We start from the raw sequence: 51,230 nt of genomic DNA on the forward strand, positions 1-51,230 counted from the left end.
CTGGCGGTATTCCTGGCCGAGACCCTGTTTTACGCCGCCAGCCTGGGGGTATATCTGCGGTTTTCGCGGCGGCTTGTGGTCCCCTGTGTGCGGCAGGCGGGGCCGCACCAAAAAAACCTGCTCATCCGCTACAGCATCGCCGGTTTCTTCCTGATCCTTTTTTATAACAATGTCATGGTCATTGGCGGCTCACAGCTGCGCCGCCTGGCGGTGTATCTGCTGCTGATCTACTTTATCGTGCTCACCTACCGGCTCATGGTCTCGTACATCCGGGCGGACGGCGACAAGCGGCAGCTCAGCGAGCTGGCCTTTAAAGACCGCCTTACAGCGCTGGGCAACCGGCTTGCCCTGCGGGATCATGCCACCGCTCTGCTGGAGGCGGGGGAGCCGTTTTTTGTGCTTTTTCTCGACCTCAACCGCTTCAAATCGATCAACGATACCCACGGCCACGCGGTGGGCGACGAATATCTGTGTGCCTTTGCCCGGGCCCTGAAAGAGATCGAGGGGGTTGTCTCCTTCCGATTTTCCGGCGACGAGTTCGTTTGCTTTACCCGGCGCGAAGGAGTTTTGGCTGAGATTCGGGCACTGCGGGTAGAGCCCCCGCCGGGGGTCGAGTTTTTGGGGGTGGCGGCGGGCTGCGCGGCCTGCCCGCGCGACGGCGCCACCCTGCCCGCCCTGCTGGAGGCGGCGGACCGGGCAATGTATCAGGACAAAAAAAACGGCCGCTCTTCCCGGCGCCAGGCAGACATGCCCGAAAAATAAAGAGGGGGATCCTGCGCGCCGCTGCGGCCGTTCGCCGCGCGGCAAAGCGGGGCAATACAAACCAAAAAGGGGGAAGTGCGCGTGCACACGGTTTCCATGCTCATCAAGCCGGCCACGGGCCGGTGCAACCTGCGGTGCAGCTATTGCTTTTACGAGGATGTGGCCGGCCACCGGGCCGAGCGGGATCTGGGCCTTATGAGCGAGGCCACCCTAGAACGGCTGGTGCGTACAGCTATGACAAGCGCGGAACGGCGGGTGAGCTTTGCGTTTCAGGGAGGGGAACCCATGCTGCGGGGCCTGCCCTTTTTTGAGCGGTTCGTGCAGCTGGAACGGCAGTATCAAAAGCCGGGTCTTGTGGTGGAGCACTCGATCCAAACCAACGGGACCCTGATCGACGAGGCCTGGGCCGGTTTTTTTGCCAAGGAGCACTTTTTGGTGGGGCTCTCAATCGACGGCACCAAGGACCTGCACGATTCAAACCGGCTGGACCCCAAGGGTCGGGGCACCTGGAACCAGGCGGCACGGGCGCTGGCGCTGCTGCAAAAGCACCGGGTGGAAACGAACCTGCTGTGCGTGGTTACCGGGGCGGTGGCCCGCCGCGGCCAGGCGGTATATCAAAGCCTGAAAAAGCTGGGGGTGGGCTATCTGCAGTTCATCCCCTGCCTGGATCCCCTTGGGGAAGAGCGGGGGCGGCGGCCCTTTTCGCTTACGCCCGCCCGGTACGGCCAGTTTTTGAAGGATGTGTTCGAGGTCTGGTATCGGGACTGGGAGCAGGGGCAGTATGTGAGCGTGCGCCTGTTCGACGATTACGTCCACCTGTTGGCCGGCCGCCCGGCGGGGGCCTGCGCCACCCGGGGTGACTGCGGGCAGTATTATGTGGTCGAGGGCGACGGAAGCGTGTACCCCTGCGACTTTTTTGTGCTGGACGAGTGGCGCATGGGCAACCTGAACGCGGAGAGCCTGGAGGAACTGGCCGCGGCGCCCGCGGCGCGCCGTTTTTGCGAGGCGGGCTGCGGCCACCCGGCGGCCTGCGGGGGCTGCAAGTGGCTGCCCCTGTGCGGGGGCGGCTGCCGCCGCGACTGGGTGGGGAAAGAACGGAACTATTATTGTGAAGCATTACGGGGTTTTTTTGAATACGCTTACCCCCGCATGGAACACATTGCCGGCATGGAGCGCCGCGCTATGGCGGACCGGTTTGAAAGATAAATATGAAAAGCGCCTGCCCGGGCATTACAGCCCGGGCAGGCGCTTTTTTGATGACCAGGGATCTACACCACAAGAGCGAGGCACAACATCCCCAGATAATAGGTGATCAGATTGAGCGCCCGGAACGCCCGGCGCTTTTTATAGTAGAAATACAAAAATAAAAGCACACAGTCTGAGATAAGGAACAGGATGCCGCCCACAGCCGCCAGCCAGACACCGGTGTGCAGGGCATAGCTCACGCTCTGCGCACACATCAAGCCCACAAAAAAGGAATAGAACAGCGCGGGCGCGGCCATGCGCCGCAGCCGAAAGCGGTGTTTGTCCCGCGCGGCCAGGGCTGCCGCGCCTACCAGGCATGCGGGCAAAAGAAATTGTGAAGGGCGCCAGCCGGAGGTAAAGCCGAATAAAAGGCAAAAGCCGGCGTGGGCCAACACAAAACAGACAGCGCCGGCAGAAAAAAAGCGGCTGAAAAAGCCCGCATGGGCATTTGCCAGCCCCAGCAGCACATCGCCTGCCGCGCACAAAAAAAGGCAGAGAAGCAGCCCCAAAGCGTGGGCAGATCCGGAAAAACGACACAGAGCCACCAGCAAAAAACCAAGGCTGGCCGCCGCCTTGCCCCAAGGATAATAGCGCGCCAGCGGCCGGCAGTATGCCGTGGCCAGCAAAAATGCCAGCGCCGCCAGCGAATATACGATGGAACAGGTCAACATGGGCGGTCTCCTTTTCGAAACTTTCCTTTTTCTATTATCATACGGGCAATAAAGGAAAAAGAAAAGCAAAAAGAAGAAATTTTATAAGGCAGGGCTCAAACAAGGGAAAAGCCACAGGATTGGAAGGGGGACTTTGTATTTGGGGAGCACTTTCTGAGAGGAGGGCGACTTGTTCGAGCAGGTGGAAGCGCGCATTATCATGATTTCTATCCACGCCCTCGAGGGCTGCCTTGAGATCGCAGAGCAATTTCTATCCACGCCCTCCTCGCGGAGGGCGACAGCAAAGTTGCACAAAAAAGAGCAACTCTAAATGTGCAAGAAGGATAAATTTCTTTGAAAGCTATAGATGTTTTTAAAATATTAAAGGTTGGCGAGGGAAAAGAAAGCAGGGTAGAGGGGATAATTGCTTTTTACAAGGTGCGACGTTTTATGTCTGCTTGCCTTTCGCACAAAGGCGGATCACACCATTAAAACACCCTCGGCGTCGTACCCGGGATGTGCGCCGACATGTTCGATGCGGGTGTGATAGCGGTCGCCAAGATTGTAAAAACGCAGACTGTCCGTTGCCGGGTCGATCAGACCCTCTAAACGATGTTTGATTGCTGCGTATTGTGCGGCATCAAGCTTGCATTCGAAAACGCTGTTTTGAACCCGCTGCCCATAGTCGACACATAGTTTGGAGACTTTTCGCAGGCGCTTTCGCCCGGCAGCCGTTTCCGTGTTTACATCGTAGGTGATCAAAACCAGCATAAGCCACTCACTTCCACAAAAAGGGCGGATAAGCGTCGGGGTCGCCGCGCAGGGCAGCGCCGCACTCGTTTGCCAGCAAGGCGTAAACGAAAGAAAGCAGGGCATGCACGCGGTCAAGCGGTGGGCGGCGAGAACGGCCTCGGAAAAAGAAATCGTGCTTATTTTGCAGGATCAGCTCGTCAAACACGGCAAAATATTGCGGTGCCGCCGCGCCTTCCGCCCCGCGAAGAGAGTTGTGTTTATATCAAAGATTGAAATTTTGCTGAAGGATCAAAGAGCGTTCCGGGGACTGCACCCGGAAACCTTGAATGGAGCTTTTCATATCATACCCCATTGCCTTGTTATATTTGAATCGATCAAGATCAATCTTTTCCGGATTTTTAATAAAATAGATGCATTCCCAGGTAGTGCCTTCCGCATCATTGCCCTATAAAAATTTGGCCAACTCGGCGTTGCGGACTGTATGGACGACCTGCGCTTTATAGATAAATTTAAAGCCCGCTGCTTTCCCGCCGTAGAAGAGGATAATATCCCCTTTGTGCAGCTTTTCCCATTCATGCAAACTTTTGTTTGCCTTTGTACCCCATAAGCGAAACTTTCCTTCCGGATACTCTTTTTCAAGGACATTCCGGGTAGTGCTGCTGATAAAGCTTAGAACATCTTCAAGTATAATATCCGTTTTTATTGTTTTTTCCAAATGCTAAAGTGATGCAGGGTCACTACAGGGCTGGACAGCTACGTTGGGCATCAATTGTTCTGGTATATATTGATTCAATTCTGATTCCCTCGCTTTCCATATTTGGAATTTAGTGATTAGAGTATAGCACTCTTGCCGTTTTTGTACAAGCAATCCAACTTGTCGCTTGAAAGGCCACGTGACAGTGCATCTGATCGTGTTATAGATAGAATGTATTCCCCTAAAGGCTTTCCGTTTTCGAAAAAAGAGCGGAGACGCTCCGCAGCGAAAAATCAGGAGTGGGGGCCTTCCATCAACTTGATGAGCTGGCAGGACAGCAGGATCTGGTTGGTCACGCTGAAGCTTTCCAGGTCAAGCTGGAACAATTCGCGCATTTTGGAAATGCGGTAGTTGATGGTGTTGCGGTGCACATGCAGATAACGCGCGGTCGCATTGACGCTGCGGTTGGTCTGCAGATAGACCATCAGCGTGTTGAGATAACAGGTCTGCTGGGCCTGGTCGTACTGATAGAGCTCATATGCCTGGCGGCCGCAGTAGTACATCAGTTCGCTGCGGGGGATCTGAGAGAGAAGGTCGTACACCTTCACCTCGTCGTAAAAAACATAATTCCGCTGGGTTTCCATCAGATACTGCCGCAGACGGACTGCGTTGAGGGCTTGTTCGCGGTAACGCCTGAAGGCGAAGAGGTCACGCAGCGGGTCGCTGACGCCGCAGACAAGCTTTTTCTTTTTGAGATACCCGTCGAATTTTTTCAAGCGCTCTGTGCTTGCGGGATCGCAGTGCTTTGTTTGTGCCAGCATGACAAGCGCCTGCCCGGAAATGACGATGGTTCCGCCAGGAAAGAACTCGAGAAGCTCCAACTTAAAGCTATCCCTGCCGGCATTGTAGGACAAAAAATCAGCCAGATCGGCGCAGAGCACCCGATATTCGACATCAGTGCGCAGGCTGCTGGTGCGCAGGCAATCGATAAAATGGCCGCGGTTCACGAACCTGTCGTTCACCAAGTCCAGCAAAATATCCTCGTTTTGGGTTTTGCGCCCCAAGTCACTGAATTTTAGCTGGGTGTAGAGTTCCTTGGCGATCAGCTGGGCCACAAAATGGTATTCCTCTTCGCCGGTGGAATCAAAGGCCTCACCTGCCTCGGTGACATTCATATATCCCAGAAGCTGTGAATGCATCATGAGGCGATAAAAACGCCGCCGCCGCCCGTTGATCTGGCTCACGGTCATGCATTCATAGCGGGCCCCTTTGTCTTTAAGCTGATCCCACCTGCTCAGAGTTGCCGAGAATTCCAGCGTGATATAGCCGCGTTTCACCGCTTGCTGCCAGATCTCGTCCGGCGCGGTGAGGGCGGTGGAATGGGCCACGATGTTGCCTGTGTTTCCGATGATCACGAGGGGGCTGCTCAAAAACAGCGACGCTTTTTCCACGATTTGTCCCAGGCTCTCGCCCTCCAATGCGGCCTGGACAAGCCGCCATTTCTCCACCTGTTCCATTGAATTTCTCCTTTAGGCTATAAGCACAATCAAACAGCTGCATTTTAGGCTATCGTAACATTTTTTTCGGCGGGAATCAATGCTATAATCGGCATCAGAGAGCTGATAGTTAATAAATTATCGAGTTGGCTGCCGCCGCACAGCTCCGTGGCGAAGCAGCAATGCAGGAGGAAACAATATGTTTGACTTTGTGGGAAAAACCGTTCTCGTGACCGGCGGTGCACAGGGGATCGGCAAGGAAATTGTAAAAGGCGTTGTGAACGGCGGCGGTCATGCCGTGCTCCTGGACATCAACGAGGAGGGGGCCAGGGCAACGGCCGCCGAGCTGGGGAATTGCTCTGCCTATCGCATGGATCTTGGCAGCCCGGAGAACATCCGCGAGGTGATGGCCCGGGTGCTGGGCGATTTTGAGCGGGTGGATGTGCTGATCAATTGCGGGGGCGTGATTTCCAAGGTTCCGTTCCAGGAACTCACCGACGCCGAATGGGAGCGCACCCTGCGCATCAACCTGACCGGGACCTTTACCACCTGTTCCGCCATCTACCCCTACTTTATGGAAAAGAAGGGCGGGCGCATCGTGAACGTATCCTCGGTGGCCGGCAAAATCGGGGGCGGGCTGCTGGGCACCGCGGCCTACGCCACCTCCAAGGCGGGTGTGAACGGCCTGACAAAAGCCATTGCCAAGGAGGGCGGCAAATACGGTATTTCCTGCAACGCCGTGTGCCCTTCGTTCACCAAAACGCCCATGACCCGCAGCCTGGCCGAGGACGCCGAAAAGAATGCGAAGGTCATCGGGATGATCCCCCTGGGCCGCGCAGCCGACCCCTCGGAGCCCGCACAGATGATCCTGTTCTTTGCGTCGGAGGCCGCCAGCTTTGTGAACGGGGAGATCGGCGACTGCGACGGCGGCATCGTGCTGGATTGAGCGAAAAAGCGAAATGAGGACGCGTGGCTTTATGAAAAAGATAAAATTCAAGCGGTTCCCCGGCGACACCATTGTTGTGCCGATGCTGATCGGCGTTGTGCTGAATTCCTTTGTGCCGCAGGTGCTGCAGATCGGCGGCTTTTTCACCGGCATCGTGAACGGGACCAGCGCGCTGGTGGGGGTGTTCCTGCTGTTTTTGGGGGCCACCATTGATGTGCGCAGCACCCCGAAAGCCATTAAGATCGGTGCGGTGGTCATTGGTACAAAGGTGGCGCTCTCGGTGCTCCTGGGGCTGGGCGTGGCATTTTTGTGCAACGACAATTTTTTGGGGCTCTCGTCCCTTGCGGTGATCAGCGCGGTGTCGGTGGCCAACAACGCCCTTTACTCGGGCATTGTGGCCCAGTACGACGACGATGCGGTGAAGGGAGCGGTGGCCATCACCTCGCTGAGCGTGGGGCCCACCGTAACCATGATCGCCCTGAGCTCGGCGGGGCTGGCCAGCATCTCGGTGTGGTCCATCGTGGGCTCCATCCTGCCGCTCATCATCGGCATCGCGCTGGGCAACCTGTCCGCCTGGTTTAAAAAGACCCTGTCGGCGGGGGTGACGCCCAGCATCATTGTGGTGGGCTTTGCGCTGGGGTGCGGCATGTCCATCCAGCAGCTGTTCCAGGGCGGGCTGTCCGGCATTCTGCTGGGGCTGGTCACGGTGTTCGTGGTGGGCGGGGTCACGGTGCTGGCCGACAAGCTCACCGGCGGCAGCGGCATTGCGGGCGCCGCGATCTCCAGCACGGCTGCCAGCGGGGTGTCGAACCCCGGCGCGCTGGCCGCGGTGGACCCGGCCTATGCCGCCGTGGCCCCCATCGCCACGGCCCAGGTGGCGGCGTCGGTGCTCATCACTTCCTTCCTCACGCCCATGCTGACGAGCTTTGTGGCAAAGCAAAAAGACCGCAAGGCAGCAAAAAACGGGGCGCGGGCTGAGGCAGAATAATTGCTGGAACGCAGTGAAAGCTGTTTTTTGGCTATCTGCCCCGGTTGCCGCTTTAGCGGCGAGGGGCAGAGCTATTTTGAATAAGCTTTTTATTGCGAAGCAAGAAAAAATTCCGGATAAAAGTGCGGGCGCTGCATGCAGCGCCCGCACTTTTTGCTTTACACCAAAAAACAGGGTGTGCCGCAGGCCCAACACGGCTCTTGCGGCACACCCTGTTTTACAAATCAACTACCGGCTCAGCGGGGGTTCTTGATGGCGGCCTGTGCGGCGGCCAGGCGGGCGATGGGCACGCGGAAGGGAGAGCAGGACACGTAGTCCAGACCTACCTTATGGCAGAACTCCACGCTGGTGGGGTCGCCGCCGTGTTCGCCGCAGATGCCGAGACCCAGCTCGGGGCGGGTGGACCGGCCCAGCTTTGCGGCCATTTCCACCAGCTTGCCCACGCCGTTCTGGTCCAGGTGGGCGAAGGGATCGCTCTCATAGACCTTGTTCTCGTAGTAGTAGTTCAGGAACTTGCCCGCGTCGTCGCGGCTGAAGCCGAAGGTCATCTGGGTCAGATCGTTGGTGCCGAAGCTGAAGAACTCGGCCTCCTTGGCGATCTCGTCGGCGGTGAGGGCTGCGCGGGGGATCTCGATCATGGTGCCCACTTCGTACTTCATGTCCATGCCGGCCTCGGCGATGAGCTTGTCGGCGGTGGCGACCACCACGTCCTTGACAAACTTGAGCTCCTTCACCTCGCCCACCAGGGGGATCATGATATGGGGCACGATGTGCAGGCCGGTCTCGCGGCTCACATTGATGGCCGCGTTGATGACCGCGGTGGTCTGCATCTCGGCAATTTCGGGGTAAGCGACGGCCAGGCGGCAGCCGCGATGGCCCATCATGGGATTGAACTCGTGCAGGCTGTCGATCACGTTGTGCAGGTGCTCCACCGTGATGCCCAGATCCTGGGCCAGCTCGGCGATGTCCTCGGCCTTGGTGGGCAGGAACTCGTGGAGCGGCGGATCCAGGTAACGGATGGTCATGGGCCGCTCGCCCATCACCTTGTACATGGCCTCGAAGTCACCCTGCTGGTAGGGCAGGATCTTGGCGAGGGCCTTCTTGCGGCCCTCCACATCCTCGGCCACGATCATCTCGCGCACGGCCTTGATGCGGTCGGCCTCGAAGAACATGTGCTCGGTGCGGCACAGGCCAATGCCCTCGGCGCCGAAATCCACACCCTGCTGGGCGTCGCGCGGGTTGTCGGCGTTGGCGAACACCTCCAGCTGGCGGTAGGAGTCGGCCCAGGCCATGAAGCGGCCAAAATCGCCGCTGATGGAGGCGTCCACGGTGGGAATGGCCTCGCCGTAGATGTTGCCGGTGGAGCCGTCGATGCTGATCCAGTCGCCCCGCTTGTAGGTCTTGCCGGCCAGGGTAAACTCATTTTTGGCGTAGTCCACCACGATTTCGCCGCAGCCGGACACGCAGCAGGTGCCCATGCCGCGGGCCACCACGGCGGCGTGGCTGGTCATGCCGCCGCGCACGGTGAGGATGCCCTGGGCCACGGCCATGCCCTCGATGTCCTCAGGGCTGGTCTCGAGGCGCACCAGAACGACCTTTTTCATGCTGCCGCTCTCGACGCTTTCCTTGGCGTCCTCGGCGGTGAAGACCACCTGGCCGCAGGCGGCGCCCGGGCTGGCCGCCAGGCCCTTGCCGGTCACTTCGGCGTTCTTCATGGCCTCGGCGTCAAACTGGGGGTGCAGCAGGCTGTCGAGCTGCTTGGGCTCCACCCGCAGCACAGCCTCTTTTTCGGTGATCATGCCCTCGTCCACCAGGTCCACCGCGATCTTGAGCGCGGCGGCGGCGGTGCGCTTGCCGTTGCGGGTCTGCAGCATGTAGAGCTTGCCGTCCTCGATGGTGAACTCCATGTCCTGCATATCGCGGTAGTGGTTTTCCAGCTTGGTGGCGATCTCCACAAACTGGTTGTAGACCTCGGGCATCTGCTCGGCCAGATGGGAGATGGGGCTGGGGGTGCGGATGCCGGCCACCACGTCCTCGCCCTGGGCGTTGATGAGGTACTCGCCGAACAGGGCCTTTTCACCGGTGGCGGGGTTGCGGGTGAACGCAACGCCGGTGCCGCTGGTGTCGCCGCCATTGCCGAACACCATGGCCTGCACGTTCACGGCGGTGCCCCAGTCGTAGGGGATCTCGTTCATGCGGCGGTACACGTTGGCACGGGGGTTGTCCCAGGAGCGGAACACGGCCTTGACGGCCTCGATGAGCTGGGTCTTGGGGTCGGAGGGGAAGTCGCTGCCCATCTTGCTCTTGTACAGGGCCTTGAACCTGGTCACCAGGTTCTTCATGTCGTCGGCGTCCAGCTCGGTGTCCAGCTTCACACCCTTGGCTTCCTTCATCTCGTCGATGATCGCCTCAAAATCGCTCTTGGACAGCTCCATGACCACGTCGCTGAACATCTGTACGAAACGGCGGTAGCTGTCGTACGCGAAGCGGGGGTTGCCGGTCTTGGCGGCCAGGCCCTCCACCACCTCGTCGTTCAGGCCCAGGTTCAGGATGGTGTCCATCATGCCGGGCATGGAGGCGCGGGCGCCAGAGCGCACCGACACCAGCAGGGGGTTGGAGAGATCGCCGAACTTTTTGCCGGTGATCTCTTCCATTTTGCCGATGTACTCGTAAATGTCGGCCATGATCTCGTCGTTGATCTGGCGGCCGTCTTCATAATACTGGGTGCAGGCCTCGGTGGAAATGGTGAAGCCCTGGGGCACAGGCATGCCCGCGTTGGTCATCTCGGCCAGGTTGGCGCCCTTGCCGCCCAGGATCTCGCGCATGTCCTTGTTGCCCTCGCTGAACAGATAAAGATACTTCTTTTTACTCAAAATTCTCTACCTCCATATATTTCTCACGTTCCGCGGGGAAGCCCCGCATGAAAGAACGCTTGGTGACTGTGGCTCATACGGCTAATATTATAGCAGACCAAGGCGGGAAAAGCCAGCGGTTTTTGTTTTTTCATGCGCAAATTTGACCCAAAAATCCGCGCCGGGGAGCAGCTTCCCCTTGCAAACGGAAGAAAACACGTTAAACTTAAAATGGGTAAGATTACGGCCAGGCTGTGCGGTCCGCCCCCGGGGCGGCAGGCGCAGGGCCAAAAGGGGAGAAGACACATGTTTTTTAAAAAGCAGGCCGGCGGGGCCGACTGGCTGGTGGCCGGCCTTGGCAACCCGGGCAAAAAATACGAGGGCACCCGGCACAATGCGGGGTTTGACGCGCTGGACTACCTTGCAAGGGAGTGGGGCGCCGGCGTGACCAAGGCAAAATTCGAGGGGCTTTACGGCCAGGCGGCCGTGGGCGGGCAGAAGATCGTGCTGCTCAAGCCCCAGACCTTTATGAACCTGTCGGGCCGGAGCATCGGTGCGGCGGCGGATTTTTTCAAGATCCCGGCCGGGCATGTGGTGGTGCTGTGCGATGATGTGACCCAAAGCCCCGGCAAGGTGCGGGTGCGCCCCGGCGGCTCGGCCGGCGGGCACAACGGCCTGAAGGACATCATTGCCCGGCTGGGAACCCAGGAGTTTCCGCGGGTGCGCCTGGGGGTGGGCGAAAAGCCGAACCCGGAATACGATCTGGCGGCCTGGGTGCTGGGCAAGCTGGCGGGCGCGGACCGCAAGGCCTTTGAAGCCCGGTACCCCGACGTGCGGGACGCGGTGGAGCTGATCCTGGCAGGGCGCCTTGGCGAGGCGCAGAACCGGCACAACGGCTGAAAATGCAATAAAACCCGCCCGGGGAAACGTTTCAGAGGTGACAGGCTTTTGAGCTGCCGCGCAGGCGGCAGGGGAGGAGGCGTACTTTATGAAACGAACCCTGTGGGCGGTTTTTTGTGCAGTTTTGTTGCTGGCGGCTTCGCTTTTGGCGGGCTGCGGGGGAAAGGAAGGCGCGCTGGACGGCTTTGTGTGGGCCATTGAGCCCCGGTATGAGTTTGAAAGGGTGGAGCCGGTGCTGGACGCCGACCCCATGGAGGAGGGCACAGCCTGCACCGCGCCGGGCGAGGCGGGGTATTACCTGGCCAAAACCGAGAGCGGCTGGGCTGTGCTGGACACTGCCGACGGCCGCCTGGCGCTGGAAGGGGTGTTCCCCCACCAGCCGTACCGCTGCGGCATGGGTCACCTGTACGGCCCGGACGCGCAGTACAGCGGGGAACAGGAGAAGGAATACAACGCGCAGCTTGCCGCCCTGGGCAGCACTTTCAGGATGGAGGTGGGCCACGGCGGGCGGGCGCGCTGGTACCTTTGGGATCAGGAGGCCGGGCAGGTTCTGCGGATCCAGATCAACGAGGGCAGCTTTTGGGAGATGCCGCTGGCGGAGCTGGAAGATCCCTTTGCGGCGCTGCTGCCCGTTCGGCGGGGCGTGCGGTACGAACCGGCCGAAACCGGCTTTGGGGCCGAGCATGATCCCATCGAGACAGAGGAAAACGGCTTGTACGCGGTGGCTTCCCCCGCGGGCGGGCTGCTCACGGATTTTGTGTACGAGAACGCTGGCATGGCGGGGCCGCAGCTCATCGCTGTGCAGAAGGGCGGCAAATGGGGCTATGTGAACAGCGAGGGCCGCGAGGTGATCCCCTGCGAATACGAGGGCTTTTGGGGCCCGCGCTGGCAGTGGAGCGAGGCTGCGGGCGGCCCTGTATGCGGGGAGGCAAGCTACCCGGCTCCCTGCACCGGGGGATGCGTGGTGGTGAAAAAGAACGGCGAAACCGGCGTGCTGCGCGCAGACGGGAGTGTGCTGCTGGCGTTTGGGCAGGTGGAGGATGCGGCCCCCGCCCAAGGCGGCCTTTTGTGGGTAAAAACAGAGGGCAGGTGGGGCGCGCTGCGGCTGCCTGAGAAATGAAACCGGCCCCGGTTCCGACGCGTTTTGCTTGCTTTTGACCCTGGGAGAGGCTAAAATAGAAACATCTCTGATTTTGTGTACCCCGCCGGGCAGGTCCCGGCGGGGCGCTGCCTGTTGCCCGAAAATCTGCGACGCGTGAGGTAAAATGCATGTTCGACACCCTGAAACGCTCCACTGAATACCAAAAGATCCAGGGGGGCCTGGCGGCCAAGGGCCCCGCGGCGCTGTTCGGCCTGCCGCCGGCGGGCCGCGCCCAGCTGCTGGCCCTGCTGGCCGCGGGCGAGGGCCGCAGCCTGCTGGTGGTTACTGCGGGCGAGGCCGAGGCGACCCGCTTTGCGGCCGATCTTGCCGCGTTCGGCCTGCCCGCTGCGGTGTTCCCGCCCCGGGATTTTGTGCTGCGGCCCCTCGAAGGGGCCGGCAGGGAATACGAGTACCGGCGCCTTGCGGTGCTGGGCGACCTTGTGGGCGGGCGGCTGAAAGCCGTGTGCGCCCCGGCCGAGGCCTTTTTGCAGTACACCGTGCCCCGGGCCGAGTTCTGTGCCAATACCCTGACCCTGAAACCGGGCATGGCCATCCCTTTGAAGGAGCTGGAAGCACGCCTGGCGGCGGCGGGCTACCACCGGCGCGGCCAGGTGGAAGGGCCGGGGCAGTTCAGCGTGCGGGGAGGCATTCTGGACGTGTATCCGCCGGATGCAAAGGCGCCGGCCCGGGCCGAGTTCTGGGGCGACGAGATCGACACCCTGGCCAGCTTTGACCTGCTGAGCCAGCGGCGGGACGAACCGCTGAAAAAGCTGCACATCAGCCCGGCGCGCGAGGTGCTGTTCGGCGACGCGGCGGCCACAGCGGCCGCGCTGCGCAGCGCGCTGGGCGCACAAAAGGGCCAGCGGCGGGCGGCCATGGAAAGGGCGATGCAGCCGGACCTTGCCCAGCTGGACGCGGGCGTTGTGCCCGAGGCGCTGGATAAATACCTGGCTCTGCGCTACCCAAAGCCCGCCACCCTGCTGGATTACTTCACCGACCCGGTCCTGGTGCTGGAGGAGCCCAGCGCCATCCGGGAGGCGCAGCGGGCGACAGCCTTTCGCCGGAGTGAGGAGCTGAAAGGCCTGTACGAAGAGGGGGTGCTCTGCCCGGGGCTGGATGTGCTGTATGAGGATCTGCCCTTTTTGCTGGCTGCGGCCCAAAAAGAAACCTCGATCTGCTGCGAAAATTTTGCCCGCACCCTGCCCGAGCTGCACTTAAAGGATCTCGTGAACGCGCCGGCCCACTCGCTGCCGCCCTTCAGCGGCGAGGTGGGCGCCCTGGCCGAGGATCTGGACCCGCTGGTGAAACAGGGCTACTGTGTGGATCTTTTGGCGGGCACGCCCCGCGCAGCGCAGGCCCTGGCCCGGGATCTGGCGGCCAGAGGCTACGCTGCCACCGCCGCGAAGGACGTGGTGCCCGGCCCCGGGGTGGTGGCGGTGCGGCCCGGCCATACCAGTGCGGGCGCGGAATATCCCTTTGCAAAGTATGCCCTGTTCACCGGCCGCAGGGCGGGGGAGGCGGCGGAAAAAAAGCCCGCCCGCAAAAAGGACAAAAACGCGCTTTCCAGCCTGACCGACATTGCCCCCGGCGATTATGTGGTGCACCAGAATCACGGCATCGGCATGTACACCGGCATCCAGCGGCTGGAGGTGCAGGGGGTTGTGAAGGACTACCTGAAGCTCAGCTACGACAGGGGCGACACCCTGTATGTGCCGGTCACCCAACTGGACCTGCTCAGCCGCTACACCGCCCCCGGAGACGCAGACAAGGTAAAGCTGGCGCGCCTGGGCGGCACGGAGTGGACCAAGACCCGACGCAAGGTAAAGGCCGCGGCGGCTGAGATGGCACAGGAGCTGATCGCCCTGTATGCCAAACGGCGCCAGGCCAAGGGATACGCCTTCCCGGCCGATAACGACTGGCAGCGGGATTTTGAAACCCGCTTTGAGTACGACGAAACCGGCGATCAGCTCACGGCTGCCGCCGAGATTAAAAAGGATATGGAGAGGCCCTGGCCCATGGACCGGCTGCTGTGCGGCGACGTGGGCGTGGGCAAAACGGAAGTGGCGCTGCGCGCTGCGTTCAAGTGCATTATGGGCGGCAGGCAGTGCGCCATCCTGGCGCCTACCACCATTCTTGCCTGGCAGCATTACAACAACATCCTGGCCCGCATGGAGGCCTTTCCGGTAAAGGCGGGGCTGCTGTCGCGCTTTCGCACGCCGGGCCAGCAGAAGGAAACGCTGCGCGGGCTGCGGGACGGCACCGTGGACATTGTGGTGGGCACCCACCGCCTTTTATCCGACGACGTAAAGTTCCACGATCTTGGGCTGGTAATCATCGACGAAGAACAGCGCTTTGGGGTCAAGCACAAGGAAAAGCTCAAGGGGGCGTTCATCGGGGTGGATATGCTTACCCTCTCGGCCACCCCGATTCCCCGCACCCTGAATATGGCCATGAGCGGCATCCGGGACATGAGCACCATCGAGGAGCCGCCGGTGGAGCGCCAGCCCATTGAGACCTATGTGATGGAGTACGACCAGACCATCGTGGCCGAGGCCATTAAAAAAGAACTGGCCCGGGGCGGGCAGGTGTATTACCTGCACAACCGGGTGGAGAGCATTGAGCGGTGTGCCGCAGGGGTGGCCCAAATGGCGCCGGGCGCGCGCGTGGGCATCGCCCATGGCAAGATGACCGAGGCCGAGCTCTCAAAGGTATGGCAGAAGCTGCTGGACGGCGACATTGACGTGCTGGTGTGTACCACCCTGATCGAAACGGGGGTGGACGTGCGCAACTGCAACACCCTGGTCATTGAGGACGCCGACCATATGGGCCTTGCCCAGTTGTACCAGATCCGGGGCCGGGTGGGGCGCTCGGGGCGAAAGGCCTACGCTTATTTTACCTTCCGGCGGGACAAGGTGCTCACCGATGTGGCGGCCAAACGGCTCTCGGCCATCCGGGAGTTCACCAGTTTTGGCTCGGGCTTCCGCATCGCCATGCGGGACTTGCAGATCCGGGGCGCGGGCAGCCTGTTGGGGCAGAGCCAGCATGGCCATATGGAGGCGGTGGGCTACGAGCTGTATGTGAAGATCCTGAACAACGCCATTGCGCTGGCAAAGGGGGAGGCGCCCGCGCCGGACAAAAGCGACTGCCTTTTGGACATCACGGTGGACGCCTATATCCCCGAGGGCTATATCCCCGAGGCAGCGGGCCGCATCGAGGCATACAAGCGCATTGCGGCCATTGAAACCGCAGAGGACGCGGCCGACGTGCTGGACGAGCTGATCGACCGCTACGGCGACGTGCCCGCCAGTGTGGCGGGCCTGGTGGACATTTCGCTGGTGCGGGTCACCGCGGCCCGGGCCGGGGTATACGAGATCGGCCAGAAGCGGGACGCGCTGCTGCTCTATTCCGACGGATATCCCCTGCCCCGCATCAAGGCTGCAACTGCGGCGCTGCCCGGCCGAATAACGGTGAACACCAGCGCGAAGCCGTATCTGGCGGTGCGGCTGGCGCCCGGGGACGACCCCGTGGAAGCCCTGCGCGCGGTGCTGGAGGCGCTGGGGCCCGCCCCCGAGGGGCAGGGCAGGGCGGAATGAGCGCTTTTGCACAATTTTCAATTGAAAAAAAACGTGTTTGGCACTATAATGGAAAACATGCAACAAGGGCGTTCCGGCGGGGCCACGGGCCCCGCCGCCCAGGAAAGGAATAAAACGACCATGAGAATGAAAAAGACCGCGGCCTTTGCCGCAGCGGCGCTGCTGTGCGTGAGCCTGTTCGGCTGCACCATCAAGAGCCCTGCCACGGTGGGCAGCATCGGCGGGGTGGAGATCCCGGCGGGCGTGTATCTGCTGGCCCAGTATAACGCTTACGAGCAGGCCGCCACCAGGGTGGAGGACTCCAAGAAGGTCCTGACCAGCAAGATCAAGGACAGCGAGCAAACCGGCGCCGAGTACATTGCCGAGGAAACCTTGAAATTTATCGAGCTGTACGCGGCGGTGGAAACCCGGTTCGCCGAGCTGGGGGGCGAGCTGACCGAGGAGCAGCAGGCCACGGTGGAAAGCCAGACCGAGACCCTTTGGACCCAGAGCCAGAAGAGCTATGAGAAAAACGGCATTGGGCGCACCAGCCTGAAAAGCCATGTGGCCAACATTGTAAAGCAGGACGCCCTGCTGGATATGATCTATGGAAACGGGGGCGGCGCGGCCGTGGCCGACGACGAGCTGGCCAAGTGGGTGGAGCAGAACTACCTGCGGGCCGACTACCTGACCCTGCCCATCATCGATTTTACCAACTATGTGATGCTCACCGAGGACCAGACCGCCAAGATGCGCACCCTGGCCGACGAGGCCGCCGCCCAGGTGAACGGGGGCAAGAGCCTGGAGGAGATCGCCGAGGACACCCTGAAAAAAGCCAGCGAGATCAGCGGCAGCGAGTACAGCGCCAACCTGCTCGCCTCGAGCCTGGGCAACACCATCTTCTCGCCCTCCCAGATGAGCTACTACGGCGAGGAGGCGGCCGCGGCGATGAAAGATGCGAAGCCCGGCGAGGCCACCGTGGTGAACATTGGCAGCAGCCTGCTGGTGCTGGTGCGCCAGGAAACGGTGCTCACCGCCGACTACACCATCGACAGCATCCGCTCCAGCGCGCTGTCGGCCATGAAGTCCGGCGAACTGGAAGAGGAGCTGCGGGCCCAGGGCGCCTCTGCGGAGCATCAGCTGGACCAGGGCGCCATGAACACCTACAGCGCCAAAAAGGTAAAGGCGTAAAAATTGCAAAGGCGACGCGGGGGCGGCCTGGGACGGAGCAACCGCCCGGGCGGCCCCCGCAGATTTTTGAGGGGAGGCAAAGAGCGTGAAGATCTTATGTACCGGCTGCGGCCAGCGCTTTGACGATCTGCTGTGCGGGGGCATTTGCCCTTACTGCGGGCGTTACAACGATTCCGCGGCGCAACAGCAAGAGGCGCAGGGGGGGCCTTCCATGCCCGCATGGCAGCCCCCCGAGCCCGAGGGAATGCCTGCCGGGGCTGCCCCGGCGGCCGGCCCGGCGTATGCGCCGCCGCCCGCCGCAACCCGGCAAAAGCCGGTGCACACGGGCGTGCTGCCGGGCATTCTGTGCGCGGTGCTGGCGATCCTTCTGCTGGTGGAGCTGGCGGCGTTTCCGCTGGCGGCCCGGGCCGCAAAGGCGGCAAAAAAAGCGCAGGGCTTTGTGCAGGCCGCCGGTACTGCCCAGGCGCAGCAGAACGAGGCCTTTCCCCTGGGGCCGCTGAAACGGCAGGTAACCGTGGGAGCCGCCGAGTGGGTGAACGGGCTTGCGGGCACCCCGGCAGGCGCCGGTGTGGTGCGGGTGTGGTGCGAGGCGAAAAAACAAAAGGACTACGCCAGCTGGGAGGCCGCGGTTTACCTGCAGATTGGGGATACATATTATGCGCCTATCGATGAATACCGCATGGAATCGGTATATCCCGAGCTTGCCGCCGAGGTGCTGGATGTGTATGAGCTGAGCGGGACCGCGATGGCGGAGGGCTGGATCTATTTTGCGGTGCCAGAGGGGGCAAAGGACGCGACGCTTTGGCTGCAGGCGCAGCTCATGGGGCGGGATTACCGCACTTCGGCGGTGCAGATGACCGGCGTGCCGGTCGCCTTTGAAGAGGGAGGTGACCGGGAATGAGCGGTAAAAAACGGGGGGCTGTGGTACTTTGGGTGCTGGCCGCCCTGCTGCTGGCGGCGGTGCTGGCGGGCTTTTTTGCTGGTTACGGCGCGGTAAAGGACGCGGGCCGGGGAACGGCCTGGCACCTGAGTCCGAGCGGCTTTGCGCTCCGGGCCCTCAGCGAGGAGGAGCTTGCCAGCTATGACCCTGCCCGCGAGTATTACGAGCTGGAGTTCGAGCTTGCCAACAACAGCGAACGGGAACTGCAGCTGGATTCCTATTGGTTTTCGGTGCGGCCGGAATCGGGTAATAAATATGCCGTTCAGGTGGTAAGCGGCGATGACAGCGCGCAATTCGCACTGCGGCCGGTCGCCCCCATCGGCACCAGCACCACGGTCCGGCTGGTGCTGGCCGTGCGGCCGGAGGAGATGGAGAACCGCAGGGTGCAGCTGCTGTTTGACGAGTACGGCGAGCAGCAGCAGATGGGTACGTTTGACCTGCCCTGAGCGGAAGATCGGGCCTCAAAAGCGGCCCCGGCAAAAAACGCCGGGGCCGCTTTTCTGCTGGGTTTTACCGGGGGCGAAAAAAGATTTTAGAAACGTTCATATTTTTTTCATATCGGGAGGATATGCTATAAAAATGAACAGGTGGGCGGTTTTGCGCCCCCCTGCGCCGCAAAGAATCAAAAAGGCGGGTGTGTTATGAAAAAGGAAGGCCCCAAAAACCCTAAAAAAGCAATTATTTATTATTATATCATCGCTCTTGTGGTGCTGCTTTTGCTCAATGCGCTGGTATTTCCCCGCATGATGCAGCGCCAGGTGAGCGAGGTAACGTATAACCAGTTTGTCGCCGACCTGGATGCCGGCAAGGTGAGCGCCGTGGAGGAGAATGAATCCGAGGGGACCATCACCTACATGATGAAAGACGAAAATGGCCGCGAGCGGCTGTACCGCACCGCGCTCATCAACGACCCCGGCCGGGTGGACCGGCTGCTGCAAGCCAGCGGGCCGGGCGGCGCGGCGGTGCAGTTCGGCGGGGTGATCCCCACCCAGGCTTCGCCCCTGATGAACCTGCTGGTCACGGTGGTGTTCCCCGTGCTGCTGTTTGTGCTGGTGGGGCAGCTGCTCATGCGGTTTATGATGAAAAAGATGGGCGGCGGCAATGCCATGACCTTTGGAAAATCCAACGCCAAGGTGTATGTGGAGGCCCAGACCGGCAAGACCTTTGCCGATGTGGCAGGCCAGGATGAGGCCAAGGAAGCCCTGGCCGAGATCGTGGACTTTTTGCACAACCCCTCAAAGTACAACAGCATCGGCGCCACGCTGCCCAAAGGCGCGCTGCTGGTGGGCCCCCCGGGCACCGGCAAAACGCTGCTGGCCAAGGCGGTGGCGGGCGAGGCGCACGTGCCCTTTTTTTCGATCTCCGGGTCGGAGTTTGTGGAGATGTTCGTGGGCATGGGCGCGGCGCGGGTGCGCGATCTGTTCAAGCAGGCCGCCGATAAAGCCCCCTGCATCGTGTTCATTGATGAGATCGATACCATTGGCAAAAGCCGCGACGGCGCGGCGGGCATGGGCGGCAACGATGAGCGGGAGCAGACCCTGAACCAGCTTTTGACCGAGATGGACGGCTTTGACGGCTCGAAGGGCGTGATTATTCTGGCCGCCACCAACCGGCCGGAAACGCTGGACAAAGCCCTGCTGCGACCCGGGCGGTTTGACCGGCGCATTCCGGTGGAGCTGCCGGATCTGGAGGGGCGCGCGGCCATTTTAAAGGTGCACGCCAAAAAGGTCATGATGGACGAGAATGTGGACTTTATGGCCATTGCCCGGGCGACCTCGGGCGCGTCCGGCGCCGAGCTTGCCAACATGATCAACGAGGCCGCGCTGCTGGCGGTAAAGCAGAACCGGCGCATTGTGCGCCAGGAGGACCTGATGGAGGCGGTGGAGACCGTGATTGCGGGCTACCAGCGCAAAAACAAGGTGCTCAGCCAGAGGGAAAAGCGCATCGTGGCCTACCATGAGATCGGCCATGCACTGGTGGCGGCAAGGCAGTCGGACAGCGCGCCGGTGACCAAGATCACCATTGTGCCCCGCACCAGCGGCGCGCTGGGCTACACCCTGCAGGTGCCGGAAGAGGAAACGAACCTGCTCAGCCGCGAGGAGGCGTTCAATAAGATTGCCACCTTTACCGGCGGCCGGGCGGCCGAGGAGCTCATCTTCGGGAGCTACACCTCCGGCGCTTCCAACGATATCGAGCAGGCCACGCGGCTGGCGCGCAGCATGGTGACCCGCCTGGGCATGAGCGCCGAGTTTGATATGATGGCGCTGGAGACCGTGAGCGGCCCGTACCTTTCGGGCGACGCGGCGCTTGCTTGCAGCGAGGGCACCGCGGAAAAGATCGACCGGGAGGTGCTGACCATAATCCGGTCGGCCCACGAAAAGGCGGCGGGTATTCTTGCTGAAAATAAAGAGAAGCTGCACGAGCTGGCGAACTTTTTGATGGAGCGCGAAACCATTACCGGCGAGGAATTTATGGAGATCCTGCACCGGGAATAGGGCAAACGGCAAAAGCCCCCGGGGAACAGCTTCCCCGGGGGCTTTTGCTGTTCCGACGCTTTTTATTTGCCAGCAAGGGAACAAATGCTTTATAATGAAAAACAGCCCCGGCGAAGCGGAGGCTGTTTTTTGGGCCATACGGGCCTGCGGCCGCTGCAGCGGCGGGGGCCGGACCATTTGAGATAAAGTTTTAAACACAGGGGAGGCAGCGCGGTTGAAAAAATGGAGGATGGTACTGGGGGTTTTCTGCCTGCTGGCGGCGGGCCTGGCCCTGCCAGCTGCGGCTGTGTGGCAGCCGCCCGAGGGCGCAGTGAATGCCGAGGCGGTGTATCTGTATGAGCTCACCACCGACACCCTGGTATACGAAAAAAACGCCCATGAGGAGCGGGCGGCGGCCAGCCTGACCAAAATGATGACCGGGCTTTTGCTGGCCGAGAGCGGGGCGGATCTTTCCGAGAGCTTTACCATCCCCCGGGAGCTGGAGGCCGAGTTTGACCGAATCCAGGCCGAAAACGGTTCGGACGCAGACCTGAAGATCGGAGAAACGGTCACCCTGGAAAGCCTGTTTTACGCCTGTATGCTGCCCAGCGGCAACGATGCGGCCAGCGTGATCGCCTATTACCTGGGCAATGGTGATATGGACGCCTTTTTTGCCCGCATGAACCGGCGGGCGGCCGAGTTGGGCTGTAAAAATACAAATTTCACCTGCGCCCACGGCCTGTACGGCCTGGAATACGGCAACCATTCCACAGCCTACGACATGTTTTTGATCGCCCGTGCCTGCCGGGAGAACGAGTTGTTCATGAGCGTGGTGACCCAAAACGGCTACTGGATGCCCCTCACGAATCTGCACCCTGAGCCCAAAACGCCGGACGCCCCGGCGGGCGCCGCCTACTATGTGCGCACCACCAACGTGATGCAGCTGCCGGACCAGGAGCTGTACCGCGCCTACATCCAGGGCATCAAGACCGGTTTTACCGACGAAGCGGGCCGATGCTTTGTGTCCAGCGCGCAGCAGGACGGGCTTGTGTGGGTGTTGGTGGTCATGGGCGCCCCCAAGGCGCTTGCGGAGGACGGCTTTAACTGGTCGTTCCACACCACCGCCGACCTTTACGACTGGGCGCTGGAGGCGTTTTTTGCGGTGGAGCTGCCCAGCCGGGAGACGCCGGTGGCCCAGCTGCCCCTGGCCTGGTGCGGCGAAACGGAAACCGCAGGGGTGTATGCCGCTGCCAGCCTGCCCGCCCTGCAAGCGGCCGGCAGCCGGGTGGAGGTGATCCCAGGCGAGCTGCCCGCCCGGCTGGAAGCGCCGGTGCCGGCGGGGCAAAAGCTGGGCACCGCCCAGGTTCTGGTGGACGGCGAACTGATCGGTATTGTGGACCTGGTAACATTGCAGGGCTTTGAGCGCAGCGGCTGGCTTTACTATAAAGAGAAACTGGCCCCTTATTGGTGGCTGGCGGCGGCCGCGGCGCTGCTGGTTTTTGGGACCCTGGGGCTGCTGGCGGCGCGCAGACGGCGCGCCCGGAAAAGCCGCCGCGCCGCTGCACGCTGAGGGAAAGCCTGCACAGCAGAACCGCGATGGCCGCTCAAACAGGAAAAACTTATAAAACAAAGGGCCGGCGCCCGGGATGGATCTCTCATACCATCCCGGGCGCCGGCTTTTCTGTTTGTTTGCTGCCCGCCGGTCATAGCCTGGACGCGGGCGTTTCCTGCCGGATCAGGTTCTGATCCAGCAGCGAGGCCTCGGCGGGGGTGACCACCAGGCCCACGCCGCCCTGCAGAAGCTGATCATAAACGGGCGGCGTGATTTCCCCCAAACGGCGGTCACACCGCCATGCGGCCCGCCAGAGCTCCCAGCGGCTGTGGGCACGCCCCCAGGGGGCGTCCTCCATGTTGTCCTGCTGTTTTACAGCCTTGCCCCGCCGCAGGCTCCAGAGCTGGAAAGAGCCGCCGGGGCGCAGCCGGGCAAGCTCGGCCAGGGCCATGCGGCCGAACGGGGTGCCCGTCTCCACCAAAAAAACGCGATAGCCCTGCGCCAGCAGCTTCTGCACCCTCATGTGAAGCGCCACGCGGTGCCACCGCTCGTTGAACCGGGGCAGCCGGCAGCCTGGGTCCTCCCCCACGAAGAGCGCGCTGCAGCTTGGGTCAAGCGAACAGAGCAGGGCCGCTGACTTTCGCTTCATGAGCTGTGCCCCCTTCCGCGCGGTGTGCCGACGCATCCTGGTTCGTATAAAAATTCTTATTTTATTATATCGGATTAAAAACTACATGTCAACTTGAATAGCCGATCTAACCCAATAGAATCAAATGGAGTATGCGGTACAATCCTATATTAGGTGGTGACGATCAAGGATGTATGAAGAATTGTTTTATGCGCGCCTTACGGCGCTGCGGCAGGCCAAAGGGGTTTCTGCCCGGGAAATGAGCCTGGCGCTGGGCCAGAGCGAGGGATATATCAACGCAATTGAAAACCAAAAGGGGTTCCCCTCTATGGAGGCGTTTTTTTATATCTGCGAATATTTGGGCGTGACGCCGCGGGAGTTTTTTGACGATGAAACCGGGTACACGCCCCAGAGCCGGGAGCTCTTGCGGCAGTACGAACAGCTGGAGGCGGAAGAGCGCAGGCATGTGAGCGGGATCATAGCCGCGCTGGGAAAAAGGAACCGCAAAAGGCCTGAGCACGGTTGACGCGTGCCCGGGCCTTTTTATTGCCCCACATATCTTTCACACTTTTCACCGGAGGCTTTCACAATTAACCCCTAGAATAAAAGCCAGACCAGGGCCGTTTGTGCGATTTTGGCGGCTTTGCACTACACTATAAAGTTCTTTGGGGGAATTGACATGACGAAATTCAAGGCCGCGTTCGGCCGGGCCGGGCGGTTTCTTTCGGCCCACAAAAAAGCAGTTATAGCGCTGTTGCTTGTGGCCGCCGCAGCGGCCGGGATCCTGGTGTGGCGGCAGAGGGGCGCGGCGCGGCTGCCCGCCGGGGCGGATCTGGGCGGGCAGAGCTATGTGCGCACCATCACTTTGCAGAAGGGAACGCTGGACGATTCGATCAGCGCTTCGGGCACAGTGGAGAGCGACGACGTTTCCAATGTGACCACCGAGCTGAAATACACGGTGAAAACCGTGAACGTGCAGGTGGGCGATTCGGTGAATGCGGGCGATGTGATCTGCACCTTGGATACCGCAGACCTGGAGAAAAGCATCACAAAAATGAAAGAGAGCCTGGCCGAGGCGAAGGAGAAGGCGCTCAAAAATTACCAGAACGCCCAGGAAAGCCTCACCGAGGCACAGGAAAGCGTGACCGAGGCCTATGACTCGAAAGAGGACAAAAGAAGCGCGCGGGACAGCGCCAAAAGCGCGTACGAGAGCGCGGCGGCTCAGGTTGCCGCATACCAGAGCGCATACGACGCCGCGAACGCCGACCTGCTGGCCAGGCTGAACGAAAGGCAGAGCGCCCAGGCGGCCTATGACCAGGCGCTGGCAAACGCCCAGGCCGCGGCCGGGAGCGCGGCCAGCAGCGCGGCGCAGGGTGAAGCGGGAGCGGATGGACAAGGTGAGACCGTAGCCCTGGCCCCGGCCGCCGCCCCGGAGGACGACGCGGCGGTGAAAGCCGCCAAAGAGGCGCTGGAAGCGGCCCGGAAGGCGTATGAGAGTGCGGAGGCAACGCTTCAGACCGCGCAGGGAAACCTGAACACGGCAAAATCGAGCACCCACTACGACACGCTGCAAACGGCCTATACCCAGGCGCAGAGCGCGTATGAGCAGGCGAAGAGCAGCTATGAGCAGGCGCAAAAGGCCGCCGAGACCGCCGAGAGCAGCCGGGACGACGCGCTGGAGACTTACAACAAGGCTGGCGAGAGCGACGAGCTGGAAGAATTGCAGCAGGAGCTGGAAAAGTGCACCCTAAAGGCAGAGACCAGCGGCAAGGTGACCGCGGTGAACGCCACGGTGGGCAGCGCTGTGAACGGCGCTGCGGCCACGATCCAGAACACCGACAAGCTTAAAATAGCCCTGTCGATCGCCGAGTATGATATTGAGAAGGTGAAGACCGGCATGAAGGCCGTGATCACCAGTGATGTGATCACGGGCGAGGTGAGCGGCACCCTGACCCAGATCTCGCCCACTGCGTCGGGCGGGGGCTCCTCCTCTTCCGGGTTTGCCGCCGAGGTGACGGTGGACCAGGCGGACAGCGGGCTGTTGGTGGGGACCAACGCAAAGGTGAAGATCATCCTTTCCACCACCGAGAACGTGTTTGCCGTGCCGTTGGACGCCATTGAAGAGCAGGAGGACGGCACCAGTGTGATCTACGTGAAAAACGGCGAGGATGCGGACGGCCAGCCCACCTTTGAGCCGATGGCCGTGACCGTGGGCACCGCCAACGACTACTATGCCGAAATTTCAGGCAGCGGGCTTTCGGAGGGAATGGTGGTGCGCGCCGCGGCCAATGAGAGCGAGGCCGCCGACACCGCGGACCAGTTTCAAATGGGCGGCATGATGGGCGGCGCCGACGTGCAGGTGAGCATGGGCGCGGCCCCGGCCATGCCGGACGGCGGCCAGCCCGGCGGCCCGGGCGGGGCCCCTGGGATGGGAGGCTGATGCCATGAGCGGGCCGATCATTGAGATGCAGGGCATCGTGAAACGCTATTACATCGGCAAACCCAACGAACTGGAGATCCTGCACGGCATCGACCTGACCGTGCAGGAAGGGGAATTTGTGGCCATCGTGGGGGAATCGGGGAGCGGAAAGTCCACCCTGATGAACATCATCGGCGCGCTGGACCGACCCACCGAGGGCACCTATGCCCTGGACGGAACGGAGATCGCCGGCGCAAGGGACAAGGAGCTTTCGGGCATCCGCAACCGGAAGATCGGGTTTGTATTTCAGACCTTCAACCTGATTGGGCGCACCAGCGCGCTGAAAAACGTGGAGCTGCCCATGCTGTATGCCGGCGTGCCGGCGCGCCAGCGCGGCGCCCGGGCCAAAGAGCTGCTGGAAATGGTGGGCATGACCGAGCGGGCAAAGCACGAGCCCAGCGAACTTTCGGGCGGGCAGAAGCAAAGGGTGGCCATTGCCCGGGCGCTGGCAAACCGCCCGGCGCTGCTTCTGGCCGACGAGCCCACCGGCGCGCTGGACTCGGCCACCAGCCGCACGGTGATGGATATTTTTCACCGGCTGCACGCCGAGGGCATGACCATTGTGCTGATCACCCACAGCCAGGAGCTGGCCGGCGAGTGCGGGCGCATTTTGACCCTGCGGGACGGGCAGTTTATTGCCGAGCGAAAGGGGGCGGGGCGCAGTGCAGCTGTTTGACAATGTGCGCATGGCGTTTGGCAGCCTGTGGGCCAACAAGATGCGCGCCCTGCTGACCATGCTGGGCATCATCATCGGCATCGGGTCGGTGATCGCCATCGTGACCCTGGGCGACTCGCTGACCGGCTCCATCACCGACAGCCTGCAGGGGTTTGGGGTGAACAACATCACCGTGAGCCTGCAGCAAAAAAGCGACGACACGGAGAGTTCCGGCGGAGGCGTGGTGGCGGTGCGCATGTTCGGTTCGGCCCAGCCGGACGAGGCGGACCTGATCACCGATGCCATGATCGAGGAGTTTCGCACCGCCTATGCCGACAATATTTACGCCATTTCGCTGAGCCAAAGCCTGGGCAGCGGCACGGTGAGCAAGGGCGGCACCAGCGCGAGCGTGACCGCCCAGGGCGCCAACGCGGACCTGGCCCTTGCCAGCGACCTGGAGCTCTTGCACGGGCGCTTTATCAAGGACTCGGACGGGGAGCGCCAGGTGGCGGTGGTGAGCGACAAATTTTGCGAAACGGTGTTTGGGACCTCCTCGGCCTCGGTGCTGGGCAGGGATTTTGAGGTTTCGGTGAACGGGAAGCTGCTGCGGTTTTATGTGGTGGGGGTGTATGAATACGACGATTCGGGCTATTTCAGCCTGACGGGCTCGGACCCCGTGACCGAGCTGTATATGCCCCTGGCCGCCGCCCAAAAGCTGGCGGGCGGGGCCGCGGGTTACCAGAACTTTACGGTGGTGGCGGACACCGGTACCGACACGACCGCCTTTTTGGAGAATGTGAAGGGCTTTTTTGCCTCGTTCTATACCCGAAATCAAAGCTGGACCGCCACCGCCACGAGCATGCAGAGCATGCTGGAAGAGATGACCAGCATGATGAACACGGTGAAGCTGGCCATCAGCGCCATTGCGGCCATCAGCCTTCTGGTGGGGGGCATTGGGGTGATGAACATCATGCTGGTGAGCATTACCGAGCGCACCCGCGAGATCGGCACCCGCAAGGCGCTGGGCGCGCCGGGCCGGGCCCTGCGGCTGCAGTTCATCACCGAGGCGGTGGTGATCTGCCTGGTGGGCGGCGCGTTTGGAGTGGCCCTGGGCATCGGTGCGGGCAGCGTGGGGGCACAGCTTTTGGGATATGCCGCAAAACCCAGCCTGACCGCCATTTTGGCGGCGGTGGGTTTTTCGATGGCGATCGGGGTGTTCTTTGGGTACTACCCGGCCAATAAAGCAGCCAAGCTGGACCCCATCGAGGCGCTGCGCTACGAGTGAGCGCGGATCGGAAAACTGCACAAAAGATTTTGCGTATTTTTTACATCCCCCGCCCGGGCCTGCCATGGCCCGGGCGGGGGATTTGTGGTATCATGGGGATAACGTTTACCCGCGGAAAGTGAGGAAGCAAAATCATGAAGCTCAACTCGAAACGAACCTTTTACGTAGGCCTGGCCTTTATGTCCATCAGCGCCTTCTGGCAGGTCTACGACGGGATCATCCCCCTGATCCTGAAGTACACCTTCGGCATCGGCGACACCTGGTCCGGCGCGGTGATGGCACTGGACAATGTGCTGGCCCTGTTCATGCTGCCGCTGTTCGGCGTGCTGTCGGACCGCACACACACACGCATCGGCCGGCGCATGCCCTTTATTTTGGCGGGCACGGCGGGGGCGGTGATGTGCCTGGTGCTCATCCCACTGGCGAACCAGCTCAAGAGCCTGCCCCTGTTCTTTGTGGGGTTGGGGCTGGTGCTCATCTGTATGGCCACCTACCGCAGCCCGGCAGTGGCCCTGATGCCGGACGTTACCCCGAAACCCCTGCGCAGCCAGGGCAACGCCATCATCAACCTGATGGGCGCTGTGGGCGGCATCATCATGCTGGCAGCGGTAAAGTTTTTGGTGCCCGCGGGCGACAACCCCAATTATTTCCCGGTGTTTTTGTGCACGGCCGCGCTGATGGCGGTGTGCGTGATGCTGCTTTTTGTTAAGATCAAGGAGCCCGCCTGTGTGGCCCAGATGAAAAAGGAGAGCAGCGAAGCGGGTTACGACCCGGCGGATCAGGACGGGACAGACGCCCCGGGCGAGGGCGAAAAAATGAACCCGGCGGTGTTCCGGAGCCTGGTGCTTATTTTAGCCAGCGTGGTGCTGTGGTTCATGGGCTACAACGCCGTGACCACCCATTTTTCCAAGTATGCCCGCGAGAGCTGGGGCATGGCGGGCGGCAACTATGCCATGGTGCTGATGGTGGCCCAGGCGGGGGCCATCCTGACCTATATCCCAGTGGGCATGATCGCCGCCAGGGTGGGGCGCAAGCGCACCATCCAGATCGGCTGCCTGCTGCTGGCGGGCAGCTTTGGTTCGGCAATTTTGTTCCACAGCTTTTCCTGGATGCTGTTCGGCTTTTTTGCGCTGGCCGGGGTAGCCTGGGCGTTCATCAATGTGAACAGCTACCCCATGGTGGTGGAGATGAGCCGCGGCGCGGATGTGGGCAAATACACCGGATATTACTACACCTTCAGCATGAGCGCCCAGATCCTTACCCCCATCCTTTCCGGCTGGCTGATGGAGCACGTGGGCTACCACACCCTCTTCCCTTATGCGGCGCTGTGCGTGGTGGGCAGCTTTGTGACCATGTGCTTTGTGCGGCATGGCGACGCAAAGCCCGTGCCGGTGAAAAACAAGCTGGAAGCTTTTGACGTGGACGATTGAGCGAACACCGACTGAAGGAAAGGGAAAATGTTATGGGAGAATTGAAGGGCCTGCCAAACCTGGGCCCGGTGCTGGAACAAGAGCTGGAACGGGTGGGCGTTACCACCCGGGAGCAGCTGTTCGCGCTGGGCAGCCGTGAGGCCTGGCTGCGCCTGCGCATGGCCGACCCCACCGCCTGCCTGCACCGGCTGCTGGCGCTGGAGGGCGCGGTGCAGGGGGTGCGCAAGGCTGACCTGCCCCCGGAGACCAAGGCGGAGCTGAAAGCCTTTTTCAAAGCTGCGACCGGGAGCTGAAAACACCAACAAACAGGCGGATCAAAAGGGAGCGCCGGGCCATGCAGCCCGGCGCTCCCTTTAACTTGCAGACGGATTTAGTAGTTTTCCTTGCGGACCTCGAAGAAGCTCTGGGCATAGCCGCACACGGGGCAGGCCTCGGGGGCTTTCGTGCCCACCACCAGGTGGCCGCAGACGCGGCATTCCCACATGGTCTGGCCGCTCTTTTGGAACACCTGCTTCATCTCCACATTGTGCAGCAGGGTGCGGTAGCGCTCCTCGTGGGTCTTTTCAATGGCGGCCACCCTGCGGAATTTTTCGGCCAGGTCGTGGAAACCCTCTTCGTCGGCGTCTTTTGCCATGCGGTCGTACATGTCGGTCCACTCGTAATTCTCGCCCTCGGCGGCGTGCAGCAGGTTTTCAGCGGTGCCGCCCAGATTGCCCAGCGCCTGGAACCACAGGCGCGCGTGCTCCTGCTCGTTGCGGGCGGTCTTCAAAAAGATCTCGGCCAGCTGCTCGTAGCCCTCGCGCTGGGCGGCCTGGGCAAAGTAGGTGTACTTATTGCGGGCCTGGCTCTCGCCGGCGAAGGCCTCCTGCAGGTTCTTTTCGGTCTTGGTGCCGGCGTAGGGGCTTGCGGCGGCCTCCTGGATCTTTTCGAATTTGGAAGCGGGCTGGTGGCACACAGGGCAGGTAAAGCCCTCGGGCAGTTCGCCCTCGTGGATGTAACCACAGACGGTGCAGCGATATTTGACCATTGTTGTTTTTCCTCCTAAATCAGAACTTCTGTCGGTATAATATGTATGCAGCAGCTTCTCGGCCAGCCCGGAAAGGGGCTTGCCGTAAAAGGTTTGGTAAAGCGCCTGGAGCTCGGTGTTCTCGTGGCTCAGGCGGCGGGTCATGGCGGCGTCCCGCCGGTACAGCCCGTCGATGCGGGCCGCGCGCAGCGCGTCGCCCTTTTCCAGGGTACCGCGGGGCTGCCCGCCGCCGCCGATGCAGCCGCCGGGGCAGGTCATGACCTCCACGAAATGGTATTGCCTGCCGGCCGTGGCCATGCGGCGGAGAAAATGCTCGGCGTTTGCGGTGCCGTAGACTACGGCCACATTGAGCTGGACGCCGCCCACTGTGAGGCTGGCTTCCTTCACGCCCTCGAGCCCCCGCACCGGTTTCAGCTCGTACAGCGTTTCGGGAGGGGCCTCGCCGGTGAGGGAGGCATAGGCGGTGCGCAGGGCGGCCTCCATCACGCCCCCGGTGTTGCCGAAGATGACCCCGGCGCCCGAGCCCTCGCCCATGAGCCGGTCGTAGGGGGAATCCGGCAGGGCGGCAAAATCGATGCCGGCCTCTCTGGCCCAGAGGGCCAGTTCCCGGGTGGTGATGACCTGGTCCATATCCCGCAGGCCGTCGAGCCCGAGGTAACGTGCCGCGGCGTTCATTTCGCCCCGGCGGATCTCGAACTTTTTGGCGGTGCAGGGGGTCACGGCCACATTCACAATGGCGGCCGGGTCGATGCCCATCCTCTGCGCAAAATAGGTTTTGATGGTGGGGCCCTGCATGCCGATGGGGCTTTTGGCGGTGGAGATGTGGGGCAGAAGCTCCGGGTGGTAGGTCTCGGCGTATTTGACCCAGGCCGGGCAGCAGCTGGTAAACTGGGGCAGCGGGCCGGTGCCTTTGGTCACCCGGCTGAGCAGCTCGCTGGCTTCCTCCAAAATGGTAAGATCGGCGGAAAAATTGGTGTCCAGCACGTAATCGGCGCCCAGCGCCCGCAGAAGGGCGACCATTTTGCCCTCCACAAAGCTGCCATCCGGCAGGCCGAACTCTTCGCCCAGCGCCACACGCACCGAAGGGGAGGTGGAGAAGATTACCACCTTGCCGGGGTCGGCCGCGGCGGCCTTTACCGCGGGCCACTCGTACCGCTCGGTGATGCTGGCCGGCGGGCACACATTGGCGCACTGGCCGCAATGGATGCAAACCGCGGTATCGCCTGTGCTCTGTAAGGCATAGGTGCCGTGCACCCCAATGAAGTCTGTGCACACAGCTTTGCACTGACCGCACCGGATGCACTTGGCTTCGTTGCGCAGGATGGCCGGATTATCGGCTTCGATGGGCACCCGCACCTCCATTGGAAGATGTTTGCTCATGGAGTCACTTCTTTCATAAAAGATTGAGTTTATTTACTTTGTCGGCCTTTTTAGGAAATTATACTATTTATTTTTTGGAAAATCAAGGGCAAAACGACAAAATTTTTATTGCCCAAAAATAAAAGCCCCGCCCGAGCGGCAGCCGGCCCGGATGCCCGAAAAAACCAACTGCGGCTCACGGCGGCTGCTTTTCACAGGGCCGCCGGTGTGGGGAACGCCCGGGGCGGAACAGCTTTTCCGGGGAGAGAGTGGTTGAAAAAACGCCGGCCGGCTGATACACTTAAAGAAACAGAACTTCAGGAGGGCAAGGGCTATGAGTTATACCTTTGGGTTTATCGGGGTGGGAAATATGGGCGGCGCGCTGGCCCGTGCAGCCTGCCGCTGGCGGCCGGAGCAGGTGGTGGTGACCAACCGCACCCTGGACAAGGCGGCCGCGCTGGCGGAAGAGCTGGACTGCGACCTTGCCATGAACAACGAAACCGTGGCGCGGGACGCGAAATTCATCTTTTTGGGAGTGAAGCCCCACATGATGGGCGAGCTGCTGCAAAGCCTGGCCCCGGTGCTGGCCGCCCGCGGCGACCGGTATGTGCTGGTGAGCATGGCGGCGGGGCTGACCATCGGCCGCCTGGTGGAGATGCTGGGCTTCCGCGCGCCCATCCTGCGCATCATGCCCAACACGCCTGTGGCGATCGGCCAGGGGATGGTGCTGTATACCGCCTGCCCGGGCGTTCAGCCCGCCGAGCTGGAGGAGTTCTGCGACAAAATGGCCGGCGCGGGCCGGCTGGACGCCATCGGCGAGGCTTTAATGGACGCGGCCAGCGCGGTGGCCGGCTGCGGCCCGGCTTTTGTGTACCAGTTCATAGAGGCGCTGGCGGACGGGGGCGTGGCCTGCGGGCTGCCCCGCAAAAAGGCAATCGAATACGCCGCCCAGACCCTGGCGGGGGCTGCTGGCATGGTGCTGGAGAGCGGCAAGCACCCAGGCCTTTTAAAGGATGAGGTGTGCAGCCCCGGGGGCAGCACAATCGCGGGGGTGCGCGTGCTGGAACAGGGCGCGCTGCGCGCCGCTGCCATGAATGCGGTGATCGCCAGCTGCGAAAAAAACAAGGAGTTGGGGAAAAACTGATGGGGCAGGCTGCGCACTACGGCATCCGGCTGGTGGGGCTGGATCTGGACGGTACCCTGCTGGCCGCGGATCACAGCATCAGCGCCCGCAACAGGGCGGCGATCACAGCAGCGCTGGAACAAGGCTGCCGGGTGGTGCCCGCCACAGGCCGGCCCCTGACCGGGGTGCCCGCGGAATTTTTAGGGCTGCCCGGGGTGGACTGGGCAGTGACCGCGAACGGCGCCACGGTGGTGCGCCTGGCGGACCGGCAGGCGGTGCTGAAGTTTTGGATCCCCCAGGCGGATTTTTTCACCGCCTGGGAGCTGACCCGGCGGTATGACCGGGTGATGGATCTGTTTTTGGATGGGCAGGGCTACAACAGCGCCGGCGCGCTGGCCGGGGCCGAGCGATGGGCACCCCCCGGCATGGCGGGCTATATGCGCACTTCCCGCCGGCCGGTGGAAAGCGTGGAGGGCTTTGCCCGGCAGTGCCCCCAGGTGGAAAAAACAAACCTGTTTTTTGCCAGGGAAGAGGAGCGCGCCCAGGCGCGGCGGGAGCTGGAAGCTACCGGCCTGTTCGAGGTGACCAGCAGCGCGCCGGGCAATTTGGAGCTGAACGCGCGGGATGTGGACAAGGGCCGCGGCCTGCTGGCCCTGGCCGGGCTTTTGGGGATCAGGCCCGAACAGGTCATGGCCTGCGGGGACTCGGACAACGACACCGCCATGCTGCGGGCTGTAGGGCTGGGTGTGGCGATGGGCAACGCGCTGCCCCAGGTGAAGGCCGCGGCGGCCTGGGTGACCGGCACGAACGAGGAGAGCGGCGTGGCCCAGGCGCTGGAACGGTTTGTGCTGGAGGGGCACCATGCTTTTTAATGCCGTTGGCGCCTGAATTCCCGGGGCGGCAGAAAGGGAGAGCTTTTGTGCATGAAGAGATAGAAATTAAAGAAGAGCGGATATCGGCAGAGGAATATATTGCTTTTTTAAAAAGGACCGATTTGGGATCGCAATATCCGAAGGAACGGTTTAAAGAAAGAATTGCCAAGCTTGTAAACAATGTTTCGATCAGCCTTACCGCAAGAAACGGGAGCGGCTTAATGGTTGGCGTTTTATTTGGACTGACAGATTATGTGTATTGGCTTTATGTAACGGATTTGGGAGTTGCCCGGGATTACGAAGGGCAAGGCATCGGAAGACGGCTCATGAAAACTGCGCATGACAAAGCCGGCGGCGAAAAGGACATTGCCGTGTATCTGATCGCAAATGAAAATGCCATCCCGTTTTATGAGAAGCTTGGCATGAAAAGGGCAAAGCATGTAATGCAATACAACCAGATCGAATGGACTGAATTTACAGTGCAATAGCCCGCCGCAGCTTCGCATTTACAGGGCCGGTTCAAAACGGCTGCTTTGAAGGCAGTGCGGGCGCCGCAAACAGCACAGACGGCCGGCCTGTGCTGCCCGGCCGTAAAACGCAATGTACAGCAAAACACAGAGCGAAGCCCCCGTCTGGAATCGGGCGGGGGCTTCGCTCTGTCAGCTTTTAAAAAGGGTATGGGCCGCTGGCAGGTCCTTGCGAAAACGGCGGCGGAACTCGGTGGGCGGGATGCCGATGATCTGGGAAAAGACCCGGGAAAAATAGTTGGGATCGTTAAAACCCACCGCCAGTGCGATGTCGGCAATGCTCTCGCCGGAGAGCAACAGATGATTTTTAGCGCGCTCGATGCGGATCTTATTGATGTATACGGTCAGATTCACCCCGGTGCGTTTTTTGAAGACCCGGCTCAGATAGGTAAGGCTGCAGTGACAAAAATCCGCCAACTCTTCCACCGTGATGTGTTGGCTGCTGTTCTGGCGGATGTATTCCATGGCATGGGAAAGAATATCGTCCTCGCTGGAGGAGTGGTAGCGCCGGGCCAGGTTAGGGGCGGTGTGCGTGCCGGACAGCGGCTGGTAGGTCTGGCCCAGGTATTCGGCCAGAAGATGCAGGTGGACAAGCAGATCTTCGGGCTGGATGGTGGCGGACGAAATGTGCCTGCGGTATAGTTCCAATGCATGTTCGGCCGAAAGGCCCTGGCTGTAACGGCAGGCCCGGCGGATACACCACTCGGTGCGGGCGGGGCTCGCCTGAAAAAAACCGGCGTTGATCGAGCCCAGCAGCAAGTTCCCCCGCCGCACCGGCACCACATATTCGCCGAGACCCGCATGACACACCCCAAAGTAGTGCTCGGCCGGGTGCTTTTCACACTTGTCGTAAATGCCCCGGATCATGCGCAGGCACAGGTGATAGCGATCCGGCTCGCTTTTGAGGTAAAGGCAAAAGGGATTGGTGTGCGCCAAAAAAGGCTGCAGGGCTTCGTCCAGCTCCTTGTTGATGGGAATGAAGCCGCAAAAATCCTTTACGCAGACCTGGACATTGTACTTGTGGTGGATAAACTGCAGATACTCACTGATGTAAAAATAGCGGTTTGACATAGGCGCACCCCGGCTTTCTGGTATTCAGTGTAAGAAATAAAATCGGTCTTGTCAATCAATTGTGCAGAATAATCCAGAAGATGTGCAGAACAATTATGGAAAATGGTCCATTTGCCTGGTATCATGGAGACAAATCAAACAAAAACGCCAAACGAAACGGGGCTTTTCTTTGAAAAGCGCAGAGAAACCTGAAAAAATGATCGAAATTTGGCGGAAATCAAAAATCAGAACAAGAAAAATTTGTCCAGATTTTGGCGGATGGGGATGAAACCGACATGAAGCAGATCGCAACACAGCTTGCCGTGGTGGGCGGCGGCCCCGCCGGCGTGTGCGCCGCACTGGCAGCCGCCCGGCTGGGAGTGAGGGTCGCCCTGATACACAACCGGCCGGTACTGGGAGGTAATTCCAGCAGTGAGATCCGGGTGTGGACCCGGGGCGCCACGGGCGCCGGCAATCTGTTCAGCGAGGAGATGGGCGTATGGGGAGAGCTGAAACTGCGTAACCTGTACGCAAACCCGGACTGCAACCCCATTTTTTGGGATGACGTGCTGCTGGATGCGCTGCTGGCGCGGCCGGAAGTGACCCTTCTGCTCAACACCGACGTGCAGGAGATCGAGCTGGAGGGCGGCCGGGTGAGGGCCGTGCGGGGGGCACAACAGGCCAGTGAACAGAACTGTGAGGTCAGGGCGGAATATTTTATCGACGCCACCGGCGACGGGGTGCTGGGCGCAAAGGCCGGGCTGCCCTTTCAGATGGGGGGGCGCATTTACGATACCGCGGCCGGCCCCGGCCCCTTGGAGGTGCTGGGCAGTTCGATTTTGTATTACGTAAAAAAGGAGGATCACCCGGTGCGGTTCGTGGCGCCGGCCTATGCTTACAGCATGGCCGAGATCGAGGTGCTGGTGGGTAAAGGGGGGCGCATCGTCAGCGAACAGCAGAGCGGCAGCGACTATTGGTGGTTCGAGTATGGGGGCCTGCGCGACACGATTGCCGAGGCGCAGGAGATCGGGCTGGAGCTCAAGCGCCTGGTGATGGGCGTGTGGAACTACATAAAAAACAGCGGAAAGTTTTCGGCTGACCGCTATACCCTGGAATGGGTGGGCAACCTGCCCGGCAAGCGGGAGTCCCGCCGCATGGTGACCGATTATATCCTGACCCAGGCGGACGTGCTGGAACACCCGGAATTCGCGGACAGCGGTTTTTACGGCGGCTGGTACATGGACTTTCATCCGGCCGAGGGGATGGGGAGCGACGAGCCCAACTGCATCCAGATCCCGCTGAACGTATATTCCGTGCCGCTGCGGTGCCTTTACAACCGCGCCGTGCCGAATCTGCTTTTTGCGGGAAGGAACATCGGCACAAGCCGGGAGGCGTTCGTCTCGACCCGAATCATGAACACCTGCGCGCTTTCCGGGCAGGCCGCCGCGGCGTTGGCCTGGGGCTGCCTGCGCTGGGGCGCCGCCCCGGCAGATTTGCTGCCAGAGCAGATCCAGGCGGTGCGTCAGGCCCTTCTCCGGGAGGATATGTTCCTGCCCGGTGCAAAAAATGAGGACCCGGCCGACCTGGCCCGCAGCGCCGAGGTGAGCGCAAGCTCGGTGTTCGAGGGCCCCGGCCGGGCGGAAAAAAGCTGGTATAGCCTGGAACAGGGGGGGTTCATCACTTTCCCGGTGCCGGAAAACCATGCCGTGGAACTGCTGGTGCGGGCAGAAGCTCAGGAGAGGCTTAAAGGAACTTGTTACGCGGCCCCGGTACCCAGCCGCTTTTGCCCGGGGCATAAGCTGAGCCGCGGCGAGTGGCCCTTACCGCGGGGGGAGGGATGGGTCAGGATCACGCTGCCGCAGGCCGCCGAAGGCTTTTGCACCCTGGTGCTGGAAGCGGCAAAGGGGACGTTTTTGGCGCTCGCCCCTCTGCGCTCGCCGGGCTTCCTGTGCGGAAGGGAGGACCGGCCGGAATATGCCGATCCCTGCCTGCGCATGGACACGGCGGGCCTTTACGGGCCCCAAAACGTAACCGACGGATTTGCCCGGCCCTATGGTGCGCCGCATTTGTGGTGTTCGGCGCAGCAGGAGGCCCCCTGGTTGGAGCTGCGCTGGCCAGCGCCGGTCACCTTTGACGAGCTGCGGCTCTACCTGGATCCCGAGCTTTCAATGGAGCTGCCCAGCAGCCGCGCGGCCCACTGGGACGAGCACCACAAATACGCCCCGCGCGCGGGCATGCCGCCGCAGCTGGCAAAAGCGTTTCATCTGGAAGCACTGACCGAAAAAGGCTGGCAGACGGTACTGCGGGAGACCGAAAACTGGAAGCGCATGCCGGTGCTGCGCACCGCCCGGCCCGTGAGCGCGAAAGCGGTGCGGCTGGTGATCGACGCCACATGGGGCGATGGGCGCGCCCATGTGTATGAGCTGCGCCTTTACAACACGGAACAACAGCCCTGAGACCACCGGAGGGCGGCCTCGGCACGGGCTGAATTGATTCAAACACAGAAAGGAAAGAATACCATGAAACTGCGCAACATTCTTGCACTCGGCCTGGGCGGGCTTATGCTGAGCGCGGCCCTGGCGGGCTGCGGCTCTGCGCCCGCCTCTACCCCGGCCTCCGGGCCCGCTGCCGGCAGCGGCACTGGCTCCACAGAGCCAGTGAACATCGTGTGGGCCGGCTGGTCCGGCGAGGAGGAGGCGTCGAAGCCCATCTTTCAGCGAATGATGGACGCCTACCGAAGCCAGACCGGAGACGAGGTGACCTGGGTGGGCTTTACCTGGAACGACGCCGCCCAGCAGCTGCTCATCCGGGCCCAGGGTGGGGAACAGCTGGATATCTCGCAGGCGGACATCACGATTTTCAACACCTTGGCCCAGGCGGGCGTTTTGGCCGACTGGAACGACATTGTGGGCGAGGAGTACCTGAAGGAAAACTTTGAGGAATCGGCCCTGGCGGTGGGCAACATCGGCGGCAAGCAGCTGGGGATGCCCTGGAGCATGGCCGCCCTGACCATGGTCTATAATCCGGAGATCCTGGCCGCCGCAGGCTGGGAGAAGGCCCCCGCCACCCTGGCGGAGTTTGAGCAGTGCATGGCCGACATCAAGGCCTACGACCCCACCATCATCCCCTACGCGCTGAGCACCAAAGACGTGACCTGCGGCGCCGACTTTGTGCCCTGGCTGTGGACCTATGGCGGCGGCATCTGGGATGAAAATGGTGAGATCATTCTGAACAACGAGGCGGGCGTGCAGGCACTGGACTGGTATAAAGACATGTTGGCCAAAGGTTATGTGACCATGGATGTGGGCCGCTCGGAAGCACGGCAGATGTTTGCCCAGGGCAAGGTGGCCTTTTACGACGACGCGGTGGTGGCCAAGAGCCAGATCGTTTCCAATGGCGTTGCGCCGGACAAGGTGGTGGATGTGTGCAGCGCCATGCTGCGCCCGGTGGTAAAGGCCGGAGACAAACCCCAGGCCGTGCAGTGGGGCTCCATGCTGGTGGTGTATGAAAATTCCCAGTACAAAGAGCAGGCGGCCGAACTTGCCAAGGTGCTCAACAGCGACGAGGTGGCCCTGGACTACTTTATCAACGCGGGCTACCCCCCGGTGACCAAAAGCGCGGCGGCCAGCGACACCGTGACCAATGACGCCTATATCAAGACCTTCATTGAGTCCACCGCAACCGCCCGCCTGGAAGAAACCGCCCGCATGACCAACTCCGGTGAGATCAAAACCATCATCACCGAGGAGATCCAGTATGCACTGCTGGGGCAAAAGACCTCACAGCAGGCGCTGGACGACGCGGCGGCCCGCATTAAAGCTGCCACCTGAGTGTAAAGAAACGCGCAGCCTTACATTGCTGACCAAGGAGCGACCGGGGCCCCACTGCCGAAAGCGGCGGGGCCCCGAATGGGGCTTGCAGCCCTGAGCGGCCCGCGCCTGCAGGACGGCAGGCGCGGGGTACTGAGCGCTGTAAACCATGTGAAAAAGGAGGAAGCTCCCATGAAAAATTTGCGCCGCAAAGGCTTGACCGACCGACAGATGGGTGTGCTGCTCATCATCCCCGGGCTGGCCGTGTTCATCGCGGTCATTTTGTACCCGTTCATTGACGCGATCCTGATGTCCTTTACCAACAAGTCGATGATCGATCCCAATACCCGCTTCGTGGGGCTGGAAAACTATATAAAGGTATTTACCGATCCCTATTTTCCCAAGACTATGTTCACCACTTTTTTGTTTGTGGCGCTGGCCACGGTAGTGCCCTTTGTGCTGGGGTTTATCTGGGCCATCCTGCTGAACCAAGGCTTCCGGGGCAGCGAGCTGCTGCGGGGCATCACGCTGGTGAATTGGATTATCCCCGGCATTGCCATCGGCTTTTTGTGGAGCTGGATCTTCAATGGCCAGTACGGTGTGTTGAACGGTGTGCTCAAGGCGCTGGGCGGTGCGGGCAGCACGGCCTGGCTGGGCCAGACGGGCACCGCACTGCTTTGCGTGGTCGTTGCCCGCACCTGGCAAATGCTGCCCTGGTACATGGCCTTTTTGCTGGGCGGGCTGCAGGGGGTGCCAATGGATCAGCTGGAGGCGGCGCGCATTGACGGCGCGGGCAACTGGAAGAGTTTCACCAAGATCATTCTGCCAAGCATGCGCTCCATCGTTACGCTGGTGCTGGTGATGGGCACCGTGGGGAATCTGCAGCATTTTGACCTGCCCTGGACCATGGTGCAGGGCGGCCCGGCCCGGGCCACCACGACCCTGTCCATCGAGGTGTATGCCACCGCGTTTAAGAACTGGAACATGGGCAAGGCGGCCACGGTGGGCACGATCTGGGCGGTGCTGCTGGCCTGTTTCAGCATTATCTATCTGCGCCAAGTGCGCGATTCCGACTGAGTGGAAAAGGGAGGGAAAACGATGTTTCAAAAAACCGTTGGGTTTCGGGTGTTCTTCTGGGTATCGCTGGTCGCGATTGGCTGCTTTGTATTTCTGCCGCTGCTGTGGATGATCAATACAGCCCTGAAGCCCACTGCCGAAACTTTTACCCTGAGCTTTTTTACCGGGACCAAAACGCTGGACAACATCCGGCACATCGTGACCGACGCCAAGATCATGAACTATTTAAAAAACAGCCTGATCGTTTCGTTTGGCTCGAGCTTTATGGCCACTCTCGTGTGCGCCTTTGCGGGTTACAGCTTTTCCAAGTTCCGCTACCGGGGGCGCAAGTTCGTGATGGGCATGTTCATGATGAGCCAGGCGTTTCCGCAGGCGATCCTGCTGCTGTCGATCTATTCGCTGATGCAGAAGGTGGGCCTGCTGGGCAGCTATTGGGCGCTGCTGATCAGCTATGTGGTGTTCACCCTGCCGGTGGGCACCTGGACCCTGAAAAGTTACTTTGACCAGCTGCCGGACGCGCTGATCGAAAGCGCGAAGATCGACGGTGCGGGGCATCTGCGCATTATGTTGCAGATCATCTTCCCCATGGCGGTGCCCGGCATGATCAGCATTGCCATCTACGGCTTTGTGTGGAGCTGGAACGACCTGCTCTATTCAATGACGCTGGTGACCGACAACGCCCGCCGCACCCTGGCCTCGGGCCTGGTGATGACCTTTTTGGGCATGGGCTCCACCAACTGGGGCTCCATGATGGCGGCCTCCATCGTGGCGGCTGTGCCGGTGACCATTATCTTTGTATTCCTGCAGCGATACTTCATCCAGGGGCTTACCTCGGGTGCGGTAAAAGGTTGAGAAGCGGCACAGGAAAGGGGCGGATACAGACATGCGCACACTGAAATTTGAAGAGCTGCTGCCCCATGAGCTGCTGGAGGTGCAGCGGCGGGAACAGCCGATCTACCTGCCGGTGGGCTCCATGGAGTGGCATGGCCCGCACATGGGCATGGGGGTGGACGCCTGCAACGCCTATGCGGTGGCTCTGGGAGCCGCGGCGGTGACCGGCGGCGCGGTGTACCCGCCCCTGTACATCGGGACCGAGACCTATCGCAGCGCCCAGAGCCTGGCCCGCTTGGGCCTGCCGGAGAACGCCCGGGTCAAGGGAATGGATTTTCCGGCCAACAGCCTGCCCAGCTTTTACTGGCCACCGGAACTGTTTGAACAGATCATTGCGGCACAGCTGGACCTTTTGTGCGGCGTGGGCTTTTTGCACCTGGCCGTGATCAATGGGCATGCGGCAGCTGTGCAAAAGGAGATATTGGCCCGCCAGTGCGCCCGCTGTGAAACGCAGTACGGCGCCCGGGCTGCGGCGGTGACCGCCCTGTTTGAGGGGTGCGGCGCGGGCCTTGGCCATGCGGGCCTGGCCGAGACCGCCATTATGCAGTACCTGCGGCCCGATGCGGTGGAGCTTACCCGGCTGCCCGCCGCGCCCCAGCCCCTTTTTTACGCGGACTGGGGGATCGCCGACGCGGGCGGCAGCGGCAGCGGCGATTTTACCGTGCGCTTCGACCCGCGCGCCGCCACCCCCGAATTGGGCGAAACCATCACCCGCTATGCGGCGCAGCAGTGTGTGCTTGCGCTGCGCAAGGCGGGCGTGGCAGAAGAGTTTGCACAGAACGTATAATTTATTCACATCCCTGTGGTATCCTATCCACCACAAGGATGTGATTTTTTATGTACAAGGAACGGGAAAAACTGTTTTACGGCGGCCCGGTGCTCACCATGGACGAGGCGTGCATGCGCCCTGAGGCGGTTCTGGTAAGGGGGGAGCGCATTGCGGCAGTGGGGCCGCTGGAAGCGCTGCGGTGCGCGGCCCCCGGGGCAGAGCCTGTGGACCTGGAAGGGCGGGCGCTGCTGCCCGGCTTTATCGACGCCCACAGCCATATCGTGCAGTTCGCCAACAGCCTGCAGTATGCGAGCCTGACCGGCGCCGCCAGCCTGGACGAGATCGCCCGGCGGCTGCGGGAGTTTGTGCGCGACAACGGCCTTGCGCCGGGCACGCCGGTGATCGGCACCGGTTACGACAACAACGATCTGCCCGGCCGCGCCCACCCCACCCGGCAGTTTTTGGACGCCGCGCTGCCGGGGTACCCGGTGGTTTTGGGGCATGCCAGCGGCCACATGGGCTGCGTGAGCAGCCTTGTTCTGGGGCAGATGGGCGTTACCCGCCAGACGCCGGATCCGCAGGGCGGGCGGATCGGCCGGGACGAGACGGGAGAGCCCAGCGGATACCTGGAGGAGCTGGCCTTTTCGGAAATGGTGGCCAAAGCCATGCCCGCCGGCCCGGGGGATGGCCGGGAGCTGCTGCGCCGCGGCCAACAGGTTTACCTGAGCTACGGCATCACCACGGCGCAGGACGGCTTTATGAAACAGGCCGAGGCGGGGGTGCTGGCACAGGCGGCCCGGGCCGGCGAGCTGGCGCTGGACGTGGTGGGCTACTGCGACATGAAAGCGAACGCCGGCCTGCCCGGGCAGCTGCCGGAGTTCCGGCAGCAATACAGCGGCCGGTTCAAAATAGGCGGCTACAAAATTTTTCTGGACGGCAGCCCCCAGGGCCGCACCGCCTGGGTCACAGCGCCTTATCTCGGCGGCGAGGCGGGCTATGTGGGCTACCCCATTTACACCGACAGCCAGGTGCGGGAGTTCGTGGAGGCAGCCCGGGCCGAGGGGATGCAGCTGCTGTGCCACTGCAACGGGGATGCGGCGGCGGCCCAGTTCCTTGCCGCCCACACTGTGCCCAGCACCCAGCGCAACGTGATGATCCACGCCCAGCTCCTTCGGCCGGACCAGCTGCCTGCGGTGAAGGCGGCGGGTATCATCCCCAGCTATTTCGTGGCCCACACCTGGTACTGGGGAGACACGCATATCCGCAATTTCGGCAGGGAGAGGGCCCGGAACATCAGCCCGGTGGCGGACACGGTGCGCCTTGGGATACCCTACACTTTCCATATGGATTCGCCGGTGCTGCCGCCGGACTGTATGGATATTTTGTACTGCGCGGTGAACCGGCGCACCAAGGGCGGCGAGAGCCTGGCGGCGGGCCAGCAGGTGAGCGCGCTGGAAGCGCTGCGGGGCCTTACGGTATACGGGGCTTACCAATACCACGAGGAGGCCGTGAAGGGCAGCATCACCCCGGGCAAAACGGCGGACCTGGCGGTGCTGTCGGCCGACCCCACCGCAGTGCCCCCCGAAGAGCTGCGCTCGGTGCGGGTGGAGGCCACCTACAAAGCGGGAGAAAAGGTATACGGGGCCTGACGGCGCCGTGCGGGGCATTCTGTTCGGAATGCCCCGCACGTTTTTTAAAAGGGCGGTTTTTTCTCTTGCACGGCGGGCGGGTTTGTGGTATCGTCTAAAAGGCGCGCAGAATTTGGCAAAAATGCCCGCGCCCCCACAAACTCCGGGAAGTGAAACAAATGTCTGTATTGACCACCCTGCCGCTGCCCGCCATGATCTTTTTGTGCCTGCTGGTGGGCCTGGCGGGCTTTGTGGACGCGGCGGCGGGCGGCGGCGGGCTGATCGCCCTGCCCGCTTATATGGCAACCGGCATCCCCATGCATTATGTGTACGGCTGCAACAAGCTCTCCTCGGCCATTGGGACCAGCTTTTCCACCGCCCGTTTTTTCAAAAGCGGCGCGCTGGAGCTGAAGGTGGGGCTGCTGGCTGCCGCGGCCAGCTTTGTGGGCAGCGGGATCGCCAGCCGGGCGGTCCTTTTTTTGCCGGACAGGGCGCTGAAGATCATTTTGCTGGTCATGCTGCCGGTGGCGGCGGTGGTGATCCTGGCGCGGCGCAGCCTGCCGGAGGCGGACCGCTCGGGCGAACTGGCGCCGGGCAAAAAGTGGGCGCTGGCGCTGGGCATCGGCTTTTTCATCGGCGGGTACGACGGGCTGATCGGCCCGGGCACCGGCACCTTTGCCATCCTGGCCTTTTCGGCCCTGATGGGCTATGACTTGCGCAGCGCTTCGGGCAACGCAAAGCTTTTGAACCTGGCAAGCAATTACGCGTCGGTGATCACGGTGGTGCTGGCGGGCAAGGTGCTGTACGCGGTGGCGCTGCCCGCGGCGGTGTTTGGGGTGCTGGGGCATTTGCTGGGCAGCGGCTTTGCGCTGAAAAAGGGCGCCAAGTTCATACGCCCCATGATGCTGTGCGTGCTGTGCCTTTTGCTGGGCAACCTCTTGTGGGAGACGATCGCCGGGTGAAACAAATCAAAAGCGGCTGCTGCGTTCACGCAGCAGCCGCTTTTTCAGCTTTTCAGCTTGCTGAGATACCGGTAGACGGTGGCTTCGCTGGAACCCAGCTGCGCCGCCACCTCGCTCACCGCGCCTTTCAGATAAAAAAGGCCCCCCTGGTTCAGGGCGTCCACAATGCGGATCTTTTCTTCCATGGTCAGGCGGCTGGCGGGCACGCCCGTGGCGCCGGTCACCTCTTCGATGGCGCTGCGCACCGCATCCGGCACGCTGCCCACAAAGGTCTCGGTGCCGGCCGAGGCGCCCGCGTCCTCGCCCGCCTGCAGGCTCATGCCGGGCAGGCCGCAGAGCGCCAGCACCGCGTTGGCCGCCTGCACACAGTGGGCGGGGTCGAAATTGACGCACAGCATACCGATCAGCCGACCCGCCTCGTCCTTGATGAACATGGTGGAGGAATGAAGCTCGGTCTTGGCGCGGGAAACGCCCCGGTAGCCCACCTTGTAATCGTGACGCTCGTATTCCCGGTCGGCCAGAAAACGCAGCGCCATGTTGGTGAGGGGCGCACCGACGCCCCGGCCGCTGATCCCGCCGTTGGCAATGGCCACGATGGCGTTGTGCCCCTCGCTCAGATCGTGCAGCACCACCTCGTAGTCGCCGCCCAGGGCCTGGCCCAAAAATTCCACCATCACTTTATACTGTTCCAATAAAAAGTGCACTCGGCTTCGCCTCTTTTCCCGCAATACTGAGAAAAATTTATTATTGTAAAAAAGTATAACATACCCCCCGCGGCAATGCAAGCGGCCCATTTTTGGCCGGCAGCGGTGAAAAAACGCCCGAAGGGCGCCCGCCCCGCCCTGCAAAAGGGAGGGAGCCTTTGTATGCAATGGTGGGGCGGACGCCTGAACAGGCAGGCCCCTGAAAGAAATATTAGGGCAGAGGGCACAATTGTTTTTCTTTCGGAATGGGCTTTTTTGGAACAAAAGGAAGAGTATAACGAAAAAAGAAGAAAAATCTATAGGCATAGTTCACAAATTAGCAACAAATTGTTCGGCAAAGTGATAATAATTATTTATCGTGGTGATAAATTATTGACACTCGCCGCCAAAGCGACTACAATGAGCGTAGAAACAGGGGAATCCGTGCAGGACGCCCCAAATGGACAGAGTAGGAGATGAGAGTGATGAAAGAGCCGATCAGCACGGCGGGAGCCCCGGCCGCCATTGGGCCGTACTCCCAGGGCATCGTTTCGGGCGGGATGGTGTTTGTGTCCGGCCAGCTTCCGGTAGACCCGGCCACGGGCAAGATCCCCGAGGGAATTGCAGCGCAGACCGAGCAGGCCCTGAAAAACCTGTCCGCCATTTTGGCCGAACAGGGCATGGGGCTGGAAAATGTGGTAAAAACCACGGTGTTCCTGGCGGATATGGGCGATTTTGCCGGCATGAACGAGGTGTATGCGAAGCACTTTAAGGCGCCCTACCCCAGCCGCAGCGCATTCCAGGTGGCAAAGCTGCCCCTTGGCGCGCCCCTTGAGATCGAATGTATCGCAGTAAAGTAACAGGAGAGCATGCAATATGGATAAAACGATGTTTTTCCGCATTTTGAACAGCGAAATGGAACTGGCCACAGGCTGTACGGAGCCCGGCGCGATCGCTCTGACCGGCGCGTATGCGGGGGCTGAGCTGAACAAGCTGGGCGAGGCAATCCAGCGCATGGAGGTCAAGGCCTCCACCAATATCATCAAAAACGCCATGGCTGCGGGCATTCCCGGCACAAGCTATACCGGCATGCCCTATGCGGCCGCCATCGGCGCGGCGGCGGCCGCGCCCGAGCGCAAGCTGGAGGTCATCAACGGCGTGTCGGCCGACGTTTACAAGGCCGCCGAGCTGCTGGTGGAGACCGGCAAGGTGAATGTGGAGCTGGCCAAGGTGCCGCAGAAGCTGTACATCGACGTGACCGTTTACGGCCCCACCCACTCGGCCCGCGCTGTGATCGCCGACCTGCACACCAACCTGGTGCTGCTGGAGGTGGACGGCAAGGAGGTCTTTAAGGCGGACCCGAACGCCCCGGTGGACACCGGCCGCGACGTGGTGACCCCCGAGGAGATTGCGGCGTTTTTGACCGTGCGCAAGATCTACGACTTCTGTGACAAAGAGCTTGACCCCATGAACGACCCCATCGACATCATCCGCTCGGCCATCTCGGTGAACGGCGAGATCTGCGAGCGGGGCATGGAAAAGGACTACGGCCTGGCCATTGGGCCGAACCTGGAGCGCAACTGCCGCGCGGGCGTTATGACCCGCGATATGGTGACCAACTCGATGATTGTTACCACCGCGGGCGCCGACGCGCGCATGGCGGGCGCGCCGTTCTCGGTGGTGGCAAACTCCGGCAGCGGCAACCAGGGCATCACCACCACCATGCCGGTGGTCTCGCTGGCCAAATGGAAGGAGATCCCCGAGGACAAGATGGTGCGGGCCGTGACCCTGAGCAACCTGATCGCCATCCGCATCAAGTCCAAGTTCGGGCGGCTTTCGGCCATGTGCGGCGCCTCGGTGGCGGGCACGGGCGCGGCCTGCGGCATTACATACCTTTTGGGCGGCGGCTACGACGAGATCTGCCGCGCCATCCACAACATGATCGGCGATGTGACCGGCATGCTGTGTGACGGCGCCAAGGCCGACTGCTCGCTGAAGATCTCCACCTGCGTGAACGCGGCGTTCCAGGCGGCTTTTATGGCCATGCGGGGCGTGCGGGTGGAAAGCACCGACGGCATTGTGGAAGACAATGTGGAATATACTATTGATAACTTTGCCAAATTGGGCAACGAAGGGTCCGGCCCCATGGACGCGGCCATTCTGGAAATGATGCTCAATAAAAGGGAAGCCTGAGCCCTTTTGCGGGAGGGGCAAACCGCATTCAGGCACTTTGTTGAGAGAGAGAATCGCAGCCAACCACACAGAGAGACACGTAAAGAGAGGAATTTTGTATGAAAAAATTTATGACTAGCCTGCCGGCGCGCCTGCTGCTGGCAATCGCGATCGGTATCGTTCTGGGTCTTGTCATTCCCACCGAGGGCTGGGGCGCCAGCGTGATGCAGATCGTCGTCACCCTGAAGTACATCATGGGCCAGGTGATCAACTTCTGCGTGCCGCTGATCATCATCGGCTTTATCGCCCCCTCCATCACCAAGCTGGGCAACAGCGCCACCAAAATGCTGGGCGTTGCCATTGTGATCGCTTACGTTTCCAGCGTGCTGGCCGCCCTCATGTCCATGGGCGCCGGCTTCGGCATCATCCCCCACCTGAGCATCGCCAACAGCGTGGAAGGCCTGCATGAGCTGCCCGCCGTGGCGTTCCAGCTGGACATCCCGCAGATCATGCCCGTGATGAGCGCCCTGGTGTTCAGCGTGCTGATCGGCCTGGCTGCCGTGTGGACCAAGGCCGGCACCATCTCCACTGTTTTGGCTGAGTTCCAGAACATCGTGCTGGATATCGTGAAAAAGGTCATCATTCCCCTGCTGCCCTTCTTCATCGCCACCACCTTCCTGGGCCTGGCCTGGGAGGGCTCCATCACCAAGCAGCTGCCTGTGTTCCTGATCGTGATCGTGATCGTGATGCTGGGCCACTACATCTGGCTGGCCGTGCTGTACGGCGTTGCGGGCGCTTACTCCGGCCGCAACCCCTGGGAAGTGCTGAAGCACTACGGCCCCGCCTACCTGACCGCCGTGGGCACCATGTCCAGCGCCGCCACCCTGGCGGTGGCCCTGGAGTGCGCCGGCAAGAGCAAGAACCTGCGCAAGGATATGGTGAGCTTCGGCATCCCCCTGTTTGCCAATATCCATCTGTGCGGCTCGGTTCTGACTGAGGTGTTCTTTGTTATGACCGTGTCGCAGGTGCTGTACGGCCATCTGCCCGCGGTGGGCACCATGGTGCTGTTCTGCATCCTGCTGGGCATCTTCGCCATCGGCGCGCCCGGCGTTCCCGGCGGCACCGTGATGGCTTCCCTGGGTCTGATCACCGGCGTTCTGGGCTTCGGCGAGGACGGCACCGCCCTGATGCTGGCCGTGTTCGCTTTGCAGGACAGCTTCGGCACCGCCTGCAACGTGACCGGCGACGGCGCGCTGACCCTGATCCTGACCGGCTATGCCGAGAAGCATCACATGGCCGAGCAGACCGCGACTGTAGAGCTGTAAGATTCTCTCTTTCTTTCCCGAGACCCCTCCTCGACAGCAAGGGCCCCCGGCTGAAAAGCCGGGGGCCCTTGCTGTTATATAATGTGGGACCACCCGGAAGCCTTTCCGGATGAGAGTTTTTTGCCTGTCAGGCCCCGGCCGGGCGCTGCCCGGCGCGCTGCGCCATGCGGAGCGCGCCGTATAAAAGCGCCACATCGATGGGGAGCTTGATGATGTTTTTCAGGATCTTGGCCCCGCTGAAGATCACAAACGCCTTGCCGTACATGATGTTGAGCCACAGTGGCGTGAGCAGAAAATTGATGAGCGCCATGACCGTGAGGCAGGCGCCCAGGGCCAGCCAGGGGTTGGGGCGGCGCTTGTAAAGCCACATGCCGTAAATGAAGCCCAGCAGGAACTGATTGAGGGTAAAGCCGAAAAAGAACGCGCCGTTGGGCCGCAGAAAGTAGCTGAGGATATCCACTGCAATGCCGGCTGTGCCGGCCACCCAGGGCCCACACAGATAGGCGCACAGGGCAGTGGCCAAAAAGGCAAAGCCGATCTCCAGCACCGGGCTCACGGGGATGGTGAGCAACCGGTCCATCACCACCGCCGCGGCGCTTAAAAGGCCTGCCAGCACCAAACTGCGGGGACGGCGGAATTCTTCCAGACTGCCCACGAGCTGCGTTTTGAGGGGAAACTGCATAAAAATACCTCCTTCACATTTGCGGAATGCCGCACAAATGAAGGAGGGTGAAGGAACCCCATGCAAGAAGCGCGCGCAAACACGCCCCAAGGGCCCCCGCGCGCACCTTTTCTCTATGCAGCAGCGGGATGCAAAGCCCGCACCGCGGAAAAGGGCGGAGGCCCTTTCCTTCGTCCGCCCCGCAACTCCCCGTCGGGCCGGCACTTGACGCGCAGGCTTTTACTCTGCACTCTCTATTATAATCCCCGTTTCGCGCTTTACAACCCCCTGTTTCGTGCTATCATAAAAGTAATGCGATAAAAGCAAGCCGCAATGCAGAAAAGGCCGGCTGCGAAGCTGCGGGGCCGGGGCTGCTCTATCTGTTTTATTGAGATGCGCTTTTTGCTGCGCGGCGATCAAAAGGAAAGAGGGAAGTGTAACCGTGAAATTTTCTGAGATGCCCTATACCCGCCCCGACGCGGCCCATGTGGCCGGGCAATACCGGCAGCTGGCCGCCTGCGCGAGGAGCGCCGGGAGCGGGGAGGCGCTGGCAGAGCTGTTCCGGCGGCATACCGCCCTGGACGACGAGTTTTCCACCGCGGCATGTATTGCCATGATCCGCCATACCCTGGATACGCGGGACGAGTTTTACGACGCGGAAAACGACTTTTTCGACCAGGCGGCGCCCGGGGTGGGCAACGCCCAGCTGGATTTTTACCGGGCGCTGCTTGCAAGCCCCCACAAAGAGGCCCTGGCACGGGAATATGGCCCGCTGCTGCTGGAAAAGATGCAGGTGGCGGTGGGCTGTGCCGGGGACCAGGTGCTGGGGCTGATGCAGGCGGAGAACGCTTTGGCCAGCCAGTACCAAAAGCTGTATGCCGGCGCCCAGGTGCAGTTTGAGGGCAAAACGCTCACCCTGCCCGAGCTGGGGCCCTACAAGCAAAGCCTGGACCGGGCGGTCCGCCGCGCCGCCTTTGAGGCGGAGGGGAGCTTTTTTGACGCCCACCGGGAGGAATTCGACGGCATTTATAGCGAGATGGTGGAAAACCGGAACGCCCAGGGACGGGCGCTGGGCTACGCCGACTATGTGCCGCTTTCGTACCTGCGCATGGGGAGGCTGGGGTACGGGCCCGGCGAGGTGGAGAGCTTCCGGCGGCAGGTGGCCGAGAGCGTGACCCCCCTGGCGGCCCGGGCGATGGCCGACCAGTTTGCCCGGGTGGGAATTGCCGAGCCTAAATTCTACGACGGAACGGTCAGCTTTGCCGACGGCAACCCCACCCCGGTGGGTACCGCGCCCGAGCTGCTGGCCCAGGCGGTGCGCATGTATTCGGAGCTGGCGCCCGAAACGGCCGAGTTTATCCGCTTTATGACCGAGGGCGGCCTGTTTGATCTGGAGAGCCGGCCCGGCAAGGCGCCGGGGGGCTATTGCGAGACCATTCCCGCTTACGGCGCGCCCTTTATCTTTTCCAACTTCAACGGCACCTCCGGCGATGTGGACGTGCTCACCCATGAGGCGGGCCACGCGTTCCAGGGATGGATGGCGGCGAGGCAGGGGCTGTGCCGGGAGATGGCGAACCCCGGGCTGGAGAGCTGCGAGATCCACAGCATGTCGATGGAATTCCTCACCTCGCCCTGGCACGGGCTGTTCTTTGGGGGCAGCGAGCGCACTGCGGCAAAATACGCGCTCTCCCACGCGCAGGACGCCCTGACCTTTTTGCCTTATGGGTGCATGGTGGATGAATTCCAGCACATCGCGTATGCCCAGCCTCACCTGACGCCCGAAGAGCGCAACCGCGCCTGGCTGGAGCTGGAACACAAATACCGGCCCTGGAACGATTTTGACGGCCTGCCCTTTTACGGGCGCGGCGCGGGCTGGCAGCGGCAGCTGCACATCTACGAGTACCCCTTCTATTATATCGACTACTGCCTGGCCCAGATGGCGGCGCTGCAATTTTTTGCGGCACACCTGGCAGACCCGGCCGACGCCTGGCAGCGTTATTTGGCGCTGGTGAAAAAAGGCGGCACGGACACCTACGCCGGCCTTGTGGAGGCCGCGGGCTTTGCCGTTCCGTTCCGCCAGGGGGCCATTGCGCCGGTAGCACGGCAGGTGGCCGACTGGGTGGCCGCCCAGAACAGGCTTTTATAACACAAACGGTTTGCCGCCCCCGGAGCCGCCCAGGCTGCGGGGGCGGATCTGGCCGTGAGGGAAAAAGAAGCAAAAGCAGATATGGAGCTTTGAGAATAAGCAGACACTATATATGGAAGAAGAACATGCCGGCGGCGAAATTTTTTTGGAAAAAGTAAAAAACAGGGTTGACTTTTACCCATCCAGCCCATATAATACTAAATTGCACCCCCTCCTGCGGGGCGCCCAAGCGGCGTTCTGATTCGGGAAACTCAATAAAAAATATCATAAAAAGTTGTTGACATTTACAACTCCATGCGATATAATAAATGAGCTGCCCCAAAACGGGGGCGTGCAGCAGGACCTTGAAAACTGAACAATATCGAAGCTTGAAAGGAACCCTTTTTGGAGCTGTTGGAGCTCTGAAAAAATTCCAAAAAACAAGTAATTCAAAGGACGCAAGCGATTGCGTTTTGAGGAATACAGCGATTTAAATTCAGAGTAATCTGGTTTAGATACCATTTTATAAAGAGTTTG

General features: G+C 61.5%; 44 protein-coding genes, 1 pseudogene and 1 riboswitch. Of the genes and pseudogenes, 35 read left to right on the forward strand and 10 right to left on the reverse strand.

Annotated elements, in window-relative coordinates:
- Nucleotides 1-762, forward strand: a 762-nt coding sequence (locus ACMLHZ_RS04600; protein WP_418666617.1) for a GGDEF domain-containing protein, incomplete at its 5' end; no start/stop codon positions are given.
- 81 nt (nt 763-843) lie between these two features.
- Nucleotides 844-1,968 (forward strand): anaerobic sulfatase maturase, encoded by a 1,125-nt coding sequence (locus ACMLHZ_RS04605; RefSeq protein ID WP_418666618.1) that lies wholly within the window; start codon nt 844-846, stop codon nt 1,966-1,968.
- A 62-nt stretch (nt 1,969-2,030) separates the two neighbouring features.
- Here the strand turns inward: ACMLHZ_RS04605 and ACMLHZ_RS04610 are convergent, their stop codons facing one another.
- A complete protein-coding gene (locus tag ACMLHZ_RS04610; RefSeq protein ID WP_418666619.1) occupies nt 2,031-2,678 on the reverse strand; it encodes a lysoplasmalogenase family protein in 648 nt (215 codons plus the stop codon).
- 169 nt (nt 2,679-2,847) lie between these two features.
- On the opposite strand from ACMLHZ_RS04610, the gene ACMLHZ_RS04615 reads away from it, so the two are divergent.
- Nucleotides 2,848-2,988 (forward strand): hypothetical protein, encoded by a 141-nt coding sequence (locus ACMLHZ_RS04615; RefSeq protein WP_418666620.1) that lies wholly within the window; start codon nt 2,848-2,850, stop codon nt 2,986-2,988.
- 149 nt (nt 2,989-3,137) lie between these two features.
- Here the strand turns inward: ACMLHZ_RS04615 and cas2 are convergent, their stop codons facing one another.
- From cas2 to ACMLHZ_RS04630, 3 genes are all read right to left on the reverse strand, one after another.
- Complete coding sequence (gene cas2, locus ACMLHZ_RS04620; RefSeq protein ID WP_418666621.1) at nt 3,138-3,428, reverse strand: CRISPR-associated endonuclease Cas2; 291 nt, start codon at nt 3,426-3,428, stop codon at nt 3,138-3,140.
- A gap of 7 nt (nt 3,429-3,435) precedes the next feature.
- Nucleotides 3,436-3,615 (reverse strand): CRISPR-associated endonuclease Cas1, encoded by a 180-nt coding sequence (locus ACMLHZ_RS04625; protein WP_418666622.1) that lies wholly within the window; start codon nt 3,613-3,615, stop codon nt 3,436-3,438.
- Between the two features lie 782 nt (nt 3,616-4,397).
- Nucleotides 4,398-5,621: a PucR family transcriptional regulator gene (locus ACMLHZ_RS04630; protein ID WP_418666623.1), complete on the reverse strand. Its 1,224-nt coding sequence runs from the start codon at nt 5,619-5,621 to the stop codon at nt 4,398-4,400.
- Between the two features lie 178 nt (nt 5,622-5,799).
- Between ACMLHZ_RS04630 and ACMLHZ_RS04635 the strand changes: the two genes are divergently transcribed.
- Both ACMLHZ_RS04635 and ACMLHZ_RS04640 read left to right on the forward strand, forming a co-directional pair.
- Complete coding sequence (locus tag ACMLHZ_RS04635; RefSeq protein WP_418666624.1) at nt 5,800-6,546, forward strand: SDR family NAD(P)-dependent oxidoreductase; 747 nt, start codon at nt 5,800-5,802, stop codon at nt 6,544-6,546.
- Between the two features lie 31 nt (nt 6,547-6,577).
- Nucleotides 6,578-7,534, forward strand: coding sequence for a 2-keto-3-deoxygluconate permease (locus ACMLHZ_RS04640; RefSeq protein ID WP_418666625.1), 957 nt, complete (start codon nt 6,578-6,580; stop codon nt 7,532-7,534).
- A gap of 236 nt (nt 7,535-7,770) precedes the next feature.
- Here the strand turns inward: ACMLHZ_RS04640 and ppdK are convergent, their stop codons facing one another.
- On the reverse strand, nt 7,771-10,407 hold the full coding sequence (gene ppdK, locus ACMLHZ_RS04645; RefSeq protein WP_418666626.1) for a pyruvate, phosphate dikinase: 2,637 nt from the start codon (nt 10,405-10,407) through the stop codon (nt 7,771-7,773).
- A 285-nt stretch (nt 10,408-10,692) separates the two neighbouring features.
- Between ppdK and pth the strand changes: the two genes are divergently transcribed.
- The 8 genes from pth to ACMLHZ_RS04685 all read left to right on the forward strand — a co-directional run bounded on the left by pth (nt 10,693) and on the right by ACMLHZ_RS04685 (nt 22,174).
- Entirely contained in the window at nt 10,693-11,286 is a 594-nt protein-coding gene (gene pth, locus ACMLHZ_RS04650) for an aminoacyl-tRNA hydrolase (RefSeq protein WP_418666627.1), read from the forward strand.
- Nucleotides 11,287-11,374: 88 nt separating this feature from the next.
- Nucleotides 11,375-12,406, forward strand: a complete 1,032-nt coding sequence (locus tag ACMLHZ_RS04655; RefSeq protein WP_418666628.1) for a WG repeat-containing protein — start codon at nt 11,375-11,377, stop codon at nt 12,404-12,406.
- A 149-nt stretch (nt 12,407-12,555) separates the two neighbouring features.
- Nucleotides 12,556-16,020 (forward strand): transcription-repair coupling factor, encoded by a 3,465-nt coding sequence (gene mfd / locus ACMLHZ_RS04660; protein WP_418666629.1) that lies wholly within the window; start codon nt 12,556-12,558, stop codon nt 16,018-16,020.
- A 120-nt stretch (nt 16,021-16,140) separates the two neighbouring features.
- On the forward strand, nt 16,141-17,190 hold the full coding sequence (locus ACMLHZ_RS04665) for a hypothetical protein (RefSeq protein WP_418666630.1): 1,050 nt from the start codon (nt 16,141-16,143) through the stop codon (nt 17,188-17,190).
- An 85-nt stretch (nt 17,191-17,275) separates the two neighbouring features.
- Complete coding sequence (locus tag ACMLHZ_RS04670) at nt 17,276-18,091, forward strand: hypothetical protein (protein WP_418666631.1); 816 nt, start codon at nt 17,276-17,278, stop codon at nt 18,089-18,091.
- Complete coding sequence (locus ACMLHZ_RS04675; protein ID WP_418666632.1) at nt 18,088-18,576, forward strand: hypothetical protein; 489 nt, start codon at nt 18,088-18,090, stop codon at nt 18,574-18,576. Before ACMLHZ_RS04670 ends, ACMLHZ_RS04675 begins: the two co-directional genes overlap by 4 nt.
- Nucleotides 18,577-18,771: 195 nt before the next feature.
- The gene (gene ftsH, locus ACMLHZ_RS04680) at nt 18,772-20,625 is read left to right on the forward strand and encodes an ATP-dependent zinc metalloprotease FtsH (protein WP_418666633.1); all 1,854 of its coding nucleotides are present in this window, start codon (nt 18,772-18,774) and stop codon (nt 20,623-20,625) included.
- A 214-nt stretch (nt 20,626-20,839) separates the two neighbouring features.
- Nucleotides 20,840-22,174 carry a D-alanyl-D-alanine carboxypeptidase family protein gene (locus tag ACMLHZ_RS04685; RefSeq protein ID WP_418666634.1) on the forward strand — a complete coding sequence of 445 codons (1,335 nt, stop codon included), beginning with the start codon at nt 20,840-20,842 and terminating at the stop codon, nt 22,172-22,174.
- Between the two features lie 133 nt (nt 22,175-22,307).
- Here ACMLHZ_RS04685 and ACMLHZ_RS04690 read toward each other — a convergent pair whose 3' ends face one another.
- Nucleotides 22,308-22,805 carry a hypothetical protein gene (locus ACMLHZ_RS04690; RefSeq protein ID WP_418666635.1) on the reverse strand — a complete coding sequence of 166 codons (498 nt, stop codon included), beginning with the start codon at nt 22,803-22,805 and terminating at the stop codon, nt 22,308-22,310.
- Between the two features lie 169 nt (nt 22,806-22,974).
- On the opposite strand from ACMLHZ_RS04690, the gene ACMLHZ_RS04695 reads away from it, so the two are divergent.
- The 6 genes from ACMLHZ_RS04695 to ACMLHZ_RS04720 all read left to right on the forward strand — a co-directional run bounded on the left by ACMLHZ_RS04695 (nt 22,975) and on the right by ACMLHZ_RS04720 (nt 28,926).
- On the forward strand, nt 22,975-23,310 hold the full coding sequence (locus tag ACMLHZ_RS04695) for a helix-turn-helix domain-containing protein (protein ID WP_418666636.1): 336 nt from the start codon (nt 22,975-22,977) through the stop codon (nt 23,308-23,310).
- A 153-nt stretch (nt 23,311-23,463) separates the two neighbouring features.
- Nucleotides 23,464-25,224 carry an efflux RND transporter periplasmic adaptor subunit gene (locus tag ACMLHZ_RS04700; RefSeq protein ID WP_418666637.1) on the forward strand — a complete coding sequence of 587 codons (1,761 nt, stop codon included), beginning with the start codon at nt 23,464-23,466 and terminating at the stop codon, nt 25,222-25,224.
- A 4-nt stretch (nt 25,225-25,228) separates the two neighbouring features.
- The gene (locus ACMLHZ_RS04705) at nt 25,229-25,939 is read left to right on the forward strand and encodes an ABC transporter ATP-binding protein (protein WP_418666638.1); all 711 of its coding nucleotides are present in this window, start codon (nt 25,229-25,231) and stop codon (nt 25,937-25,939) included.
- Nucleotides 25,926-27,203, forward strand: a complete 1,278-nt coding sequence (locus tag ACMLHZ_RS04710) for an ABC transporter permease (RefSeq protein WP_418666639.1) — start codon at nt 25,926-25,928, stop codon at nt 27,201-27,203. Before ACMLHZ_RS04705 ends, ACMLHZ_RS04710 begins: the two co-directional genes overlap by 14 nt.
- A 134-nt stretch (nt 27,204-27,337) precedes the next feature.
- On the forward strand, nt 27,338-28,633 hold the full coding sequence (locus ACMLHZ_RS04715) for an MFS transporter (protein ID WP_418666640.1): 1,296 nt from the start codon (nt 27,338-27,340) through the stop codon (nt 28,631-28,633).
- Between the two features lie 32 nt (nt 28,634-28,665).
- Nucleotides 28,666-28,926, forward strand: coding sequence for a TfoX/Sxy family protein (locus ACMLHZ_RS04720; RefSeq protein ID WP_418666641.1), 261 nt, complete (start codon nt 28,666-28,668; stop codon nt 28,924-28,926).
- Nucleotides 28,927-29,003: 77 nt separating this feature from the next.
- On the opposite strand, the gene rbr is transcribed toward ACMLHZ_RS04720, so the two are convergent.
- Nucleotides 29,004-31,040 carry a rubrerythrin gene (rbr, locus tag ACMLHZ_RS04725; protein ID WP_418666642.1) on the reverse strand — a complete coding sequence of 679 codons (2,037 nt, stop codon included), beginning with the start codon at nt 31,038-31,040 and terminating at the stop codon, nt 29,004-29,006.
- Nucleotides 31,041-31,353: 313 nt separating this feature from the next.
- On the opposite strand from rbr, the gene proC reads away from it, so the two are divergent.
- The 3 genes from proC to ACMLHZ_RS04740 are packed head-to-tail and all read left to right on the forward strand — an operon-like array spanning nt 31,354 to nt 33,502.
- Nucleotides 31,354-32,163, forward strand: a complete 810-nt coding sequence (proC, locus tag ACMLHZ_RS04730) for a pyrroline-5-carboxylate reductase (protein ID WP_418666643.1) — start codon at nt 31,354-31,356, stop codon at nt 32,161-32,163.
- Nucleotides 32,163-33,014 (forward strand): Cof-type HAD-IIB family hydrolase, encoded by an 852-nt coding sequence (locus ACMLHZ_RS04735; RefSeq protein WP_418666644.1) that lies wholly within the window; start codon nt 32,163-32,165, stop codon nt 33,012-33,014. Before proC ends, ACMLHZ_RS04735 begins: the two co-directional genes overlap by 1 nt.
- Nucleotides 33,015-33,061: 47 nt before the next feature.
- Entirely contained in the window at nt 33,062-33,502 is a 441-nt protein-coding gene (locus ACMLHZ_RS04740) for a GNAT family N-acetyltransferase (RefSeq protein ID WP_418666645.1), read from the forward strand.
- A 171-nt stretch (nt 33,503-33,673) separates the two neighbouring features.
- Here the strand turns inward: ACMLHZ_RS04740 and ACMLHZ_RS04745 are convergent, their stop codons facing one another.
- The gene (locus ACMLHZ_RS04745; protein WP_418666646.1) at nt 33,674-34,612 is read right to left on the reverse strand and encodes a helix-turn-helix domain-containing protein; all 939 of its coding nucleotides are present in this window, start codon (nt 34,610-34,612) and stop codon (nt 33,674-33,676) included.
- 239 nt (nt 34,613-34,851) lie between these two features.
- Here ACMLHZ_RS04745 and ACMLHZ_RS04750 point away from each other — a divergent pair.
- From ACMLHZ_RS04750 to ACMLHZ_RS04780, 7 genes and pseudogenes are all read left to right on the forward strand, one after another.
- A pseudogene (locus tag ACMLHZ_RS04750) lies at nt 34,852-37,047 on the forward strand (FAD-dependent oxidoreductase); the annotation flags it as partial.
- A gap of 63 nt (nt 37,048-37,110) precedes the next feature.
- Nucleotides 37,111-38,421, forward strand: coding sequence for an ABC transporter substrate-binding protein (locus ACMLHZ_RS04755; protein ID WP_418666647.1), 1,311 nt, complete (start codon nt 37,111-37,113; stop codon nt 38,419-38,421).
- Between the two features lie 171 nt (nt 38,422-38,592).
- On the forward strand, nt 38,593-39,477 hold the full coding sequence (locus ACMLHZ_RS04760) for a carbohydrate ABC transporter permease (RefSeq protein WP_418666648.1): 885 nt from the start codon (nt 38,593-38,595) through the stop codon (nt 39,475-39,477).
- 21 nt (nt 39,478-39,498) lie between these two features.
- Nucleotides 39,499-40,329 carry a carbohydrate ABC transporter permease gene (locus ACMLHZ_RS04765; protein WP_418666649.1) on the forward strand — a complete coding sequence of 277 codons (831 nt, stop codon included), beginning with the start codon at nt 39,499-39,501 and terminating at the stop codon, nt 40,327-40,329.
- A 31-nt stretch (nt 40,330-40,360) separates the two neighbouring features.
- Nucleotides 40,361-41,155: a creatininase family protein gene (locus ACMLHZ_RS04770; RefSeq protein WP_418666650.1), complete on the forward strand. Its 795-nt coding sequence runs from the start codon at nt 40,361-40,363 to the stop codon at nt 41,153-41,155.
- A gap of 50 nt (nt 41,156-41,205) precedes the next feature.
- Nucleotides 41,206-42,786, forward strand: a complete 1,581-nt coding sequence (locus ACMLHZ_RS04775) for an amidohydrolase (protein WP_418666651.1) — start codon at nt 41,206-41,208, stop codon at nt 42,784-42,786.
- Nucleotides 42,787-42,944: 158 nt separating this feature from the next.
- Nucleotides 42,945-43,727: a sulfite exporter TauE/SafE family protein gene (locus ACMLHZ_RS04780; RefSeq protein WP_418666652.1), complete on the forward strand. Its 783-nt coding sequence runs from the start codon at nt 42,945-42,947 to the stop codon at nt 43,725-43,727.
- A 44-nt stretch (nt 43,728-43,771) separates the two neighbouring features.
- On the opposite strand, the gene ACMLHZ_RS04785 is transcribed toward ACMLHZ_RS04780, so the two are convergent.
- Nucleotides 43,772-44,431 (reverse strand): helix-turn-helix transcriptional regulator, encoded by a 660-nt coding sequence (locus ACMLHZ_RS04785; protein WP_418666653.1) that lies wholly within the window; start codon nt 44,429-44,431, stop codon nt 43,772-43,774.
- A 162-nt stretch (nt 44,432-44,593) separates the two neighbouring features.
- Here ACMLHZ_RS04785 and ACMLHZ_RS04790 point away from each other — a divergent pair, with 162 nt between their 5' ends.
- The 4 genes from ACMLHZ_RS04790 to ACMLHZ_RS04805 all read left to right on the forward strand — a co-directional run bounded on the left by ACMLHZ_RS04790 (nt 44,594) and on the right by ACMLHZ_RS04805 (nt 47,907).
- Nucleotides 44,594-44,890 carry a hypothetical protein gene (locus tag ACMLHZ_RS04790; protein WP_418666654.1) on the forward strand — a complete coding sequence of 99 codons (297 nt, stop codon included), beginning with the start codon at nt 44,594-44,596 and terminating at the stop codon, nt 44,888-44,890.
- 5 nt (nt 44,891-44,895) lie between these two features.
- Complete coding sequence (locus ACMLHZ_RS04795) at nt 44,896-45,270, forward strand: RidA family protein (RefSeq protein ID WP_418666655.1); 375 nt, start codon at nt 44,896-44,898, stop codon at nt 45,268-45,270.
- A gap of 16 nt (nt 45,271-45,286) precedes the next feature.
- Entirely contained in the window at nt 45,287-46,603 is a 1,317-nt protein-coding gene (locus ACMLHZ_RS04800; RefSeq protein ID WP_418666656.1) for a serine dehydratase subunit alpha family protein, read from the forward strand.
- 98 nt (nt 46,604-46,701) lie between these two features.
- A complete protein-coding gene (locus ACMLHZ_RS04805; RefSeq protein WP_418666657.1) occupies nt 46,702-47,907 on the forward strand; it encodes a dicarboxylate/amino acid:cation symporter in 1,206 nt (401 codons plus the stop codon).
- Nucleotides 47,908-48,034: 127 nt separating this feature from the next.
- Here ACMLHZ_RS04805 and ACMLHZ_RS04810 read toward each other — a convergent pair whose 3' ends face one another.
- A complete protein-coding gene (locus tag ACMLHZ_RS04810) occupies nt 48,035-48,589 on the reverse strand; it encodes a folate family ECF transporter S component (RefSeq protein ID WP_418666658.1) in 555 nt (184 codons plus the stop codon).
- A gap of 119 nt (nt 48,590-48,708) precedes the next feature.
- Nucleotides 48,709-48,818: riboswitch (THF riboswitch) on the reverse strand.
- A gap of 192 nt (nt 48,819-49,010) precedes the next feature.
- Between ACMLHZ_RS04810 and ACMLHZ_RS04815 the strand changes: the two genes are divergently transcribed.
- A complete protein-coding gene (locus ACMLHZ_RS04815; RefSeq protein ID WP_418666659.1) occupies nt 49,011-50,714 on the forward strand; it encodes a M3 family oligoendopeptidase in 1,704 nt (567 codons plus the stop codon).
- Nucleotides 50,715-50,826: 112 nt separating this feature from the next.
- A complete protein-coding gene (locus ACMLHZ_RS04820) occupies nt 50,827-50,955 on the forward strand; it encodes a hypothetical protein (protein WP_418666660.1) in 129 nt (42 codons plus the stop codon).
- Nucleotides 50,956-51,230: the final 275 nt, after the last annotated feature.

The organism is Allofournierella sp. (genome assembly GCF_048388525.1).
In the GTDB taxonomy this organism is placed as follows: Bacteria; Bacillota; Clostridia; order Oscillospirales; family Ruminococcaceae; genus BQOK01.

Coding starts and splice junctions, on each gene's coding strand:
- ACMLHZ_RS04610 (WP_418666619.1), bottom strand. CDS start 2,678: ATGTTGACCTGTTCCATCGTATATTCGCTGGCGGCGCTGGCATTTTTG.
- cas2 (WP_418666621.1), bottom strand. CDS start 3,428: ATGCTGGTTTTGATCACCTACGATGTAAACACGGAAACGGCTGCCGGG.
- ACMLHZ_RS04630 (WP_418666623.1), bottom strand. CDS start 5,621: ATGGAACAGGTGGAGAAATGGCGGCTTGTCCAGGCCGCATTGGAGGGC.
- ACMLHZ_RS04635 (WP_418666624.1), top strand. CDS start 5,800: ATGTTTGACTTTGTGGGAAAAACCGTTCTCGTGACCGGCGGTGCACAG.
- ACMLHZ_RS04640 (WP_418666625.1), top strand. CDS start 6,578: ATGAAAAAGATAAAATTCAAGCGGTTCCCCGGCGACACCATTGTTGTG.
- pth (WP_418666627.1), top strand. CDS start 10,693: ATGTTTTTTAAAAAGCAGGCCGGCGGGGCCGACTGGCTGGTGGCCGGC.
- ACMLHZ_RS04655 (WP_418666628.1), top strand. CDS start 11,375: ATGAAACGAACCCTGTGGGCGGTTTTTTGTGCAGTTTTGTTGCTGGCG.
- mfd (WP_418666629.1), top strand. CDS start 12,556: ATGTTCGACACCCTGAAACGCTCCACTGAATACCAAAAGATCCAGGGG.
- ACMLHZ_RS04665 (WP_418666630.1), top strand. CDS start 16,141: ATGAGAATGAAAAAGACCGCGGCCTTTGCCGCAGCGGCGCTGCTGTGC.
- ACMLHZ_RS04675 (WP_418666632.1), top strand. CDS start 18,088: ATGAGCGGTAAAAAACGGGGGGCTGTGGTACTTTGGGTGCTGGCCGCC.
- ftsH (WP_418666633.1), top strand. CDS start 18,772: ATGAAAAAGGAAGGCCCCAAAAACCCTAAAAAAGCAATTATTTATTAT.
- ACMLHZ_RS04690 (WP_418666635.1), bottom strand. CDS start 22,805: ATGAAGCGAAAGTCAGCGGCCCTGCTCTGTTCGCTTGACCCAAGCTGC.
- ACMLHZ_RS04695 (WP_418666636.1), top strand. CDS start 22,975: ATGTATGAAGAATTGTTTTATGCGCGCCTTACGGCGCTGCGGCAGGCC.
- ACMLHZ_RS04700 (WP_418666637.1), top strand. CDS start 23,464: ATGACGAAATTCAAGGCCGCGTTCGGCCGGGCCGGGCGGTTTCTTTCG.
- ACMLHZ_RS04705 (WP_418666638.1), top strand. CDS start 25,229: ATGAGCGGGCCGATCATTGAGATGCAGGGCATCGTGAAACGCTATTAC.
- ACMLHZ_RS04715 (WP_418666640.1), top strand. CDS start 27,338: ATGAAGCTCAACTCGAAACGAACCTTTTACGTAGGCCTGGCCTTTATG.
- ACMLHZ_RS04720 (WP_418666641.1), top strand. CDS start 28,666: ATGGGAGAATTGAAGGGCCTGCCAAACCTGGGCCCGGTGCTGGAACAA.
- rbr (WP_418666642.1), bottom strand. CDS start 31,040: ATGAGCAAACATCTTCCAATGGAGGTGCGGGTGCCCATCGAAGCCGAT.
- proC (WP_418666643.1), top strand. CDS start 31,354: ATGAGTTATACCTTTGGGTTTATCGGGGTGGGAAATATGGGCGGCGCG.
- ACMLHZ_RS04735 (WP_418666644.1), top strand. CDS start 32,163: ATGGGGCAGGCTGCGCACTACGGCATCCGGCTGGTGGGGCTGGATCTG.
- ACMLHZ_RS04745 (WP_418666646.1), bottom strand. CDS start 34,612: ATGTCAAACCGCTATTTTTACATCAGTGAGTATCTGCAGTTTATCCAC.
- ACMLHZ_RS04755 (WP_418666647.1), top strand. CDS start 37,111: ATGAAACTGCGCAACATTCTTGCACTCGGCCTGGGCGGGCTTATGCTG.
- ACMLHZ_RS04760 (WP_418666648.1), top strand. CDS start 38,593: ATGAAAAATTTGCGCCGCAAAGGCTTGACCGACCGACAGATGGGTGTG.
- ACMLHZ_RS04765 (WP_418666649.1), top strand. CDS start 39,499: ATGTTTCAAAAAACCGTTGGGTTTCGGGTGTTCTTCTGGGTATCGCTG.
- ACMLHZ_RS04770 (WP_418666650.1), top strand. CDS start 40,361: ATGCGCACACTGAAATTTGAAGAGCTGCTGCCCCATGAGCTGCTGGAG.
- ACMLHZ_RS04775 (WP_418666651.1), top strand. CDS start 41,206: ATGTACAAGGAACGGGAAAAACTGTTTTACGGCGGCCCGGTGCTCACC.
- ACMLHZ_RS04780 (WP_418666652.1), top strand. CDS start 42,945: ATGTCTGTATTGACCACCCTGCCGCTGCCCGCCATGATCTTTTTGTGC.
- ACMLHZ_RS04790 (WP_418666654.1), top strand. CDS start 44,594: ATGCAATGGTGGGGCGGACGCCTGAACAGGCAGGCCCCTGAAAGAAAT.
- ACMLHZ_RS04795 (WP_418666655.1), top strand. CDS start 44,896: ATGAAAGAGCCGATCAGCACGGCGGGAGCCCCGGCCGCCATTGGGCCG.
- ACMLHZ_RS04800 (WP_418666656.1), top strand. CDS start 45,287: ATGGATAAAACGATGTTTTTCCGCATTTTGAACAGCGAAATGGAACTG.
- ACMLHZ_RS04805 (WP_418666657.1), top strand. CDS start 46,702: ATGAAAAAATTTATGACTAGCCTGCCGGCGCGCCTGCTGCTGGCAATC.
- ACMLHZ_RS04810 (WP_418666658.1), bottom strand. CDS start 48,589: ATGCAGTTTCCCCTCAAAACGCAGCTCGTGGGCAGTCTGGAAGAATTC.
- ACMLHZ_RS04820 (WP_418666660.1), top strand. CDS start 50,827: ATGGAAGAAGAACATGCCGGCGGCGAAATTTTTTTGGAAAAAGTAAAA.